The 54,938-nt window shown below is 69.3% G+C and carries 57 protein-coding genes and 2 pseudogenes (2 of these 59 only partly in view); 32 read left to right on the forward strand and 27 right to left on the reverse strand.

Features of this window, described 5'->3' with window-relative positions:
* Positions 1-2,086, reverse strand: the 5' portion of a protein-coding gene (locus QFZ21_RS12655; RefSeq protein WP_307378339.1) for a metallophosphoesterase family protein. The gene continues 452 nt to the left of window position 1, outside the view; 2,086 of the gene's 2,538 nt are visible here — the first part of the coding sequence; the start codon lies at positions 2,084-2,086; its stop codon lies off the left edge, out of view.
* A gap of 164 nt (positions 2,087-2,250) precedes the next feature.
* Positions 2,251-2,649, reverse strand: coding sequence for a hypothetical protein (locus QFZ21_RS12660; protein ID WP_307378341.1), 399 nt, complete (start codon positions 2,647-2,649; stop codon positions 2,251-2,253).
* 76 nt (positions 2,650-2,725) lie between these two features.
* On the opposite strand from QFZ21_RS12660, the gene QFZ21_RS12665 reads away from it, so the two are divergent.
* Positions 2,726-3,019: a hypothetical protein gene (locus QFZ21_RS12665; RefSeq protein ID WP_307378343.1), complete on the forward strand. Its 294-nt coding sequence runs from the start codon at positions 2,726-2,728 to the stop codon at positions 3,017-3,019.
* On the opposite strand, the gene QFZ21_RS12670 is transcribed toward QFZ21_RS12665, so the two are convergent.
* Together QFZ21_RS12670 and QFZ21_RS12675 are read right to left on the reverse strand one after the other, a co-directional pair.
* On the reverse strand, positions 2,904-3,659 hold the full coding sequence (locus QFZ21_RS12670) for an HD domain-containing protein (protein ID WP_307378344.1): 756 nt from the start codon (positions 3,657-3,659) through the stop codon (positions 2,904-2,906). The genes QFZ21_RS12665 and QFZ21_RS12670 overlap by 116 nt on opposite strands.
* A 7-nt stretch (positions 3,660-3,666) precedes the next feature.
* Positions 3,667-4,281, reverse strand: coding sequence for an N-acyl homoserine lactonase family protein (locus tag QFZ21_RS12675; RefSeq protein ID WP_307378346.1), 615 nt, complete (start codon positions 4,279-4,281; stop codon positions 3,667-3,669).
* A gap of 80 nt (positions 4,282-4,361) precedes the next feature.
* Between QFZ21_RS12675 and QFZ21_RS12680 the strand changes: the two genes are divergently transcribed.
* Positions 4,362-5,789 (forward strand): CCA tRNA nucleotidyltransferase, encoded by a 1,428-nt coding sequence (locus tag QFZ21_RS12680; protein ID WP_307378348.1) that lies wholly within the window; start codon positions 4,362-4,364, stop codon positions 5,787-5,789.
* 12 nt (positions 5,790-5,801) lie between these two features.
* On the opposite strand, the gene QFZ21_RS12685 is transcribed toward QFZ21_RS12680, so the two are convergent.
* The 4 genes from QFZ21_RS12685 to QFZ21_RS12700 are packed head-to-tail and all read right to left on the reverse strand — an operon-like array spanning position 5,802 to position 7,969.
* Positions 5,802-6,173, reverse strand: a complete 372-nt coding sequence (locus QFZ21_RS12685; RefSeq protein WP_307378350.1) for a type II toxin-antitoxin system VapC family toxin — start codon at positions 6,171-6,173, stop codon at positions 5,802-5,804.
* A gap of 7 nt (positions 6,174-6,180) precedes the next feature.
* A complete protein-coding gene (locus QFZ21_RS12690) occupies positions 6,181-6,531 on the reverse strand; it encodes a hypothetical protein (protein WP_307378352.1) in 351 nt (116 codons plus the stop codon).
* A 56-nt stretch (positions 6,532-6,587) separates the two neighbouring features.
* Positions 6,588-7,226, reverse strand: coding sequence for an HAD family hydrolase (locus tag QFZ21_RS12695; protein WP_307378353.1), 639 nt, complete (start codon positions 7,224-7,226; stop codon positions 6,588-6,590).
* Positions 7,223-7,969: a GntR family transcriptional regulator gene (locus tag QFZ21_RS12700; protein WP_307378355.1), complete on the reverse strand. Its 747-nt coding sequence runs from the start codon at positions 7,967-7,969 to the stop codon at positions 7,223-7,225. The genes QFZ21_RS12695 and QFZ21_RS12700 overlap by 4 nt, the downstream gene beginning before the upstream one ends.
* Positions 7,970-8,052: 83 nt before the next feature.
* Between QFZ21_RS12700 and QFZ21_RS12705 the strand changes: the two genes are divergently transcribed.
* The 6 genes from QFZ21_RS12705 to QFZ21_RS12730 all read left to right on the forward strand — a co-directional run bounded on the left by QFZ21_RS12705 (position 8,053) and on the right by QFZ21_RS12730 (position 13,899).
* Entirely contained in the window at positions 8,053-8,589 is a 537-nt protein-coding gene (locus QFZ21_RS12705) for an amino acid permease (protein ID WP_307378357.1), read from the forward strand.
* A complete protein-coding gene (locus QFZ21_RS12710) occupies positions 8,571-9,548 on the forward strand; it encodes an APC family permease (protein WP_307378358.1) in 978 nt (325 codons plus the stop codon). The genes QFZ21_RS12705 and QFZ21_RS12710 overlap by 19 nt, the downstream gene beginning before the upstream one ends.
* A 33-nt stretch (positions 9,549-9,581) precedes the next feature.
* Complete coding sequence (locus QFZ21_RS12715; protein ID WP_307378359.1) at positions 9,582-10,733, forward strand: NAD(P)/FAD-dependent oxidoreductase; 1,152 nt, start codon at positions 9,582-9,584, stop codon at positions 10,731-10,733.
* Positions 10,734-10,745: 12 nt separating this feature from the next.
* Positions 10,746-12,161, forward strand: a complete 1,416-nt coding sequence (locus QFZ21_RS12720; RefSeq protein ID WP_307378360.1) for an FGGY family carbohydrate kinase — start codon at positions 10,746-10,748, stop codon at positions 12,159-12,161.
* A gap of 39 nt (positions 12,162-12,200) precedes the next feature.
* Entirely contained in the window at positions 12,201-13,181 is a 981-nt protein-coding gene (locus tag QFZ21_RS12725) for an ester cyclase (protein WP_307378361.1), read from the forward strand.
* A gap of 124 nt (positions 13,182-13,305) precedes the next feature.
* Complete coding sequence (locus QFZ21_RS12730; RefSeq protein ID WP_307378363.1) at positions 13,306-13,899, forward strand: short chain dehydrogenase; 594 nt, start codon at positions 13,306-13,308, stop codon at positions 13,897-13,899.
* 15 nt (positions 13,900-13,914) lie between these two features.
* On the opposite strand, the gene QFZ21_RS12735 is transcribed toward QFZ21_RS12730, so the two are convergent.
* The 7 genes from QFZ21_RS12735 to QFZ21_RS12765 are packed head-to-tail and all read right to left on the reverse strand — an operon-like array spanning position 13,915 to position 22,334.
* Positions 13,915-14,283 (reverse strand): hypothetical protein, encoded by a 369-nt coding sequence (locus QFZ21_RS12735; protein WP_307378365.1) that lies wholly within the window; start codon positions 14,281-14,283, stop codon positions 13,915-13,917.
* 44 nt (positions 14,284-14,327) lie between these two features.
* Complete coding sequence (locus QFZ21_RS12740; RefSeq protein WP_307378367.1) at positions 14,328-14,900, reverse strand: dihydrofolate reductase family protein; 573 nt, start codon at positions 14,898-14,900, stop codon at positions 14,328-14,330.
* Positions 14,901-14,914: 14 nt separating this feature from the next.
* Positions 14,915-15,691 (reverse strand): metallophosphoesterase, encoded by a 777-nt coding sequence (locus tag QFZ21_RS12745; protein WP_307378369.1) that lies wholly within the window; start codon positions 15,689-15,691, stop codon positions 14,915-14,917.
* A 32-nt stretch (positions 15,692-15,723) separates the two neighbouring features.
* Positions 15,724-17,475 (reverse strand): malto-oligosyltrehalose trehalohydrolase, encoded by a 1,752-nt coding sequence (gene treZ, locus QFZ21_RS12750; protein ID WP_307378371.1) that lies wholly within the window; start codon positions 17,473-17,475, stop codon positions 15,724-15,726.
* A 13-nt stretch (positions 17,476-17,488) separates the two neighbouring features.
* On the reverse strand, positions 17,489-19,837 hold the full coding sequence (gene treY / locus QFZ21_RS12755) for a malto-oligosyltrehalose synthase (RefSeq protein ID WP_307378373.1): 2,349 nt from the start codon (positions 19,835-19,837) through the stop codon (positions 17,489-17,491).
* Complete coding sequence (glgX, locus tag QFZ21_RS12760) at positions 19,834-22,044, reverse strand: glycogen debranching protein GlgX (RefSeq protein ID WP_307378375.1); 2,211 nt, start codon at positions 22,042-22,044, stop codon at positions 19,834-19,836. The genes treY and glgX overlap by 4 nt, the downstream gene beginning before the upstream one ends.
* Positions 22,041-22,334, reverse strand: a complete 294-nt coding sequence (locus QFZ21_RS12765; protein ID WP_307378377.1) for a hypothetical protein — start codon at positions 22,332-22,334, stop codon at positions 22,041-22,043. The genes glgX and QFZ21_RS12765 overlap by 4 nt, the downstream gene beginning before the upstream one ends.
* Before the next feature lie 173 nt (positions 22,335-22,507).
* On the opposite strand from QFZ21_RS12765, the gene QFZ21_RS12770 reads away from it, so the two are divergent.
* From QFZ21_RS12770 to QFZ21_RS12785, 4 genes are all read left to right on the forward strand, one after another.
* On the forward strand, positions 22,508-23,839 hold the full coding sequence (locus QFZ21_RS12770) for a GAF domain-containing protein (RefSeq protein WP_307378379.1): 1,332 nt from the start codon (positions 22,508-22,510) through the stop codon (positions 23,837-23,839).
* A 196-nt stretch (positions 23,840-24,035) separates the two neighbouring features.
* Positions 24,036-25,601, forward strand: a complete 1,566-nt coding sequence (locus QFZ21_RS12775; protein WP_307378381.1) for an aldehyde dehydrogenase family protein — start codon at positions 24,036-24,038, stop codon at positions 25,599-25,601.
* 103 nt (positions 25,602-25,704) lie between these two features.
* A complete protein-coding gene (locus tag QFZ21_RS12780) occupies positions 25,705-26,103 on the forward strand; it encodes a DUF779 domain-containing protein (RefSeq protein WP_307378383.1) in 399 nt (132 codons plus the stop codon).
* A 97-nt stretch (positions 26,104-26,200) separates the two neighbouring features.
* Entirely contained in the window at positions 26,201-27,403 is a 1,203-nt protein-coding gene (locus tag QFZ21_RS12785) for an ATP-binding protein (protein ID WP_307378384.1), read from the forward strand.
* Here the strand turns inward: QFZ21_RS12785 and QFZ21_RS12790 are convergent, their stop codons facing one another.
* Positions 27,404-28,045 carry a TetR/AcrR family transcriptional regulator gene (locus QFZ21_RS12790; RefSeq protein WP_307378386.1) on the reverse strand — a complete coding sequence of 214 codons (642 nt, stop codon included), beginning with the start codon at positions 28,043-28,045 and terminating at the stop codon, positions 27,404-27,406.
* A 63-nt stretch (positions 28,046-28,108) separates the two neighbouring features.
* Between QFZ21_RS12790 and QFZ21_RS12795 the strand changes: the two genes are divergently transcribed.
* Complete coding sequence (locus QFZ21_RS12795) at positions 28,109-29,404, forward strand: glycosyltransferase (RefSeq protein WP_307378388.1); 1,296 nt, start codon at positions 28,109-28,111, stop codon at positions 29,402-29,404.
* A 240-nt stretch (positions 29,405-29,644) separates the two neighbouring features.
* Here the strand turns inward: QFZ21_RS12795 and QFZ21_RS12800 are convergent, their stop codons facing one another.
* The gene (locus QFZ21_RS12800; protein WP_307378391.1) at positions 29,645-30,772 is read right to left on the reverse strand and encodes a hypothetical protein; all 1,128 of its coding nucleotides are present in this window, start codon (positions 30,770-30,772) and stop codon (positions 29,645-29,647) included.
* The gene (locus QFZ21_RS12805; RefSeq protein ID WP_307378393.1) at positions 30,769-31,737 is read right to left on the reverse strand and encodes a hypothetical protein; all 969 of its coding nucleotides are present in this window, start codon (positions 31,735-31,737) and stop codon (positions 30,769-30,771) included. Before QFZ21_RS12805 ends, QFZ21_RS12800 begins: the two co-directional genes overlap by 4 nt.
* Positions 31,738-31,887: 150 nt before the next feature.
* On the opposite strand from QFZ21_RS12805, the gene QFZ21_RS12810 reads away from it, so the two are divergent.
* Together QFZ21_RS12810 and QFZ21_RS12815 are read left to right on the forward strand one after the other, a co-directional pair.
* The gene (locus tag QFZ21_RS12810) at positions 31,888-32,901 is read left to right on the forward strand and encodes a hypothetical protein (protein WP_307378395.1); all 1,014 of its coding nucleotides are present in this window, start codon (positions 31,888-31,890) and stop codon (positions 32,899-32,901) included.
* A gap of 63 nt (positions 32,902-32,964) precedes the next feature.
* Positions 32,965-33,324 (forward strand): hypothetical protein, encoded by a 360-nt coding sequence (locus QFZ21_RS12815; protein WP_307378397.1) that lies wholly within the window; start codon positions 32,965-32,967, stop codon positions 33,322-33,324.
* 9 nt (positions 33,325-33,333) lie between these two features.
* Here QFZ21_RS12815 and QFZ21_RS12820 read toward each other — a convergent pair whose 3' ends face one another.
* Complete coding sequence (locus tag QFZ21_RS12820; RefSeq protein WP_307378399.1) at positions 33,334-33,921, reverse strand: Lrp/AsnC family transcriptional regulator; 588 nt, start codon at positions 33,919-33,921, stop codon at positions 33,334-33,336.
* Between the two features lie 150 nt (positions 33,922-34,071).
* Here QFZ21_RS12820 and QFZ21_RS12825 point away from each other — a divergent pair, with 150 nt between their 5' ends.
* From QFZ21_RS12825 to QFZ21_RS12850, 6 genes are read left to right on the forward strand one after another with little or no spacing between them, the layout of a single operon-like run.
* Positions 34,072-35,658 carry an ABC transporter substrate-binding protein gene (locus QFZ21_RS12825; protein ID WP_307378401.1) on the forward strand — a complete coding sequence of 529 codons (1,587 nt, stop codon included), beginning with the start codon at positions 34,072-34,074 and terminating at the stop codon, positions 35,656-35,658.
* An 11-nt stretch (positions 35,659-35,669) separates the two neighbouring features.
* The gene (locus QFZ21_RS12830; protein ID WP_307378402.1) at positions 35,670-36,731 is read left to right on the forward strand and encodes an ABC transporter permease; all 1,062 of its coding nucleotides are present in this window, start codon (positions 35,670-35,672) and stop codon (positions 36,729-36,731) included.
* Entirely contained in the window at positions 36,728-37,636 is a 909-nt protein-coding gene (locus tag QFZ21_RS12835) for an ABC transporter permease (RefSeq protein WP_307378403.1), read from the forward strand. The genes QFZ21_RS12830 and QFZ21_RS12835 overlap by 4 nt, the downstream gene beginning before the upstream one ends.
* A complete protein-coding gene (locus tag QFZ21_RS12840) occupies positions 37,633-38,454 on the forward strand; it encodes an ABC transporter ATP-binding protein (RefSeq protein ID WP_307378404.1) in 822 nt (273 codons plus the stop codon). The genes QFZ21_RS12835 and QFZ21_RS12840 overlap by 4 nt, the downstream gene beginning before the upstream one ends.
* Positions 38,447-39,286 carry an ABC transporter ATP-binding protein gene (locus tag QFZ21_RS12845; RefSeq protein ID WP_307378406.1) on the forward strand — a complete coding sequence of 280 codons (840 nt, stop codon included), beginning with the start codon at positions 38,447-38,449 and terminating at the stop codon, positions 39,284-39,286. Before QFZ21_RS12840 ends, QFZ21_RS12845 begins: the two co-directional genes overlap by 8 nt.
* Before the next feature lie 56 nt (positions 39,287-39,342).
* Positions 39,343-39,795, forward strand: a complete 453-nt coding sequence (locus tag QFZ21_RS12850) for an HIT family protein (protein WP_307378407.1) — start codon at positions 39,343-39,345, stop codon at positions 39,793-39,795.
* A 16-nt stretch (positions 39,796-39,811) separates the two neighbouring features.
* On the opposite strand, the gene QFZ21_RS12855 is transcribed toward QFZ21_RS12850, so the two are convergent.
* The 7 genes from QFZ21_RS12855 to QFZ21_RS12885 all read right to left on the reverse strand — a co-directional run bounded on the left by QFZ21_RS12855 (position 39,812) and on the right by QFZ21_RS12885 (position 45,806).
* The gene (locus QFZ21_RS12855; protein WP_307378410.1) at positions 39,812-40,387 is read right to left on the reverse strand and encodes a helix-turn-helix transcriptional regulator; all 576 of its coding nucleotides are present in this window, start codon (positions 40,385-40,387) and stop codon (positions 39,812-39,814) included.
* 58 nt (positions 40,388-40,445) lie between these two features.
* Entirely contained in the window at positions 40,446-40,733 is a 288-nt protein-coding gene (locus QFZ21_RS12860) for a hypothetical protein (protein WP_307378413.1), read from the reverse strand.
* A 130-nt stretch (positions 40,734-40,863) separates the two neighbouring features.
* Positions 40,864-41,682: a polyphosphate kinase 2 gene (gene ppk2, locus QFZ21_RS12865; protein WP_307378415.1), complete on the reverse strand. Its 819-nt coding sequence runs from the start codon at positions 41,680-41,682 to the stop codon at positions 40,864-40,866.
* Between the two features lie 29 nt (positions 41,683-41,711).
* Positions 41,712-42,539, reverse strand: a complete 828-nt coding sequence (locus QFZ21_RS12870; RefSeq protein ID WP_307378417.1) for a galactosyltransferase-related protein — start codon at positions 42,537-42,539, stop codon at positions 41,712-41,714.
* Positions 42,536-43,555: a glycosyltransferase gene (locus QFZ21_RS12875; RefSeq protein ID WP_307378419.1), complete on the reverse strand. Its 1,020-nt coding sequence runs from the start codon at positions 43,553-43,555 to the stop codon at positions 42,536-42,538. Before QFZ21_RS12875 ends, QFZ21_RS12870 begins: the two co-directional genes overlap by 4 nt.
* A complete protein-coding gene (locus QFZ21_RS12880; RefSeq protein WP_307378422.1) occupies positions 43,552-44,691 on the reverse strand; it encodes a glycosyltransferase in 1,140 nt (379 codons plus the stop codon). Before QFZ21_RS12880 ends, QFZ21_RS12875 begins: the two co-directional genes overlap by 4 nt.
* Complete coding sequence (locus QFZ21_RS12885) at positions 44,688-45,806, reverse strand: glycosyltransferase (RefSeq protein WP_307378424.1); 1,119 nt, start codon at positions 45,804-45,806, stop codon at positions 44,688-44,690. The genes QFZ21_RS12880 and QFZ21_RS12885 overlap by 4 nt, the downstream gene beginning before the upstream one ends.
* Before the next feature lie 64 nt (positions 45,807-45,870).
* Here QFZ21_RS12885 and QFZ21_RS12890 point away from each other — a divergent pair, with 64 nt between their 5' ends.
* The 4 genes and pseudogenes from QFZ21_RS12890 (at position 45,871) to QFZ21_RS12905 (ending at position 49,079) form a co-directional block, all read left to right on the forward strand.
* Positions 45,871-46,800 (forward strand): WcbI family polysaccharide biosynthesis putative acetyltransferase, encoded by a 930-nt coding sequence (locus QFZ21_RS12890; RefSeq protein WP_307378427.1) that lies wholly within the window; start codon positions 45,871-45,873, stop codon positions 46,798-46,800.
* Positions 46,797-47,783 carry a hypothetical protein gene (locus QFZ21_RS12895; protein WP_307378429.1) on the forward strand — a complete coding sequence of 329 codons (987 nt, stop codon included), beginning with the start codon at positions 46,797-46,799 and terminating at the stop codon, positions 47,781-47,783. The genes QFZ21_RS12890 and QFZ21_RS12895 overlap by 4 nt, the downstream gene beginning before the upstream one ends.
* Positions 47,784-47,860: 77 nt before the next feature.
* Positions 47,861-48,442, forward strand: a pseudogene (locus tag QFZ21_RS12900) (glycosyltransferase); the annotation flags it as partial.
* Between the two features lie 103 nt (positions 48,443-48,545).
* Positions 48,546-49,079, forward strand: a complete 534-nt coding sequence (locus QFZ21_RS12905; RefSeq protein ID WP_307381388.1) for a hypothetical protein — start codon at positions 48,546-48,548, stop codon at positions 49,077-49,079.
* Between the two features lie 64 nt (positions 49,080-49,143).
* Here QFZ21_RS12905 and QFZ21_RS12910 read toward each other — a convergent pair whose 3' ends face one another.
* Positions 49,144-49,848 carry a hypothetical protein gene (locus QFZ21_RS12910; RefSeq protein ID WP_307378431.1) on the reverse strand — a complete coding sequence of 235 codons (705 nt, stop codon included), beginning with the start codon at positions 49,846-49,848 and terminating at the stop codon, positions 49,144-49,146.
* A 184-nt stretch (positions 49,849-50,032) separates the two neighbouring features.
* Here QFZ21_RS12910 and QFZ21_RS12915 point away from each other — a divergent pair, with 184 nt between their 5' ends.
* From QFZ21_RS12915 to rplI, 7 genes and pseudogenes are all read left to right on the forward strand, one after another.
* Positions 50,033-51,076: an iron-siderophore ABC transporter substrate-binding protein gene (locus tag QFZ21_RS12915; RefSeq protein ID WP_307378433.1), complete on the forward strand. Its 1,044-nt coding sequence runs from the start codon at positions 50,033-50,035 to the stop codon at positions 51,074-51,076.
* Positions 51,073-52,104, forward strand: a complete 1,032-nt coding sequence (locus QFZ21_RS12920) for an iron ABC transporter permease (RefSeq protein WP_307378434.1) — start codon at positions 51,073-51,075, stop codon at positions 52,102-52,104. Before QFZ21_RS12915 ends, QFZ21_RS12920 begins: the two co-directional genes overlap by 4 nt.
* Positions 52,101-53,129: an iron chelate uptake ABC transporter family permease subunit gene (locus tag QFZ21_RS12925; RefSeq protein WP_307378437.1), complete on the forward strand. Its 1,029-nt coding sequence runs from the start codon at positions 52,101-52,103 to the stop codon at positions 53,127-53,129. Before QFZ21_RS12920 ends, QFZ21_RS12925 begins: the two co-directional genes overlap by 4 nt.
* A 165-nt stretch (positions 53,130-53,294) precedes the next feature.
* Positions 53,295-53,492, forward strand: a pseudogene (rpsF, locus tag QFZ21_RS12930) (30S ribosomal protein S6); the annotation flags it as partial.
* Between the two features lie 156 nt (positions 53,493-53,648).
* A complete protein-coding gene (locus QFZ21_RS12935) occupies positions 53,649-54,173 on the forward strand; it encodes a single-stranded DNA-binding protein (RefSeq protein WP_307381303.1) in 525 nt (174 codons plus the stop codon).
* A gap of 79 nt (positions 54,174-54,252) precedes the next feature.
* The gene (rpsR, locus tag QFZ21_RS12940) at positions 54,253-54,507 is read left to right on the forward strand and encodes a 30S ribosomal protein S18 (protein ID WP_017829850.1); all 255 of its coding nucleotides are present in this window, start codon (positions 54,253-54,255) and stop codon (positions 54,505-54,507) included.
* An 11-nt stretch (positions 54,508-54,518) separates the two neighbouring features.
* A protein-coding gene (gene rplI, locus QFZ21_RS12945; protein WP_307378438.1) for a 50S ribosomal protein L9 crosses the window boundary here: on the forward strand, positions 54,519-54,938 show its 5' portion. The gene runs 33 nt beyond the window's last position; the window shows 420 of its 453 coding nt (coding positions 1-420); it begins with the start codon at positions 54,519-54,521; its stop codon lies beyond the right edge, outside the window.

Here is a 54,938-nt window from a genome sequence, read left to right on the forward strand (position 1 = left end):
CCGGAGGCGTGACGCCGGCCTCGGTGACCCACTTCTCACCGGCATCCGACTTGGTGATGGTGAAGGTGTCGTAGACCGCGCCGACGGGAAGGTCGGTCGTGGCATCCGGCTGCTTCTCGGCGAGGTACGAGCGGTAGACGAGCTGACCGTGTGAGACGTCGATCACCTGGTACGTGGTGACGCCCTGACCGCGCAGCACCTGGGTGGCGCCGTTGTTGGTCCAGACGTTCTTCTCGGGGGTCTCGAGCTCGTAGTGCTTCGCGCCCGAGTTCGACACGACGTACACCGGGCCGGTCGTGAGACCGGGGGTCTCGGTGGCGTCGGTGTTCACGTAGCCGCGGGCGTACGTGTGGTCGTGGCCCATGAGCACCAGGTCGATGTCGTTGCGCTGGAAGACCGGAACCCAGTCGGCGCGCAGCTTCGGCTCGTCGCGACCCTCGGATGCCGAGAACACCGGCTGGTGGAACGTGACGACGTTCCACTTCGACGGGCTGTTCTGCAGGAGCAGGTCGAGCCAGGCGCCCTGGAAGCGGATCCACAGCTCCTCGCCCTTGGTGATCGGGCAGTCGTCACCCGTGCACGAGGGGAGTGCCGGCGGCGTGAGGAAGGTCGCATCGCGCGTCGCGTTCAGCGTGATGAAGCGCACGTCCTGGTAGTCGGTGTAGTACGCGGTCTCGGCGGCGAACTTGCTCCAGTGGTCGAAGAGCGAGCGGTACTGCGCCGCGACCTCGGTGTCACCCTTCGCCAGGTCGGCCAGTTCGCCGATCGAGGAGGTCGACGGGTTGTTGCGCGGATACTCGAAGGCGGCCTTCCAGGCGGTGAGCAGCTTATCGCCCGAGTACTCGTGGTTGCCGGGGGCGGCCATCACGTTGGTGCGCGTGGCGGAGTCCTCCATGCCCTTGAACCAGTTGAGCCACTCGTTCTCGTTGCTCGACGTGTTGATCAGGTCGCCCGCGTGCACGGAACCGATCGAGCGGGGAGCGTTGGCCTCGGCCTGCTTGACCACGCTCGGCCAGGTGGTGTCGAGGCCGATCTGCGCGTCGCCGTAGTACACGAACTGGAAGTCGGTCGCCTTCGGGTCGGCCGTCGTGAACTCGAACCAGTCGCTCCAGCTGCCGGGCAGGCCGACGCGGTAGCGGTAGTCGGTCGCGGCGATGAGGCCGGTCACGGTGGCGGAGAAGTGGTGGTTCGGGTTGCCGTTCACCACGCCCGCGTCGTACGCGTCGACGGTGCGGCTCTCGCCACCCGCGGCCGGCGCGATCTCGACCTGACCGATCGTGTGCGAGGCGTCACCGGCGAGCCAGGAGAACGACTGCGAGATCTCGGGCTTCTCGGTCGGCGTCAGGATGACGCGGGTCGGGGGCGCGACGACCGGGGTGCCGGGGTCGGAGGCCTTGACCAGGGTCAGCGACGACATGTCGAAGTAGATGTCGGAGCTGCTCTCGCGGTCCTGGTGCAGCGCGACGGCGATCGTGTTCGTGCCGTCCTTGAGCACGTCGCCCTCGGCCGAGATGGTGCTCGTCAGCGGGTCGCCGTTCGAGTCGCCGGCGTACTCGACGTTCTGCGTGTCGGTGATGCGGCCGTCGACGTAGCGCGCGACCTCCGTGCCGTTGATCCACACCACGAGCGCGTCGTCGTAGGTGACCGTGCTCGCCAGCGACGCGACCTGGTCGGCCACGCCTGCGCCGAGCTCGAACGTCGTGCGGAAGAAGTACGTCGGCACCGTCGGGGCCTTGGTGCCGTCGAGGTAGTGGTTCAGGAGAGTCTTCGGCGTGACGGGGCCGACCGCGCCGAGCTTGCCGTTCTTCACACCGAACGAACCGGGGGCCGTCTTCCAGGCGCTGTCATCGTAGGCGGGCAGCGTCCAGTCGCGGAGGGCCGCGGGCTTCGGCGACGGGTCGGAGCCGTCATCCAGGTAGTGCCAGGCGGTGTCGCCGGTGATCAGTGATCCGGTCGGCACCTCGGGCGCAGCATCCGGTGCGGCGAATGCCGCGGGGGCGACGACGGCGCCGCCGAGCAGGGCGAGCAGCGCGACGGACGTCAGTCCGCGACGACGCCACCGCACCGCAGGGGTGGGGGAGGTCATGTGAGTCCTTTGTGGGGTGGGGGTTCGTGCTCAGCCGCACGTGGCCCTCACAGACCATCGAAACCGGATGACCGCAGGCTGACGCCGAGGCGTCGGGGAGATGAACAGAGCGGATGCCGCGGGCTCCGGGTTGCTTCGGGCAGCTGCGAGGTGCCGCCGCTCGTCTACTCCGGCTGCGTGTCGGTGACCGTGTCGATGGAGGCGGTGCCTTCGACATCGGTGGCCGAGCATCCGTCCGTCTGGTCGCTGTACCCGCCGCCCCCGGTCACGCGATCTCCGACGCGCACGGCGCCGAAACCCTCCACCTCCACCGACTGCTCGTCCGGCCCGAGCGTGGAACCGTAGGGCCACTCGATGAGCCAACGCTCTCCGTCGGCCGACAGGATGAAGCAGTCGCCCTCCACACTCACGACGCCGTCGATCAGAGCTTCCCTCACCGCTTCCGGGCGCGAATCGGCCGTGAGCAGCCCAGGATTCGGCGACGTCTGCGCTGCGGGCGCGCATCCCGCCAGCAGCACCGCGAGCCCGCAGAAGAGGAGGACGCTCGTCCGGCCAGATCTCATGCGGCCGAGTCTAGGGGCGCCCACGCGCGCGGCATCGGTTCGCGCGTCGCCATCCCCCGACCGCTAACTTGGGCTCATGACCTACGCCGGTGACCCCTCGATCGATGCGCGCGTCCGAGAGGTCGTCGCGGATTACGGCCGTCGGCAGACGCGGCTGTTCCTGATGTTCGCGCTGATCGAGGGCGTGGTGCTGGCTGCGCTGGCCATCGTCATCTACGGCTTCGCGCTGATCGAGCCCGAGATCGGCATCTGGTTCATCGTGGCCGTCGCCGCGATCGGCGGGTTCCTGCTGAGCATGGCGCTGGTGCGGATGATCCAGGCGCGGACCCGGGCCATCGCCCAGGCGAAGGGTGAGAACCCGCTGTTCTGAGTGAGCCCGCGGCGGGCCCGCTCAGTCCGGCGAAACCCGGCGACCGCTCCAGCGGGTGATTCGCCAGCTTGCCCACGACGCCGCCCTCGACCAGCCGATGCGCGGACGTGTGCGGCTTGCGCGCCGCCTGATCCACGACGCCGTCCCCGAACTCGCGTGCGAGTTCCAATCGCGGATACTCAGCCAGCACCTCCTGGATGAACTCGGCAGGGAGCACGTCTGCCCGCGCGCCGGAGATGTCGAGCGCGGTGCCGATCTCGAGCAGGTAGCCCTCGGCATCCATCGCGGGATCGACCGAAGGCCAGTTGTGGCGGACGATGACCTCGAGCGCCCGCTGACTCCGCGCAGCATCCCACCCCGCGCCGGTCGTGAGGGCGACAGCGACGTGCCCGCCAGCCTCTTCGTACGAGATCTGGACGTTGTCGAACTCGGGCACGATGCCGATGTCGTGCAGCAGCGCCGACACGTAGAGCAGTTCGTGGTCGATATCGCTGCGCTCTTCGGCGACCGCGAAGGCCTCGGCCCACAGCCACGACCGCACCACGTGATTCTGCATCGACTCGGAGTGATACCGCTCGGCCAGCGCCCGTGCCGCGTGAGCGGCGGGCGTCTCGGGAGGCGTGAAGGTGTTCAGCTGCATGATGACGTCAATCCTCGCTCGTCCAGGCGGTGTGCTCGTGACTGATCCAGACGTGCTCCGGATGCAGCGACAGGATCAGCCGCTGGCCTTCGGTCTGCGGGTCTTCGAGTTCGCCGAACCACACTGCGGTGTCTCCTGCGATGATCGTCGGCCTCTCGCCGGTGTCGACGACGACGATCTGCGAGCCGCGGGTGTGGCCGGGAGCGGGAACAAGGCGCACCCCGGGAAGCAGTTCGTGCTCTCCGTCCACCGGCACGTAGTTCACCCCGGGCGGATCGACCCACTCCCGGATCGTGTAGTCGTCAAGGGTGCGAGCATCGTCGAGTTCCTGGCGCTGGACGTAGATCGGAGTGCCGGGGAGGAGGTGATTGCCGCCGCAGTGATCGAAGTGCAGATGGGTGTTGACGACGAAGTCGACGCTCGCGAGATCGAGATCCTGCGTGTCGAGCGGATACGGCCGCGGCTCGAGGTCGGCTGTGGCGGGATGGGCCTCGGTGAAACCGGTGTCGACGAGGACCCTGCCCTCGGGATGCTCGATGAGGTGTACGTAGACCGGCATCGGTTTCCCGTCGGCGCTCAGGTCGCCGACATGAATGGGCGTGATTCGGATCGCTGCGGGCACAGGATCGAATCTAGGCTCACGTCGGGTCGGGGGGAAGGGGCGAAGACGGCCGCGGCATCCGTCCCGGTACGCTGGAACCCATGCTCAACATGGCCGACGGCCTCGTCCGTCTCGGTGCGCTCGCCGAGAATCCGGTCGTCCGCACCCTCGCCACTGCCTTCGCCGATGCCGGGTTCGACCTCGCCGTCGTGGGCGGACCGGTGCGCGATGCGCTGCTCGGACGCGAGACGCACGACCTCGACTTCACGACGAATGCCTCGCCCGACGAGATCCTGAAGATCGTCAAGCCGATCGCGACCGCGCACTGGGACATCGGCCGCGCATTCGGCACCATCGGCGCGCGCGTGCAGGGCGAGCAGGTCGAGATCACGACCTACCGCGCCGACAGCTACGACGGCGTGACCCGCAAGCCGACCGTCGAGTTCGGCGACTCGATCGAGGGCGACCTCGTGCGCCGCGACTTCACCGTGAACGCGATGGCATTGCAGGTGCCGTCGACGAAGCTCGTCGACCCGACCGGCGGCGTGGAAGACCTCATCGCCGGGGTGCTTCGCACGCCCGCGGATCCCGCCATCTCCTTCGGCGACGACCCGCTCCGGATGCTGCGGGCCGCCCGCTTCAGCGCCCAGCTCGGCTTCCGCGTCGACGACGACACGTTCGACGCGATCGAGCAATTGCGCGGCACTCTCGGCATCGTCAGCCCGGAGCGCGTGCAGTCCGAGCTCGTGCGCCTCATGCAGACCGACGACCCGGTGCGCGGCATCCGCGTGCTCGTCGAGTCCAGGCTCATCGACGAGTTCCTCCCGGAGGTCAGTGCGCTGCGCCTCGAGGTCGACGAGCACCACCACCATAAAGACGTTTACGAGCACTCGCTCACGGTGCTCAGCCAGGCCATCGAGCTCGAGCACTCCCGGCACCCGGGTGCCGCGCCCGACGTGCCGCTGCGCATCGCCGCGCTGCTGCACGACATCGGCAAACCCCGAACCCGCAAGCTCGAAGACGGCGGAGTGGTCACGTTCCACCACCACGACGTCGTCGGTTCGCGTATGGCGCGCAAGCGTCTGCAGGCGCTGCGCTTCGACACGGCGACGACGGATGCCGTCGCCACCCTCGTCGAGCTGCACCTGCGGTTCTTCGGCTACGCCGAGGGGACATGGACGGATGCCGCGGTGCGCCGCTACGTGCGCGATGCCGGCGACCTGCTCGAGCGCCTGCACATCCTCACCCGCGCCGACGTCACGACCCGCAACAAGCGCAAGGCCGGGCGTCTCGCCGGCGCCTACGACGACATCGAGTCGCGCATCGCGGCCCTCCGCGAGCAGGAGGAGCTCGACTCCATCCGCCCCGAGGTCGACGGCAACCGCATCCAGGAGGTGCTGGGCATCAAGCCGGGCCGCGAGGTCGGCGAGGCCTACCGCTTCCTGCTGGACCTGCGCCTCGACGAGGGCGTGCTGGGTGCCGAGGCCGCGGAGCAGCGGCTGCGCGAATGGTGGGCAGCGCGGGGCTGACGCGGAGCCCGTTCAGCGCCGCTCGGGCACGACGATCTCAACTTCGTCGGCGACGAGCTCGAAGTCTTTCGCGTTGAACGTGACGAGTTTTGCGCCCAGGGCATTCGCGTGGCCGGCCAGCATGATGTCGGTGCTCCGAGCGTGGGATGCGCGCCGTGTCGCCACACGGGCGGCAAGACGAGCGTAAGACTCGGCAGCGTTCTGATCGAAGGACAACCACGGCGTTGGGAACATCGCGTTCACCCGCGCAAGATCTGCCACCCTCCGGCGTCGCGCCCGGGCGTCGATTGCTCCTTCGACGCCGAAGCGCAACTCCGCGTAGGTGAGTGCGCTCAAGACGACGTCCTCCGACGGCAGGCGCACGTCCTTGATCTGGATGAGCACGTTCGTGTCAAGCAGAAGCATTTCGCTCCCAGGGGTCCTGGATTCGGTAGTCGAAGATCGGATTCTCGCGCTCCGCGCGCAGCTCTTCCACCCACTCCGCCGCCGCCTGCTTCTCTTCCTCAGATGCCGGATTGGCGTCGACCCACGCCATGATCTCTTCCGCCGGAACGGACCAGCGCCTCGGCGGCGGCAGCCGTCGTACGAGGTCGCTCTCGATACCGCTCGCGTCGTTCTCCTGCACCAACTGGATCAGCGCCTCGCGCGCCTCCGCCTCCATGGAGCGGGAGTTGCGCCGTGCGCGCTCTTTGAGTGCGGCCACCACCTCGTCGCTCAGGTTCCGGATCGTCACCGTCGCCATACTGCACCTCCTTGACAGCACAATGCTAGCAATCCGCATCAACCCGGAACAGAGCTTCAGCCGAGCCGCCGGAATCGTATTCCGGCATACCCGAACGCCGTCACCGAACGTCGCGAGGGCCCGACGAGAACGACATCACGGGCGAGCTCCGCCAGCGGTAGATCACTCGCCGAGTCCGTGTAGAAGCGTCCGATGCGTCCGGTCGGGTGCGCGGCCCGGAAGGCGAAGGCCTTCCGACGTCCGACGTTATGCGACCGGAACCTCGGCCCGGCCGGCATGAACACGAACTCCGACGCGTGCACCTCCGCTCCGCGCACGCCGATCTCCTTCAGGAACCGCTGCGCGAGGAACCTCTCGGTCGCCGTGGTCACCAGGCACGCCCCGGCGACGTTCGCCGCGCGCGCTGCGTTCACGATCTCGGCGGCCGTGTTGCCACGTCGTGCCGCGAGCCGCCGAGCCGTGCGCTCGGCCAACCGCCGGTACTCGTCCTCCGGCATCCCCCTCAGCGCGATGTGCACGACGGCGCGATTGCACCGGGGCCGCAGATCCCCCGCAGTGCTGGCGAGCCCTGCGACCGCTGCAAGGATGCCGACCGGCAGCACCAGCCATGGTCGTCGTCGTAGCCGAGCTAAGACGAGGGTCGCCATCGTGTCGGCGCGACTGAGCACGCCGTCGAGGTCGAACACGGTGATCACTCGTCGTCCACGGTCCGCTCGATCAGCAGCGAGACGCGGTCGGAGCGGTAGACGTCGAGGGCGTACTCGACGCACGCGCCCGAGTCGACGAACGTACGCCGCGTCAGCTGAAGGCCGCCTGCCGCCTGACGGGATCCCAGGTGCGCACTGGTCTCCGCATCGAGTACGACGACCTCGAGTTCCGCCGAGGTGCGAGCGATCCGAAGATCGAACCGCCGGCGGATCTCGCCCCACAGCGACCCCGTGAGATCCCCTTCGAGGAGCCCCGGCACCAGATCGGCCCGATAGTACGTGGTCTCCAGCGCGAGCGGCTCATCGTCGGACCGCCGAAGTCGCTGCAGGGCGTAGACCAGATGCCCGGGGGAGACGTCGAGACCCGCGGCGACCTCGGCATCGGCCGGGCGCTCCTCGGCCCAGAAGAGCTCGGCGCCGGGGTTCCGCCCGGCGCGGGCGACCTCCTGCGAGAAGGAACCGAGCCGCAGCTGCACGCGGGGCGCCGAGACGAAGGTGCCGCGAGTCGCGTCACGGTGCACGCGCCCGTCCTGCTCCAGCACACCGAGGGCGCGGCGCAGGGTCATGCGGCTCACGCCGAGTTCGACGCACAGGTCACGCTCCGGGGGGAGCGGCGTCTCGAGCGGGAACTCGCCCGCCTCGATCCGGGTGCGGAGCTCAGCGGCGATCCGGAGATAGGCGGGCTCGGCGGATTTCGACGGTGTTACATCTTCCGCGGCATCCTTCGTCACTCTTGACACGCTACCCGGCACCCCCTTAGCGTACCTTGGTATACACCACCTTGGTCTATACCAATACGGAACGAAGGTCGCGCATGGACACACCTGAAGCGGTATCCGCCCCCTCCGTCGGCGAGACCGGCACCCGCATGAAGCGGGAACTCGGCCTCTACGCCTCGTTCGCCGTGGCTTTCGGCTTCGTCTCGATCGCCACCGGCATCTTCACCACCTACGGCGCCGTGCTCAACAGCAGCGGCCCGCGCGGAATCTGGGCGTGGCCGATCGCCGTCGTCGGCCAGACGATGGTCGCCCTGATCTTCGGCGCCCTCGCGGCACGCATCCCGATCAGCGGGTACGCCTACCAGTGGGTGTCCCGTCTGGCGAACCCGATCCTCGGCTGGCTGACCGGCTGGGTGTCGTTCGCGTTCCTCGTCATCGTCGTGGTGGCGGTCGACTACACGATCGCAGCCACGATCCTCCCCGAGCTCCTCGGCTACAGCCCCACCCCGGCGAACTGCTGGGTCATCACTGCGATCGTCATGCTGCTGCAGGCCATCCTCGTCGCGCTCAGCACCAAGGCCACCAACCGCGTGAACGAGAGGTCGCGGTCACCGTGCAGATCATCGGCATGATCGGCATCACCGTCCTGCTCTTCGCCGTGGGGGCCGCCCTCGGCCGTCTCGACTTCTCCACGCTCTTCGCCACTGCGCCGGTCGCCGAGGCCGCGTACTGGGACTTCGGTGGACTGACGGATGCCGGACCCTTCCCGCTCGCCTTCCTGCTCGGGGCGTTCACGATCGTCGGCTTCGAGTCGGCGGCGAACCTCGCGGAGGAGACGAAGAACCCGGAGCGCGTCATCCCCCGCGCCATGGTGCAGGCGGTCATCGCGCTCGGTGTTCTCGGGATGCTGTTCCTGATCGCGGTGACCGCGCTCGCCGGAGACACGGCGGAACTCGCGAAGTCCGCGACCCCGGTCGCCACCGTCATCACCTCGGTGCTCGGACCGGTCGTCGGCAAGGGCATGCTGGTGCTCGTCGTGATCTCGATCTTCTCCTGCGGACTCGTGATCACCCTCAGCGGCACCCGCCTGATCTGGGCGATGTCGCGCGACGAGCGCTTCCCGGGCTGGCAGCTGCTGCGCCGCGTGCACCGCAGCCGCCACACCCCGGTGGCCGCGACCCTCGGCTACCTCGTGATCACCCAGGCGATCCTCGCGGTCTTCAGCGGCACGAGCGATGCGCTCTTCATCCTGTTCTCGGCGGCCACACTGCTGCCGGCGATCATCTACGCGGGCACCGTGCTGCTCTACATCGTCAAGCGGAAGTCGCTCCCGGCCAGCACGGGCTTCCGTCTCGGCCGCTGGGAGATCCCGGTACTGATCCTGGCGAGCGTCTGGCTCGTCTACGAACTGCTGATCTTCCGTGACGACTCGTTCGCGCAGCCGCGCCTCTACGTCGGCATCATGCTCGTGATCGGAATCGCCTACCTCGTCTATCTCGTCGTCACGCGCGGCCGCAAGGGACTGACCATGCCCGACATGGCCGACGTCGACCGCACGTTCGATGAAGACAGCGCGACCCCGACCGCGTAAGACTGCTCGTAACCACCGAAGGAAAGAAGCATCATGTCGTCGCCCTCTCCGTCCCGTCCCGTCGCCGTCATCGGCGGGGGCATCGTGGGATCGGCCCTGCTCTACACCCTCGCGCATCGAGGGGTGGATGCCGTGCTCCTCGAGTCCGCGTCCGCACTCGCCCTCGGCGCGAGCGGGACGAACTCCGGAGTCCTGCACACGGGGTTCGATTCCACTCCGGAGCAGCTCGAGACGGAGCTGATCCTGCGGGCCGCCCGCATCCGTCCGACGATCCTCGAGGCGCTGGGGGTGCCCGTGGTCCACACGGGCGCGGAACTCGTGCCGCATTCCGAGGAAGACCGCGAGACCGTGCGCGGCCTCGCCGAGAACGCCGCCGCGAACGGCGTCGCGGTCGAAGTGCGGGAGTCGGACGGCGCGCTGCTCGTGCCGGGTGAATCGGTCAGCGACCCGGTCGCCTTCGCGCTCGCGCTCGCCACGTCGGCGGTCGCGGCGGGTGCGCGCATCGAGCTCGACGCGCGGGTATCGGCGATCTCGCCGATCGACGATGGGCTGCTGCTCGAGACGGTGGACGGCCGACGCTTCGAGGTCTCGGCGGCGATCAACGCCGCGGGCCTCTACGCCGACGAGGTCGCGCGTCTCGTCGGCGACGACTCGTTCGAGATCTATCCGCGCAAGGGCGAGTTCTTCGTGTTCGAGCTGCCCGACGGGCAGACGCTCGACCGCATCATCCTGCCCGTGCCGACGAAGCGGACCAAGGGCGTGCTCGTCTTCCCGACTCTCGACGGCAAGGTCATCGCCGGGCCGACCGCCGTGGACCTCGACGACAAGGAGGACTGGTCGGTGCGCCCGGAGGCTCGCGACGAGATCCTCGCCAAAGCCGTCGAGCAGTTCCCCGCGCTGGACGGGCTGGAGCCGATCGCGAGTTATGCGGGGCTGCGCCCGGCCGGCCGCGACAGCAACTACGTGATCGGGCGATCCGACAGGAACGACCGGCTCATCAACGTCGCCGCGATCCGCTCCACGGGGCTCACGGCCTCGCTCGGCATCGCCGACTTCGTCACCGGCCTGCTTCCCGAGCTCGGCATCGAGGTTGGCGAGCTGCGACCCCCGACGGTCGCCGCAGCACCGGCATCCGACGGGCCCTGGTGGCAGCGCACCGCGCGCCACCGGCAGACCACCGCCTGAGAGAGGAACTCCATGACCACCGTTCTCGCCATAGACCAGGGCACCTCCGGCACCAAGGCCGTCGTCGTCGACGAATCCGGTGCGGTGCTGTCGCTCAGCGAGGTGTCTGTGCGTCCGACCTACCTGCCCGGCGGCGGCGTCGAGCACGACCCGCTGGCGGTGCTCGACTCGGTGCTGCGCGCGGGACGGGTCGCCGCGAACCAGGCGAAGGTCGACATCGACATCGTCACTCTCGCGAACCAGGGCGAGACCGTGCTCGCCTGGGATCCCGAAACGGGGGTGCCGCTGTCGAACATGATCGTCTGGCAGGACCGCCGGTCCGAGTCGATCTGCGCCGAGCTGCGCGACCACGCCGACGACATCGCCACCCGCACCGGCCTTGTGCTCGATCCGTACTTCAGTGCGCCGAAGCAGGCGTGGCTGCGCCGCAACGTCACGCGGGAAGGGGTGGTCACGACCTCCGACACGTGGCTGCTGCATCAGCTGACCGGGGAGTTCGTGACGGATGCGTCGACCGCCAGCCGCTCGCTCGTGCTCGACCTCGACACCGCAGCGTGGGATGCCGGACTGCTCGACCTCTTCGGTCTGGGCGATGAGCGGATGCCGACGATCCTCGCCTGCGATGACATCGCCGGGTCGACCACCGCGTTCGGGTCGAACGCAGCCGTCGGCGGGCTCATCGTCGATCAACAGGCGGCCCTCGTCGCGCAGAACTGCCTGCAACCGGGCGAGGCGAAGTGCACCTTCGGAACCGGTGCCTTCCTGCTCGCGAACACCGGGAACACGGCGGTGCGGTCGTCGGCGAATCTGTCGTCGTCGGTCGCCTGGCAGCAGGGCGGAAGCACGACCTACTGCCTCGACGGGCAGGTGTACACCGCGGCATCCGCTGTGCAATGGCTCGAGAGGCTGACGTTCATCGATACCGCCGCCGACCTCGACCGGGTGGCCGCCGACGACTCACACGGCGTGCTGTGCGTGCCGGCGCTCGCGGGTCTCGCGGCTCCGTGGTGGCGACCGGATGCCACGGCGACGATCACCGGCATGACCCTGTCGACCGGCAGTGAGCACCTCGTGCGCGCGGTGCTCGAGGGCATCGCCGCCCAGGTCGCCGAGCTCGCCCGGGCGATGGCCACCGACCTCGGGCAGCCGCTGCAGCGTCTGCGCGTCGACGGCGGCCTCACGCAGAGCCGCGTGCTCATGCAGGCCGTCGCCGACCTCATGCGCATCCCGGTCGACGTGTATCCCTCCCAGCACGCGACGCCGCTGGGAGCCGCGGCCCTCGCCCGATGCGCGATGAATCCCGGGCTGGCCCTGGCGGACGCCGTCATCCCCTGGTCGCCGTCACACACCTTCGAACCGCAGTGGTCGGATGCTCGCGCGGCCGAGTTCTCCGACCGCTGGCGCTCCGTCGCCGACTCCCTTTCCTGACCGCCCACGCCCTTCACCGCAACGAAGCAGGAGCAACACGTGACCCTCGACCCCGTCGCCTACCAGCCGTACGCCGATCCGGACGATTTCATCCGCGAGGTGACCGACCTCATCTGGGTCGACCGCTCGATCAGCTTCATCCGCGACAACTACGAACCCGACTCGATCGTGCACGGCGGCTTCGGCACCGCGACGACCCGTGACGAGGTGCTCGAGGGCACGCTGATGCGCATCGCCGAGGCACCCGACCGGGTCAGCCAGACCGAGGACATCGTGTGGGAGGCGCGGGGTGACGACGCGTTCCTCAGTTCGCACCTCGTCGTCGTCGGCGACCTCTTGTCGCCGCGCGTGAGCCGCACGATCGCGAACTGCCTCTACCGGCGCGGACGCATGGTGGAGGAGTGGGTCGTGCGCGATACCCTCGCCGAGGCGTTGCAGGATGGGCTCGACCCCGACGAGGTGGCGCGCGAGTACGCCTTCCGCGGCTACGTCGCGAGTTGGGCGGATGCTGCGCCAGACGATCCGGTCATCACCGGCGACTCCGGTCCGCGGCCCGACGAGCACAGGGCCGAGGTCGAGACCGTGCTCGAGATGATCGAGGCGGTCTGGAACGACCGCGACCTGCACGCGGTCGAGAAGTTCTTCCATCGGGACCTCACCCTGCTCACCGTGGGGAATCGACACATCATCCGGCCGGAGGGGTACCGCCGTGCGCTGCTCTCGCTGCTCGAATCGTTCCCGGCAGGACGCTTCGAGGTCCGCGACGTGCAGGCCCACCACGACATCCGCTACGCCGGCACCCGTGTGGCGGTCACCTGGAAGTTCACCGGCGATTACATCGGTGTACCGAACTACGGTCCCCTCACAGGCGAACCGATCGACCTGCTCGGAATCTCGCAGTTCACCCTGCACCAGGGGCTGATCGTGAAGGAGGTGCGCCTGTGGGACGACATCGCGTTGCGCACGCAGATCGCGAGCAGGCGAGGTGCAGAGCCGGTGGGGCCGACGAACATCTACTGACCCCCTGCGCCGCCCGCGTGAGGTCCCCTGCGAGCGGAATTCGACGTTGTCTCTCACGCCGAGCGATAGGTTGGAAAGTCCTCGCGCAGTCCCGCGGGGAGGTGCTCGACGAGGGGAATCCGACATGAAGACACTGGTCATCGGCGCGACCGGCAGCATCGGCGGCGTCGTCGCGACCGCGCTCGAGCAGCGCGGACACGAGGTCGTCCGTGCCTCGCGAAGCTCCACTCCCTCCGTCGATGTCTACGACCCCGCGTCGATCCGCGAGCTGTTCTCCACGGTCGGCGAGCTCGACGCCGTCGTGGTCGCCGTCGGTTCGGTCGGGTTCAAGCCGCTGACCGAGCTCGGTCGCGACGACTACGTCGCTGCCTTCACGAAGAAGACGCTCGCCCAGATCGAGGTGCTCTCCCAGGCGCTCGACCGGGTACGCGACGGTGGCTCGATCACCCTGACCAGCGGTGTGCTCGCCCGCGAACCCATCGCCACCGGCGCCGCGGCCGCGATGGCCAACGGCGCGCTCGAGTCGTTCGTGATCACGGCCGCGGCCGAGGCGCCGCGCGGCATCCGCATCAACGCCGTCTCACCCGACGTGCTCGAGAACTCTCCGGGCTATCACGCGACCTTCCCCGGACACCGTCCGGTGACCGACGACGAGGTCGCGACGGCTTACATCCGCGCGGTCGAGGGCGTGATCACCGGGCGCGTGCTGCCCGTCTGACCGGCGCGGCCGGACTCAGCCGCAGAACGCCGAGACCGAGTCCTTCAGCTGCGTGATGGCTTCGATGGTCTCCGGCGCCTGGAGGTCGGTCATGGCGCCGAGCTGCTGAGCGCCCGAGCGGATGACATCGCCCACCTGCCCGTCGACGTCGTCGGCGAGGCCCTCCAGAGTGCCGACCAGTTCGTCGCGCGCGGCGTCGGCCTGCTCCGCGGTCACGTCGCCCTGCGCGAGCAGAGCTTCGTACTGGCCGTATGCATCGTCGAAGGCCGTGCACGTCTCCTCCACCGGGACGCCGAGGACATCGCCGGCGAACCCGGTCACCTGCGAGCAGCCCGCGAGCAGACCGGCGGCGAGCACGAGCGGAACAGCGAGGAGTCGACGCATCCTCCGAGGGTAGCCGCGCCACCTGACGCGGACCCTGGGAGCGGTCACTCCGGACTCGACCGCTTCGGGCGGTAGGTGCGCCCGAAGCTGCGCTCCGCCCCCTCGTAGATCTCGACGAGCTCCCAGTCGTATCGTCGACCACCGGGAACATCGAAGATGCGGATGCCGTCGCCGAGGAACACCGGCGCGACGAACACCTGCAGCTCGTCGACGAGGTCGTGCTCGAGAGCCTGCCGCGCGATGTCGGCGCTGATGATCTGTATGTCGCGGTCGCCGGCGATCTCCTGCGCGCGACGGATCGCCTCGATGATGTCGCAGTCCAGCGCGACGACGCTGTCGTCTTCCGCCAACTCCTCGGGCCGGTGCGTGAGGATGAACTCGGTTCCCGACCACGCTCCGCCGTAGGCCTCGGAGGTCATCTCGTCGCGCTCGTCGACCTGCGCCTTCGCGGCGTCGTATCCGCGTCGGCCGGAGATGATCACGGCGACCTCTCCCGCCATCCGCTCGGTCGCCCCCTCGGTCATCGGCTCCGCGGCCGAGAGCCAGCCCATGTCGTGACCCGGCCCAGCGATGAAGCCGTCGATCGAACTGGTGAAACCCCACGCGACCTTGCCCATGCGATCGAGGTTACTCAGCCGGTCGCATCTCCGGGAGTCCGTCCATCGCGCGGCCCGAACGCTGCGAGGGCGTCGAGGTCGGTCGCGGGGGAGCGCAGGAAGTCGTCGACCCAGGCGCGGATGCCGGGGAACGTCGAGTTCGCGATGACCTCGGCGGCGAGCTCGTCGGGGTCGATCGGCGTGCGCCCCAGCGTCACCGCACCGTTCGACAGCAGCGCCCAGTGAGCCCCGGAACGCCCATAGGGGAGCCCGACGCTGCCCGGATTGACGACGAGTCGTCCGTCGACCAGCCGCAGGAACGGCATGTGCGTGTGCCCGCAGACGAGGGTGCGGACGTCATCCGGCAGATCGGCGAGCGCTTCGACCCAGCGTTCCGCCCGGGTGTCGACGAGGACGACCTCCTCGTCGGACCGCGGCGTGGCGTGGCAGAAGCGCACGGCGCCGAATCCGTCCACGTCGATCGTGACCTGCTCCGGCATCCGCTCGAGCAGGTCGCGGTGGGCAGGCAAGAGTCGACCCGCACCCCAGATCGTCAAGTCGTCGGCGTCGGCCGCGTCGTCAATGCCGAGCGCGAGATGGAGCAGTTCACGATCGGCGTTGCCGCGCACGAGCACCGCACGGTCGCCGAGCGCTGTCAGCCGGTCGAGCACCTCTGTCGGCTGCGGGCCCCAGGTGTGATCGCCCGTCACGACGAGCAGTTCGGCTTCGGCGACGGCGGGCTCGGCGAGCACACTTTCCAGGGCGGGTAGCACGCCATGGATGTCGGAGACCACTGCGACGGAGGAGGTCATCCCGCCATCCTGGTCGCTCTCGCCAGCCAGCGCTACGGACGCCGGATGACGACGGCCGCGGAGTCCGGCGGCAGCACCGGCGAACCCTCGATCACCTCGACGGGCACCGTCGACAGCAACACCTCAGCATCCGTCCCGAGGTCGAACTCCGCCGGATCGGCCGAGAGGTTGACCAGCACCGAGAGGTCGCCACGGTCGATCCGGTACACCCGATGATCGGGGGTGCCGTCGGACTCCCAGGTCGTGACAGTCGTCGCCGACAGCAGAGGATCCGTCAGCTCCGGCCGCTCGCGCCGCAGGGCCGCGAGCTCGCGGTACAGATTCAGAAGGCGGGCATGATCGGGGCGCGAGAGCTCGCTCCAATCGAGGTGCGAGCGCTCGAAGGTTGCGGGGTCCTGCGGGTCGGGCACGGAATCCGTGTCCCACTCCATCCTCGCGAACTCGGCCTTGCGCCCTTCCGACACCAGACGCCCGAGCTCCGGCTCCGGATGCGAGGTGAAGAACTGCCACGGGGTCGACGCACCCCACTCCTCACCCATGAACAGCATCGGCGTTCCCGGTGCGGTCAGGGTGAGCACCGCGGCGACGGCGAGCCGATCGACCGAGAGCGACGCCGAGAGGCGGTCGCCGGCGGCCCGGTTCCCGATCTGGTCGTGATCCTGCGCGAACGTCACCAGGCGCCACGCGGGTACCTCCGACGGAACCGGCGCTCCGTGCGCACGCCCGCGGAACGACGAGAACGTCCCATCGTGGAAGAACCCGCCCTCCGACACCTTGGCGACAGCATCCTCCGCGGCGAAGTCGGCGTAGTAGCCGACCGTCTCGCCCGTGAGTGCGACATGCATCGCGTGGTGCCAGTCGTCCGACCACTGGGCCGTGAGGCCGTAGCCCCCGGCATCCCGCGGCAGGATGAGCGTCGGGTCGTTCAGATCGGACTCGGCGATCAGCGTCAGCGGACGGTTCTCGTGCGCCGAGAGCGCATCGGTGCGTTCGGCGAGCTCGCGCAGGATGTGCACCGCCTGCTCATCGTGCAGCGCGTGCACCGCGTCGAGGCGGAGCCCATCGACGTGATGATCGCGCATCCACATCAGGGCGTTCTCGACGATGAACTCGCGCACGGCCGATTCGTCGAGGTTCACCGAGTCGCCCCAGGTGTTGCGGCTGCCCTCCCGAAGGTACGGGCCGAACTCCGGCAGGTAGTTGCCACTCGGACCCAGGTGGTTGTAGACGACGTCCTGGATCACGGCCAGCCCGTGCGCATGCGCCGCGTCGACGAAGCGCTGGTAGGCGCTCGGGCCTCCGTACCCTTCGTGAACCGCGTACCAGAGCACGCCGTCGTATCCCCAGTTCCACTGCCCGTTGAAGGCGTTGACCGGGAGCAGCTCGACATGCGAGACCCCGAGATCGACGAGATGGTCGAGGCGCCCGATGGCCGCGTCGAGCGTGCCCTCCGGCGTGAACGTGCCGAGGTGCAGCTCGTAGATGAGGCCGCCGGCGAGCTGCCGTCCGGTCCAGGAGTGGTCGGTCCAGGTGAATGCGTCGACGTCGAAGGCGGCCGAGGGCCCGTGCACACCCTCCGGCTGCCGTCGCGACCGAGGATCGGGACGCAGCTGATCGCTGTCATCGATCAGGAATCCGTAGCGCTCACCGTCAGCGAGCTCGACGTCTGCGCGCCACCAGCCGTCGGCGCCGGCATCCAGCTCCCGTTCATCGACCGTCGAGCCGTCGTCGGCGATTCGTCGGAGCCGCATCCGCTGGGCGCGGGGTCCCCAGACCTCGATCATCGTGGGTCCTCTCTCACCGGGCGAGCTCGATCAGCGCCACCGGGTAGGTCTCGAACAGCTCGGCCAGTCGCACCGGGCCGGGCTCGATGCGCCGTCCGGTGAGCACGTCGGTACCGGGGATGTCGGGCCGCATCATGACGGTGTCGCCCCAGCCGCCGCGGCGGGCGAGACCCACCGGCAGCCGCGTCGCGACGGCGGTCGCCCCGCCGCGGTGCACCGCGACAGCGTGATCGGCGGCCTCTCCCTCGACGACGGCCGGGCGGTAGAAGCGGAACAGCTCCGGGTGGTCGCGCCGCAGGCGAAGAGCGCGCGACGTGACGAGCATCTTGGCCCGCCCGGAATCGTCCACCGGAGGGAGGATGCCGCGGGCGACGTCGGCGTCGAGCTCTCGCAGCATCCGTGCACGCGCGTCGAAGTCGACCGGACGGCGGTTGTCGGGGTCGACCAGGGACAGGTCCCAAAGCTCCGAGCCCTGGTACACGTCGGGCACCCCGGGGCCGGTGAGCAGCAGCAGCTTCGCCGACAGGGAGTTGGAGCGCCCGGCATCCACGATCTCGGCGACGAAGCGCTCGATGATCGGTCGCGCCGCCCCCTCGATCGACTGTGCGATCGCGTCGAGACCCTTCTCGAAATCCGCATCCGGATGCTGCCACGTCGTGGACTCCGATGCTTCGCGCGCGGCCTTGGTCGCGTAGGCGAGCAGACGGTCGGAGGGGATCGGCCAGGCACCGACCACGGCCTGCCAGAGGAGTGCGTCGAGCGGACCGTGGCCGGTGCTCGCCACGGCGCGGAGTTCGGTCAGCACCTCGGCCCAGCGGTCCGGCATCTCGGACAGCACGGCGAGTCGCGCCCGCACGTCTTCGGAGCGCTTCGTGTCGTGCGTCGACAGGGTCGTCATCGCGTACGGCCAGCCGGCGAGACGATCACGCTGCGCATCGTGGAACTCGGCGACCGACAGGGCGGCGATCGACGGATCCGCGCCGACCTCGGTCAGCGATCCCAGGCGCGAGTAGCGGTAGAACGCGGTGTCTTCGACGCCCTTCGCCATGACCGCGCCGCTGGTCTGCTGGAAACGCTGAGCGACCTCGAGGCGCGCGTCGGCGAGCAGCGGCTCGAGCTCGGCGAAGGCCGAGGTGAGATCGGGGCGGCGACGCCGCGCGTCGGCGAACGCGTGCCGCAGGTGCGCGACGCCCTCGGGGAGGTACGAGCGGTACACCGGGAAGCAGGCCAGCAGTTCGGCGAGCGCATCCTCGGCCTGCACGATCCCCTGTGGCAGGGTGCGCACGAGCCGCCGCACCTCGGAGCCGAGCAGCTCGTCGGCGATCATCCGCTTCGTGTCGTGGATGAGGTCGGGCCAGGCCTGCGCCTCGGGCAGTCCCGACTCGGTGCGCAGCCGCGCGTCGAGGGCGGTCAGTTCGTCGACCCCGTCTCGGTCGACGAACAGTCGGTCGAGTTCGGCGAGGGCGTCGTAACCGGTGGTCCCGTCGGTGCGCCAGTAGGCGGGGAGCGCCTCACCCGGCTCGAGGATCTTCTCGACGAGCGTGTAGGCGCGGCCCGTGGCATCCGCCAGTTGCTCCAGGTATCCGGCCGGGTCGGCGAGTCCGTCGGGATGATCCACGCGGATGCCGTCCACCAGGCCGTCGCGCACCCAGCGGACGATCTCACGGTGGGAGTCGGCGAACACGTCGGGCAGCTCGACCCGGATGCCAGCCAGCTCCACCACCGCGAAGAACCGGCGGTAGTTCAGCCCGGTGTTCTGGTCCTCCCAGAACCGCAGTTCGTAGTGCTGCGCCGCGAGCAGCGCTGGGAGGTCGTCCGCGTGCGCGGCGGACCCGGGCGCGAGCGGAAGCACATGGTCGAAGTAGCTCAGCACGCCGTCGGGGGCGTCGTCGGCGGGCGACGTATCGATGACGAGCTCGCCCTTGGCCAGCGCGTCGTCGGGCAAGGAGCCCAGGATGGGCAGCAGCACCCGGTCGCCGCCGGCCTTCCAGTCGATGTCGAACGCGACCGCGTGCCGAGACGCCCGGCCGAGCCGCAGCACGTCCCACCACCACGGGTTCTGGCGCGGAACGGCCACGCCGACGTGATTGGGCACGGTGTCGACGAGGATGCCGAGGCCGGCAGCTCGCGCGGCGGCGGCGAACCGCTCGAGTCCCGCCTCGCCGCCGCGGTCCGGGTCCACCCGGGAGTGATCCACCACGTCGTAGCCGTGATTCGAGCCGGGCACGGCCGCGAGCAGCGGCGACAGATACGCCCAGCCGGCCCCGAGTTCGCTCAGATACTCCGTGACCGCGGCCGCTTCGTCGAGCGGGAACCGGTCGCTGATCTGGAGTCGATACGTCGAGATCGGCCGTCGTGTCATGAGGTCGCCTGCTCCGCTCTCGGCGCGGGGGACACGCCGTCTGCCTGATCGTTCTGCATCCGGAGGGAAGCATCCACCGAGTCGTCAGTCGACGGCTCCGGTCCGTCGACCTCTTGCAGCACCAGGAGCGACTTCGCCTCGACCGTGAGCTGCGTGCCGGCGGCGTGATCCGATCCGTCGGCCAGCTCGCCCGCGGTGTCGACGGCCACATGCCAGTGCTCGCCGTGCCGGTCATCCGGAAGCGTCACGTCGACGGGCTGGTCGCCGCTGTTGAAGTACACGATGAAGTTCACATCGGTGACGGCGAGCCCGCGGATGTCCTTCTCGCGGATGCCCTGCCCGTTGAGGAACATTCCCACCAGGCGTCCGAATCCGGAGTCCCAGTCCCGCGGCGCCATCGGACTGCCGTCGGGCCGGAGCCAGACCACGTCGGCGATGCGCTCGTCGTCGAGGTCGACCGGGCGGCCGTTGAAGAACCGGCTGCGCCGGAAGGTCGGATGCCGGCGGCGGAGCCGCGCCACGGCGGCGGTGAACTCGATCAGCGGCAGGTCGGCGGCATCCCAGTCGATCCAGGTCAGCTCGTTGTCCTGCGCGTAGCCGTTGTTGTTGCCGCTCTGCGTGCGTCCGAGCTCATCGCCGTGCGAGATCATCGGCACGCCCTGCGAGAGCAGCAGCGTGGCGAGGAAGTTGCGCTGCTGACGGGCCCGACGCCGGTTGACGGCCTCGTCGTCGGTCGGTCCCTCCGCGCCCATGTTGTCGGAGCGGTTGTGGGATTCGCCGTCGTTGTTGTCCTCGCCGTTGGCCTCGTTGTTCTTCTCGTTGTACGAGACCAGGTCGCGCAGCGTGAAGCCGTCGTGCGCGGTGACGAAGTTGATCGAGGCGACGGGGCGGCGGCCGGAGTGCTCGTACAGGTCGGCGGAGCCGGTGAGGCGCGAGGCGAACTCGCCGAGCGCCTGCGGCTCGCCGCGCCAGAAGTCGCGCACGGTGTCGCGGTACTTGCCGTTCCACTCGGTCCACTGCGGCGGGAAGTTGCCGACCTGGTAGCCGCCGGGGCCGACATCCCACGGCTCGGCGATCAACTTCACCTGCGACACGATCGGGTCCTGCTGCACGAGCTCGAAGAACGTCGACAGCCGGTCGACGTCGTAGAACTCGCGGGCGAGCGTCGATGCCAGGTCGAAGCGGAATCCGTCGACGTGCATCTCGGTCACCCAGTAGCGCAGCGAGTCCATGATGAGCTGCAGTGCGTGCGGGCTGCCGGCGTTCAGGCTGTTCCCGGTGCCGGTGTAGTCGGTGTAGTAGCGCTTGTCCTCTTCGAGGCGGTAGTAAGCCTCGTTGTCGATTCCGCGCATCGAGATGGTGGGCCCCATGTGGTTGCCCTCGGCGGTGTGGTTGTAGACCACGTCGAGGATCACCTCGATGCCGGCCGCGTGCAGCGCCCGCACCATCGCACGGAACTCCTGCACCTGCTGACCGTGCTCGCCGCTGGACGAGTAGCCGCTGTGCGGGGCGAAGAAGCCGAGGGTGTTGTACCCCCAGTAGTTCGACAGGCCCTTCTCCTCGAGCACCGAGTCGTCGACGAACTGGTGCACAGGCATCAGTTCGAGGGCCGTCACGCCGAGGCGGGTGAGGTGCTCGATGACGGCGGGGTGGGCGATGCCGGCATAGGTGCCGCGGAGCTCCTCGGGGACCTCCGGATGCCGAACGGTCAGACCCTTCACGTGCGCCTCGTAGATCACGGTCTGCGCGTAGGGGGTCTTCGGCAGCCGGTCGCCCGCCCACTCGAAGAACGGGTTGACGACGACACCCTTCACCATCGAGGCGGCGGAATCGTCGTCGTTGCGGGAATCGGCGTCGCCGAAGTCGTAGCCGAAGGGAGCCTGGCCCCACTCGATGCGGCCGGCGACGGCCTTGGCGTAGGGGTCGAGCAGCAGCTTGTTCGGGTTGAAGCGCTTGCCGTCGGCGGGGTCGAACGGTCCGTGCACGCGGTAGCCGTACAGCTGCCCCGGCTGCACGGCGGGCAGGTAGCCGTGCCAGACGAAGGCGTCGACCTCGGTGAGGCTCACGCGCTGCTCGGAACCGTCGTCCTCGAACAGGCACAACTCCACTTTTTCCGCGCCTTCACTGAACAGCGCGAAGTTCGTTCCCTGTCCGTCGAAGGTCGCTCCGAGGGGGTATGCCGATCCCGGCCAGATCTCAAGACTCATGGAGCGAGCTTAGGCCGCCGCGATGACGCGGCCTGCTCGGCTACGATCTGCACTGCCCGCTCGAAGTCGAGAACCTGGGCGATCTCCTCCGCCAGGGCATAGGGATGCCCGAGGTAGCAGACGAACACGGGGGAGACGACTTCGATGTACCCGACCGGGCCGTCCTGGCTCACGACGTAACGGTCGAAGTCGTGCAGTTCCCAGCTGGCCTGGGCTGGGGCCGTCGATGCGACCTCGTGCTCTCGGGTGCGCGTCTCGGAGCCAGTGGGGACGGAAGTGCTGACAGACATGAGACCTCCTGACTCGGTGATGGTCTCCACGGTAAGAGGGCAGCGGAATATCGGATACGCCATTGCCAGATGACAGATTTCGCGGTATATCTCGAACCGATATACCGGTTACGCCGGCGGCATCCGACTCCTACACTGAGACCACGCATCATCTTCGACGATCGGAGAACGCTGTGTCTGCACCGTGGCAGGTCTCCCGCGACGCGCTTCCCCCGGCGTCGCGACTGCTCATCGAGCGCGCGCACGAGGAGATGCTGGCGGGGAACCTCGACGATCGCCGGCTCCGCGAGGTGCGACCGCTGGTGCGGGAGTCCTGGGAGCGGTCCTGGCGGGGGAGGGTCGGGCCGGAGGGCGCGCCGCCGCTCGAACTGATCAGCGACGAGCTCGAGGAGTATCGCCTCGCGCATCCGCTCGCCTCCGCGATGGACATGATCCGCACCCTGCTGCTTCCGGACACCGGTGAAGACTCCGGCGTGATCATCGCCGTCGGCGATAAGGCCGGCCGCCTGCTGTGGATCGAGGGCGACCGGCAGCTCCGATCCCTCACCGACGACATGGGCTTCGTCGCCGGGGCGAATTGGTCGGAGGATGCCGTAGGCACGAGCGCCCCGGGCACCGCCCTCGCCCTCGGGCAGTCGGTGCAGATCCGCGGCGCCGAGCATTACAACCGGCTCGTGCACCCCTGGTCGTGCACGGCCGCTCCTGTGCACGACCCTGAGACGAGACGGCTGCTCGGGGTGATCGACATCACCGGCGGTCCCGAGGTCGTGAGCACCCAGGCGCGTCTGCTGGTCGACGCGACAGCCCGAGCCGTCGAGTCCGAGCTGATGGTGGCCCGGCTGCGCGAACGGAACGAGACCCCGAGTCCGCGCTCGGCTCCGGCGAAGGCCCGGAGCACCAAGACGGCCCGAGCGACCCTGCACGTGCTCGGCCGCGACCGTGCCCGGCTGGAGACCGAGTCCGCGCACGATGAGTCGATGGTCGAGCTGAGCGCCCGGCACGCCGCCATCCTGCTGATGCTCGCGGTGCACCGCCAGGGCCTGTCCGCCGAGCGCCTCTGCGAGCTCGTGTACGGCCCCGGGGTCTCGCCCGATACGCTGCGGCCCGAGATGGTGCGGTTGCGCAAGGTGCTCGAGCGGACCGCCCCCGACCTGGTGCCGGAGTCGCGGCCGTACCGGCTGCCCGTGCCGCTCGAGACCGATGCCCACGACGTGCTCTCGCTGCTCGACCGCGGCGCGCACCGCGTGGCGCTGACCGCCTACCGGGGGCCGGTGCTGCCCGAGTCGACCTCGCCCGGCGTCGAGGAGTTCCGCGAGTCGGTGCGCGCGGCGCTCCGCGAGGTGATGCTGTCCGAGGCCAGCCTCGACGTGCTGCTCGCGTATGCCGAGATCCCCGAGGGGCAGGGGGATGCCGAGGTGCTCCGCCTCGCGCTGGAGATGCTCCCGGCGCGCTCGCCGAAGCGCGCCGCGCTGGTCGCCCGGATCGAGCGCCTCGACCGGGCCTGACCGCGGGGTCCGACCTCGGCTCCGGTCGCGAAACTGCACCCATCTCGAGCCGATATTGCTGGAATATCGCGACCGGAACCAGGGACGTTCGACCGCTGCAACCTCTCGCAACGTTGCGCACTCGGGTGCAACCTCCAGCGACGTACCGTCGGGGAACAGCCCGCGCATCGAAGCGCGGCCCGTCGAAGGAGTCACGATGACCATCGTCGAAGAAGACGTGTCCACCGCCCCCGCGTCCGCCGCCTACGTCGCTCCCGGACAGCCCGGAGCCGTCGCCGCCTACCGCCCGCGCTACGGCCACTACATCGGCGGCGAATTCGTCGAGCCGGTCAAGGGCCAGTACTTCGAGAACGTCAGCCCGGTCAACGGCAAGCCCTTCACCGAGGTCGGTCGCGGCACCAGCGCCGACATCGACCGCGCGGTCGATGTCGCCTGGCAGGCATTCGCCGGCTGGGGCAAGACCAGCCCGGCCGAGCGCTCGGTCATCCTCAACCGGATCGCCGACCGCATGGAGCAGCACCTCGAGGAGATCGCGGTCGCCGAGACCTGGGAGAACGGCAAGCCGGTGCGCGAGACCCTCGCCGCCGACATCCCCCTCGCGATCGACCACTTCCGCTACTTCGCCGGCGTGCTGCGGGCGCAGGAGGGCGGGATCAGCCAGCTCGACGAGAACACCGTCGCGTATCACTTCCACGAGCCGCTCGGCGTGGTGGGTCAGATCATCCCCTGGAACTTCCCGATCCTGATGGCCGTGTGGAAGCTCGCGCCCGCGCTCGCCGCAGGCAACTGCGTCGTCATCAAGCCGGCCGAGCAGACCCCGGCATCCCTGCTCTTCCTGTTCGAGATCATCGGCGACCTGCTGCCGGCCGGGGTCGTCAACATCGTCAACGGCTTCGGGATCGAGGCGGGCGCGCCGCTCGCGCAGCACAAGCGCATCCGCAAGGTGGCTTTCACCGGCGAGACCACGACCGGGCGCCTGATCATGCAGTACGCCTCGCAGAATCTGATCCCCGTGACGCTCGAACTCGGAGGCAAGAGCCCGAACGTGTTCTTCGAAGACGTCGCCCGCGACACCGCCGACCCGTTCTACGACAAGGCGCTCGAGGGCTTCACGATGTTCGCGCTGAACCAGGGTGAGGTCTGCACCTGCCCGTCGCGGGCGCTGATCCAGCGCTCGATCTATGACGGCTTCCTCGCGGACGGACTCGAACGCGTGAAGAAGGTCGTGCAGGGCAACCCGCTCGACCCGGCCACGATGATCGGCGCCCAGGCCTCGAACGATCAGCTCGAGAAGATCCTCAGCTACATCGACATCGGCAAGCAGGGCGGCGCGAAGCTGCTGGTCGGCGGCGAGCGGGTCGACCTCGGCGGCGACCTCAGCGAGGGCTACTACGTCGAACCGACCGTCTTCGAGGGCACGAACGACATGCGCATCTTCCAGGAGGAGATCTTCGGACCCGTGCTGTCCGTGACCTCGTTCGACGGCTTCGACGACGCGATCTCGATCGCCAACGACACCCTCTACGGCCTGGGTGCCGGGGTCTGGAGCCGCAGCGGCGACACCGCCTACCGCGCAGGCCGGGCCATCGAGGCCGGACGCGTCTGGACGAACACCTACCACCAGTACCCGGCGCACGCGGCGTTCGGCGGATACAAGCAGTCGGGCGTCGGCCGCGAGAACCACAAGATGATGCTCGATCACTACCAGCAGACGAAGAACCTTCTCGTCTCGTACGCGGAAGGCCCGATGGGCTTCTTCTGATCGATCCGGTGGGTCGCTGAGCCTGTCGAAGCGTCGCCGAGCGTTCGGCCCTTCGACAGGCTCAGGGACCCAGAGGTGTGTGAGAAACGGAGAAGGGACGGTCATGGTCAGCATCGGCACGTATCAGCGGGTGGATGTGACGGATGCCGCGGCATCCCTCGTCCGGGAGCTCACCGAGCAGCACGGTCCGCTGATGTTCCATCAGTCCGGCGGATGCTGCGACGGCTCGTCGCCCATGTGCTACCCCGTCGGGATGTTCATCACGGGTCCGGGCGACGTGCTCCTCGGCGGGCTCGACGTGGGCCTCGCGGATCCGGTCGAGGTCTTCATGTCGGAGTCGCAGTTCGAGTACTGGAAGTACACGCACCTGACGATCGACGTCGTCCCCGGGCGCGGCGCCGGCTTCAGCGTCGAGGGTCCGACCGGCATGCGGTTCCTCATCCGATCGCGGATGCTGAACGCCGCGGAACTCGAGTACTTCGGGCTCAGCCGCGCGGAGTAACTCAGGGCGGCGAGCGATCGGTCTCCAGTCATTGCCGGGTCTTCCGGTCATTACACCGATCATGTTAGGTTGAAGTGAATCTAACAGGAGTGCCGTAATGAGTGACTTGCCGAGAAAGAACCCCTACCGACCCGGGGCGGCCACCGCTCCATTGCACCTGGCAGGACGCCAACCGCAGATTGCGCGATTCAAGAAGATTCTCGATGGGGCGCCCGAGATTCCCGCCAATCTCCGCCTCACGGGACTGCGGGGAGTCGGGAAATCCGTGCTGCTCAAAGAACTGGAGCAAGAGGCCCGGTCGAAGGGGTGGGCGGTCGTCCGCAAGCAGCTCGAACCGCGGCACAACACCGAGACCGAGCTGACCGATCTTCTTGTCGCCCTCGCCGCCGCAGCCAAGCGACGGCTCTCCCTCGCGAGCGCGATTCGAGCGGCGGTTTCAGATGTGTGGGTGGCCAGCCGCGGGCTTCTGAACGTCACGGTCGAGGACGTCACCTTCAGCCTCGCCGGTTCCAGCGAACGCGAGACGGAACTGGCCGAGGCGCTCTTCGACACCGTGCAGGCCGCCGTCGAGACAGGGCGCGAGGGCTTCGCGATCCTTCTCGACGAGGCGCAGGTGATTCGCGACGACAAAGACCGCGAAGGCGAGCATCCGCTCTCCATGCTCGTCGCAGCCGTAAACGCCCTCCAGGAGTCCGGTCTGCCGATCGCCCTGGTCATGTGTGGACTGCCAACGCTCCGCGCGAACCTTCAGCGAGCGCGCACCTACTCCGAGCGGATGTTCAAGGGGGAGAACATCGGAGAACTCGAAGGCAACCCGGGTGCAGCTCGAGATGCTTTCGTCGTGCCGTTGGATGGCACCGGCATCACTGCTGCAGACGACCTCGTCGCTCGCGTGCTCGAAGAGGTTGAGGGGTATCCGTTCTTCATCCAACTGTGGGGAGCCGAGCTCTGGGAGGCCGCGTTGGATGCCAAGGTCGATTCACTCACGGTCGAGATGCTCGATCTCATCGAGGAGCAGATCTACGAGCGCCTCGACGAAGAGTTCTACGCAGGACGCATCGAGACGTTGACCCCGAGTGAGCAGGACGTCCTGATGCTGAGTGCGGCTTGTCCCTATCCGCCGCTCAAGACAGCGGACATCCGCGCACTGAGTGCGAAGAGCGACGGAAACATCAATGTCTTGATGGGTCGGCTGACCGATCAAGGCGTGTTGTACCGCATCCAGAAGGGGCAGTACGCCTACACGGCTCCGAAGTTCGCCGAGTACCTGAAGCGGCGCAAGGCGGCTCTCGAGCGCTAGTCAGCCGCGCGGAGTGAGCTCGGCCGCGACCGCGGCGCGCAGCCACGCGTCGTAGCGCTCGGGGGTCCAGCCGGACTGCGCGACCAGCTGCTGGTAGCTCTCAGGCGAGAGCAGGAACGACAGCGCGTCGGCCACGGCATCCGGCTCATCGATCGGCGGGGTCAGGCCGCGGCGGACGAGCTCCGAGACGAGCAGGCGGTAGTCGGCGCGGCGGCGTTCCAGGATGCCGCGGAGCGCCTCGTCGACGACGGGGTCGGAGAGTGCGGCGCCGAGCAGCACCGTCCAGAGCGCGTGGCCGCGGGCGTTCGCGGTCGTGATCTGCGTGAGCACGGCATTCAGGAAGACCTCGTCCGGCAGATCGATGATCCCGGCCGCGACCTCGGTGTCGGTGAGGGTCTCCGCAGCCTCGGATCCGGAGAATGTCACCTCGAACGCCGCGATGAGGAGCGCCGCCTTCGAGGCCGTCGTCTTCACGGTCTCTGCGGACACGCCTGCTTCACGTCCGATGGCAGCGATCGTCGTGGCCTGATAGCCCTGGCCGGCGAACAACCGGGCGGAAGACGCGATGATCCGGCCCCGCGTCTCCTGGGCCTGGCGTGCCCTCAGCTCGGATCGGTAGGTGCGAGGAGCATCCGAAGTCATTGACTTTCCTTAGGGGGTGGTGAATACTACGACGGTACATTCAATCTTACGGAAAGAACAACCATGTCCGAGTACCTCATCACCTGCACACCCGCGCACGGTCACGTCATGCCCCTCCTGCAGATCGCGGGCCATCTGCTCGAAGCCGGGCACGGGGTGAGCTTCCTCACCAGCGAGCGCTATGCCGAGCGGGTGATCGCGGTCGGCGCACGCTTCGTCGCGCTGCCCGCCGATGCCGACGTCGACCTCGACGATGCCGACGGCGCGTTCCCCGAGCGCGTCGGCCTGAAAGGACCGGCAGCGCTGCGTTTCGACATGAGCAACCTCTTCATCCGCCCTGGCGCCGCGCAACTCGAGGCGGTGCGCCGCGAGCTGGCCGGCCGCCGCATCGACGCCGTGCTCACCGAACCGCTGTTCGTCGGGGGCGCGCTGCTGCAGCTGCTGCCGGAGCGCGAGCGCCCGCCCGTCGTCGCGCTCGGGATCTTCCCGCTCGGCGTCCGCAGCAAGGATGCCGCGCCCTTCGGTCTCGGTGTGCCGCCGATGCGGGGACCGATCGGCCGGCTGCGCAACGCTGCTCTGCGCCTCGTGGCCGAGCGGATGATCTTCGGCGGTGTGCAGCGCGAAGCCGACGCGATGGCCGAACGCGCGATCGGCACCGGGCTCGGCGGCTTCGTGCTCGACTGGGCGGGCCGCGCCGACGCCTACGTGCAGTTCTCGGTGCCGGAGTTCGAGTATCCGCGATCCGATCTCCCCGCGACCGTGCACTTCGCGGGGCCGCTTCCCGCTCCGCGGTCGAACGCCCAGGTCCCCGAGTGGTGGGGCGACCTCGACGGAACCCGGCCCGTGGTGCACGTCACCCAGGGCACCATCGCGAACTCCGACTTCGGGCAGCTCGTGCAGCCGACCATTCACGGGCTCGCGGAGTCCGACGCCCTGGTCGTCGTCTCCACCGGCGGCCGTCCTGTCGAGGCGCTGTCCGGCGACCTGCCCGCCAACGTGCGCGTCGCCGAGTACCTGCCGTACGACCTGCTGCTGCCCCGGACCGACGTGCTCGTCACCAACGGAGGATTCGGGGGAGTGCAACAGGCGCTCACGCACGGGGTGCCGCTGGTGGTGGCCGGGCAGACCGAGGACAAGGTCGAGGTCGCCGCGCGCATCGGCTGGTCGGGGGCCGGCGTCAATCTGCGCTCGAACACACCGAGCTCGTTGCGCGTGCGCCAGGCCGTCGACCTCGTGCTCAGCGACCGGACCTATCGTGCCAACGCCCAGCGGATCGGTTCGGCGATGCGGTCGTCGGATGCCTGGAGTTCGCTCGACGCGGTACTCGAATCGCTCGCGGCGCGGTGGGTGCGCGCCTGATCGCCGAGCGCCTCTCCGCGCAAGCGCATTCCGGCGCATGTACGCAACCGGTTGCAACGTCCTCCGGTATACCATTCACGTATGCGCCGAGCAGCGTCAGTCCCCAGCTGACCGCAGGCGCGGACGGCACTGCCGTCCTGCGGAGGGAGAGTCGATCTTCTTTCGATCCCGAGGGGGGATGGGGTGGGAAGTTCGGTCCCCAGCCGACACCCACCCCCACACTCTCTCCGCCTCTGACTCTCAGTTCAGCCGGCTCCAGAACCAGAAGATGACGAAGCCGATCACGACCACGATCGGCAGCCAGGTGCCACTCCGCTTGAGGCGTCGCCCCTGCGGCGCGACGCCCGGAGGAGGAGTGAGCAGACCGACGGGCGGAGCGAACGGCAACTGCGCGTTCATCGATCCAGGCAGAGCGGATGCTGCCGCCACGGCATCCGCGTTCTCTGCGAGCAGCCGCTCGTCGCGCCACCGCGCCCACTGATCGAACTTCGTCAGCAGCGCGCCCACCGCACCGAACAGCCACGCCCAGGTGGCGGGGTCGAGCGTCGACACCTTGCGCTGCGTGTACAGGAACAGCCAGTCGTCGACGATCTCGACGTCGAGCTGAGCCGCGTTGTCGATGAACCGGGCCATGATGTCGGGCGTGAACAGGTACAGCGCGTCGCGCTCATAGCCCTCGGGGCAGTACAGGGTGAAGTGCTGGTCGAAGTCACCCTCGAGTGAGAGTCGCTGCTCCTTCTGGAACGCCGCCGGGAGGTTCGATCCGAAACCGTTGTTGCCGGTCGCGTCGAGCACGATGTTCGGCAGCGGCACGTCGAGCTTCACTGCGACGTAGCCCCAGCGATAGGTCGTGGAGTTCTTCCCCGACTGCACCGTGTACTGGTAGTTGCCGAACTCGACGAACCGGGGCCGGGTGCCGCGGACGATGTCGGTGGACTGCCGCGAGCGGCCGAGGCTGAAGATCATGCCGGGGAGCGGAGGGTCGGCGATCTTCGCCTCGTACGTCATGCCGTTGGCCTGGGCGAAGCGGCTCAGCCGGTAGCGCGTGGCCTGGGCATTGCGCACCCCGAACCAGATCATCACGACGATCCCGACCAGCACCAGCGCGACGAGCACCAGCGGGATGGCGGCCGACACGGGGGAGCCGGTGCTCGCAGCGAGGCTGAGGATCACCGTGACGAAGATCGGGAGCATCACGACGCCGGCGAAGCAGACCGCCACGATGCCGATGATGGTGGATGCCGAGGCCCCCACCGTCTGCCGGGAGCGCACCTCCGCGGCGAAGGCGCGGACGGCGGACGCATCGACCGGATCGGTGAGCGGGCGGGCGTCGAAGGTCATCGAGGGCTGAGGCTGGGGCGCGGTCATGTGTTCACCCTGTCCGCATCCCAGGTCAGCATCGCGCCCTCCGGGATCGGCATCGCCTCGAGGCGTTCATCCGCGCACAGCGCCTGGACGAGCTCGTCGGAGCCCGCCACGATCGTCGAGTCGAAGTCGATCTCGGAGACCATCACCCAGGCGCGGTCCTCCGGCCAGAGCAGGTTCGGGCTCTGCGCCTGCGGAGCGAAGCCGTGCTCCTCCGCCGGGAGATCGCGCCACGGCACCTGCAGCACCCAGTCCGGGTCGGCGAACGCTCGGGGCGGTGCCGAGAACACCACGTAGTCGCGGTCGAGGAGTGAGAGTCTCGGCCCCTCGGAGATCTCGCGCGACAGGATCCCCTCCTGCCAGGTCGGCTTGCGGAACACGTTGTTGAACGGGTCGTGCGTGCTGCGATCCAGCATCGCCTGGTGGTTCGGATCGTCGGAGAACGTCACGAAGACCCGGGACGGCGAGTGGCCGACGAAGCCGAGCAGCCCGCCGAAACCCTCCCAGACGGCGGCGAAGCCGGCATCCGGAGTGCTCGTGCCGGCCATGAGATGCGCAGCGATCCGGGAGAGCACGTCCGGGTCGAGAGCGCCCTCCATCGGCGCGGTGAACTCGCGCCCGTCGGGGGCGATGCGGGTGCGCCAGTCGCCGTCGACGGGCGTGCGGACGATGCGCTGCCACTGCGCCAGCGGATGCATGGTCGTGCCGAACGCTGCCGCGGTCTCGGCCCAGGTGGCCGGCACATCGACGACCTGCTCGATGAGGCGCGCGCGCTCGGCCTCCGGCATCCGCTCCCACTCCTCCGACGTCGGCACCGGCCGGTCGGGCAGGGAGCGCGCGCTCGCCGGATGGAACACCCGCGCGTAGGCGGGGAAGCCGTGCGGAACCACCCCGTGCATGGTCGAGTGCTCCGGCTCGAGGCGGTCGCGCAGCCATGCACCGACGCCGGGGTCTGCGATCCACTCCATGCGACCACGGTACCCGCCGGGGCGACCGCCGTAGCTCTCGGCGCGACCGCGGCATCCGGGGCAGCTGAAATCGCGCGTGACGCGACCGCGTACCGGCATTACGGTAAGAGGCGGACCGCAGCCGGTCCACGGTTTCAGAGGAGCACCGGCATGGTGAATGACGCCCAGATCGCCCCCGCGGAGCGGGTCTTCCGCCGGCATCCGCTTCGTTCCGCCGTGGGAGCGATCGTGCTCTCCGCGGTCCTGTCGGCGGCGGCGCTGTTCATCCTCCCGCAGTTCCTCCCGCGCCTGATGCCGACGTCGACGCGCGGCATGATCGTGCTCGTCGTGGCTGTCGCGCTGACGATCGCGGTGTTCGCCGGGTTCTTCTGGTTCCGTGACATCCGCGTCATCGTCCGCCCGGACACCGTCGAGATCGGGCGCGCCGGAAGCCGCGAGACCTTTCCGCGGGCGACGACCGCGTTCCGATCGAAGGTCACCGAGCATCGCACCAACGGCCTGCCCAGCGGGACCACCCGGGCGCTCGTCGTCTACAGCGGCGACCGCGAGATCACCGTCGAACTGCCCGGGTACACCCGCACCATGTTCAGCGAACTCGTCGCGGAGCTCAACCCGATCGCTCAGCCTCCGGCGGCCGATCCGGTCGAGGCGGCCCGGGCGCGTGCGCACCTGCCGTCGTCGTTCCAGGTCGATGCGACGGCGGAACGACGACTGGCCGCCCGGCTCACCGGCGCGGCAGTCGCGTTCGTCGTCGTGACCCTCGGTGCTGCGGCGCTGGCCGCGATCCCCGGATTCCTCGACAGTGAGCTCTCGGCCCTGATCCTGGTCGCACCGATGGCCGCGCTCGGCGCCATCGGCTTCACCATCGGCGCGGTGCAACGGCGACGGGTTGTTCGCTCGATCCCGGCGCACGTGACCGTGAGCGCGCACAGCATCCGCATCGACGATGCGGATCACCCGTACGCCCAGCTCACCCGCATCTGGATGACGCCGCCGGCCTATCCCGTCAAGCGCATCCGCTTCGAGCGCGCCGGAGGCAAGAGGACCACGCATCTGCTGGAGTCGCCGCGCGTCGCGATCACCCCGGAGTACGGCGACCTGCTGCTCGCGGTGCGCGCTCAGACCTCGCACCTGCCCGGCCTGCTCTCGCTCGACCTCGAGTGAGGGAGGGGGCTCCGCCGGTCCGGTGAATCGGGCGCGTCCGAGGGCATCCCCCATAATCGAGGGGTGACTGCCACTGCGACGCTTCCTTCCCTCGACGGCCGCCGATTCCGGATGGTGTCGTCGACGACCTCCGCGGTCGACCCCGGATCCCCCAGCGTGTTCGAGTACTTCGAGCGCGACGGCGCGATCTGGGGCGGGTACGAGGGCGACACCGTGACCTTCGGAAAGTTCGTGGGTACCCGCACCGGCGACACGATCTGGGTGTCGTTCGTGCACGTGCTGGTTGCAGACGGGTCGGTCGTGACAGGCGACGGCGAGAGCGAACTCGAGCTCACGGATGACGGCCGCATCCGCCTCGTCGAGCACTACGAGATGCACGGCCTGCCCCAGCTCAGCGTGTGCGAGGAGATCGCCGGCGTCTGACGCGACGCGTCAGCGGGGCGGGAGCGTGTCGCGGCCGGGGGAGGCCGGCGTCCAGCGGGTCATTCCGAGCGGCACTTCGAGGCTGCGCTCCGGCAGGTCGCCCGGCAGCAGGTATGGGCGGCGGATGACCTCGTCGAGCACCACGACGCTGACGACGGTGCGTACCTCGGGCAATTGAGCGATGACTCCGGTCGAGAACTCGTGCACTCCGCTGACGTCGACCGCGCGGATCAGCAGCATCGCATCGTGCTCACCGGTGGTGATCGCGCACCATTCGACGTCGGGCATCTCGAGCACGCGCTCGCGGAAAGAGGCCCACGCCTGCGGCAGCACGGTCACGAAGACCAGGGCTCCGATGGAGAGTCCGGCCTTGGCCTGATCGACCCTCGCGCTGAACCCGGTGATGACGCCGTCGTGCACGAGCGACTCGACGCGGGTGTACGCATTCGCCCTCGAAATGCCCACCTTGTCGGCCAGCGCGGCGATCGAGACGCGACCGTTATCACGCAGCACATCGAGGATTCTGTACGCCGTCTCGTCCAGAGGAGCAGCACTTCGTCCAGTATGCCGCGACTGTTCCGCATCCTTGCTGGACATATTGCTCCTCACATCGCACCTTCTGGACAGAGCGTGTCAGTGGGACGCACACTCGCTGGACACATCGTCGCATATGATGCGAATCTGATCCCCGGTCGTCCACATCGGTGGCGACTCACCCGAATGTACTCCTCGCCCTTGGAGGCCCTCATGTCGTCACGCCGCATCACGCCGGTCCTCGCGTTCGGAGCCGTCGCGCTCCTGGCGCTCGCAGGCTGCTCGGGAGGGAACTCGGCCGGCAACGGCGGGCAGTCCTCCGGCACCGACTCGCTCGTCATCGACACCGCGTTCTCGATCGAGACGGCCGACCCGGGTCACACCTACGACCCGACCGGCAACATGATCGCGAAGGCGCTCTACGAGACGCTCGTCGACTTCGAGGGCTCCGACGTCTCGACCCCGGTCCCCGGCCTCGCCTCGTGGGAGCAGAACGACGCCGCGACCGAGTTCACGTTCACGCTCGAGGGCGACCGCGTCTTCTCCGACGGCACGCCGATCGAGGCGAAGGACGTCGTCTTCACCCTCCAGCGCATCCAGGGCATGACCGAGGCCAAGCCGAACTTCCTCCTCGGCGGCCTCACCATCGCCGAGGTCGACGACAAGACGATCTCGTTCACGTCCGAGACCCCGCTGCTGCAGCTGCCCGCGATCCTCGCGAACCCGGCACTCGGCATCGTGAACTCCGACGTCGTGATCGAGAACGGCGGCACGACCGACGGCACCGACTCGGCGCAGAAGTTCCTCGACGGCGAGTCCGCGGGCTCCGGTCCGTTCGTGCTCGACACCCTCGACCTCAGCTCGCAGGTCGTGCTGACGAAGAACGACGAGTACAACGGCGACGAGGAGTCCGACTACAAGCGCGTCGTCGTGCGCAACGTCTCGGAGAGCGCCACCCAGCTCGCCAACCTCAAGGGCGGCGACTCGATGGTCGCGATGGACCTGAACGGCGACCAGGTCGCCGGTCTCGGCGATGACCTCACGGTCGAGTCCGTCCCGTCGGGGCAGACGATCTTCCTGCTGCTGAACCAGGCGGATGCCGTCGCCGGTGAGCTCGCGAACGTGAAGATCGCCGAGGCGATCCGCTATTCGCTCGACTACGACGCGCTGCTCGAACTCGCGGGTGCCGGCGCCGTACAGGCGACCGGTGTCATCCCGCCCGGATTCGAGGGCGCACTCGACGGCGGCGTGGAGCAGGACCTCGACAAGGCCAAGGCCGCGCTCGAGGAGGCCGGCTACACGGGCCAGACGCTGAAGCTGCAGTTCCCGAACGACTACCCGGTCGGCGGCGTGGAGTTCACCCCGCTCGCCGAGCGCATCCAGGCGCAGCTCGAGGATGCCGGCATCACGGTCGAGCTGGCCCCCGCGCCGTTCGCGACCGAGCTCGACGCCTACGTCAACGGCACCGAGGGCTTCGGCCTGTGGTTCTGGGGTCCCGACTACGCCGACTCGGCGAACTTCCTGCCGTTCGCGCCCGGCCTGAAGGTCGGCCTCCGCGCCGGCTGGGCTGCCGAGGCCAACCCGGAGATCGCCGGGATCGCCGCAGGCGCAGCCAGCGCGACGGATGAGGCCACGCGCACCGACGCCTTCACCGCGTTCGCCGAGGCCATGCAGGCCGAAGGCCCCTTCGTGCCGCTCATCGTTCCCGGGCGCAACATCGCCACGGCGGGTGACGTCGAAGGCGCCGTGTACAACTCCGTCTGGGAGATGGACATCGCCGAGATCGCCCCGGCCGGCTGAACGGAACTCTCATGACGACGGTGGCGGTGCAGAGACAGGCGCAACGGCGCAGGTCTCCTCTGATCGGGTACCTGCTGCGGCGGGCCGGCACCTCCCTGCTCCTGTTGGTGGGCGTGACGATCGTCACGTTCGCGCTCACCAACCTGGTGCCGGGAGACCCGGTCTCGGCCGCGCTCGGTGAGGGCGCATCGCAGAATCCCGCGACCCGCGAAGCCTTCATCAAGGCCAACGGACTCGACCAGCCGCTGTTCGTCCAGTACTTCATCTACATGGGGAACCTGCTCCGCGGGGACCTCGGCACGTCGCTGGTGACCGGTCGTCCGGTCGCCAGCGATCTCGCCACCGCGGTGCCCGCGACCATCGAGATCGCGATCGGCGCGATCATCCTGAGCCTCGCGGTCAGCATCGTGCTCGGCACCCTCGCGGCCTACCGCCGCGGTCTCGTCACCGACCAGGTGATCCGGGTCGTGACGCTGGTCGGACTCAGCGTGCCGACCTTCTGGCTGGCGCTCGTCAGCTTCTACGTCTTCTTCCTCGAGCTGCGCATCGCGCCCGGCTCGGGACGCATCTCGCCGTCGATCACGCCGCCGCCGCGGATCACGGGCCTCTACACGGTCGACTACCTGCTGAACGGCGACGGCGTCGGCTTCTTCGACGCTCTCGCGCACCTCGCCCTGCCGGTGCTGGTGCTCTCGCTCGTGACGATCGGCCTGCTGACCCGGTTCATCCGCACCTCGGTGCTCGAGGTGCTCGGGAGCGACTACGTGCGCGCGGCTCGGTCGAAGGGGCTCCCGGCCATGCGCGTCATCCTCGACTACGTGCTCCGCGGCGCCTCCCTGCCGATCCTCACGATCGTCGGCGTCGCGTTCGGGTCGCTGCTCTCCGGCACGGTGCTCGTCGAATCGGTCTTCGCGTGGCCGGGCCTGGGCACCTACGCCTACAACTCGGCCGCGAACCTCGACCTCCCCGGCATCATGGGCGTCGGACTCGTGGTGGGAGTCATCTACCTCCTCATCAACTTCGTCGTCGATCTGCTCTACGGCGTCCTCGACCCGAGAGTGAGGATCGCATGAGCCGCATCGCCGCCGCCACCCCGGCCGGCCGCTTCCGCTTCCGCTGGCCGCGCGCCTGGCGCACGCCCCTCGGCATCATCGGCACCGTCATCGCCGGCGCCTGGATCATCGTCGCCTTTACCGCGCAGTGGTGGGTGCCGTTCGGCCCGAACGCCCAGGTGCTGCCCCGCCTGCAGCCGCCGGGCATCGACACCCTCCTCGGCACCGACGGCAACGGCCGCGATATCTTCTCGCGGCTGATGACCGGCGCGACCGTGAGCCTCCCGCTCGCGCTGATGCTCGTGATCGCCGCGATGATCATCGGCACCGTGATCGGCGCGCTCGCCGGGTACTTCGGCGGATGGCTCGATGAGGCGCTCATGCGCATCACCGACCTCTTCATGGCGTTCCCGACCGTGATCCTCGCCATGGTGGTCGCGGCCTCCCTCGGCCCGTCCCTCTTCAACGCGGTGATCGCAGCGATCGTGGTGTCGTGGCCGCAGTACTCCCGCGTGACCCGCAGCATCGTGCTCGGCCTGCGCGGCCAGAACTACGTGATCGCCGGGCGCCTGCTCGGCCACTCGCCGCTGCGCACGCTCTTCGTCGACATCCTCCCGAACATCGCGGGCCCCGTGCTGGTGCTGGCGACGCTCGACATCGGCGCCGCGATCCTCCTGCTCTCCGGCCTCTCCTTCCTCGGTCTCGGCGCCCAGCCGCCGACCGCGGAGTGGGGCTCGATGATCTCCGGCGCGATGCAGAACTTCGACGCGTGGTGGCTCGGGGTCTTCCCCGGCCTCGCGATCCTCACAGTGGTGCTGGCGTTCAACTTCCTCGGCGACGCGATGCGCGACGTGCTCGACCCGACCGCCGAGGTCGTGCATGAGAAGAAGGACGAGCACCAGGCCTCGGCGGGGGTGCTGGCATGAGCGCCCGCACCGTCGCGACGCGAGACGCGACGCTCAGCATCCGCGATCTGACGATCGACATCGGGCGTCCGCTCGTCCGCGGCGTCTCGCTCGAGCTCCTGCCCGGTCGCATCCACGGCCTCGCCGGGGAGTCGGGGTCGGGCAAGACGCTCACCTCGCTCGCCGTGCTCGGTCTGCTTCCGCGACAGGCCCGCACCGGCGGATCGATCACGCTCGCGGGGGAGGAACTGATCGGTCTCGGCCGCCGGGCTCTCAACCGCGTGCGCGGCAAGCGGATCGCCATGGTGTTCCAGGACCCGTCGGCGTCGCTGCATCCGCAGCTGCCGGTCGGCCGCCAGCTCACCGATCACATGCGCGTGCACCTCGGGCTCAAGGGCGCGGCCGCTCGGGCCCGAGCCGTCGAACTGCTCGAGACCGTGCAGGTGCCGAACCCGGCGGAGGCGTTGAAGCGCTACCCGCACCAGTTCTCCGGAGGACAGCGCCAGCGCATCGCGATCGCCTGCGCCCTGGCGTGCGACCCCGAGGTGCTGCTGGCCGACGAGCCGACCACCGCGCTCGACGTGACCGTGCAGGCCGGCATCCTGCAGCTGCTCCGCGACCTCGCGATCGATCGCAACCTGGCCGTGCTGCTCGTCACGCATGACCTCGGCGTCATGAGCGCGATCGCCGACGAGGTCGCCGTGATGAAGGACGGTCGCATCGTCGAGCTCGCCGACCGCGAGACGCTGTTCCGCGACCCGCAGCACGAGTACACGCGCACGCTGCTCGCCGCACTCCCCGGTTCGAAGATCGCAGACGAAGGGGATGCTGATGAGTGAGGTCGCCGTCCTCGACGCGCAGGACGTGGTCGTGCGCTACCCCGGCAATCCGCCCGTGATCGCTGTGGACGGGGTGTCGCTCCGCGTGGCGCCGGGGGAGACCGTCGCGCTCGTCGGCGAGTCCGGCAGCGGCAAGTCGAGTCTCGCCCGCGCCGTCGTCGGCATCGAGAAGACCGCGGCCGGCACGGTGCTGTTCCGTGACGCGCCCGTGTCGCCGCTCGGCATCCGTCGCCGTGCGACTGCGCTGACCGGCATCCAGATGGTGTTCCAGGATCCGTCGACCTCGCTGAACCCGCGTCGCCGGGTCGGGGAGCAGATCGCCGACGGCATCGCGACCGCCCGCGCGCGCGGCGCCGAGGGATCGACCGTCGAGGAGTGGCTCGAGCGCGTCGGCCTGCCCACGCAGGTCGCATCGCGGTTCCCGCACCAGTTCTCCGGCGGGCAGAAGCAGCGCATCGCCATCGCCCGCGCCCTCGCTGCGCGGCCCTCGCTGCTGGTGGCCGACGAGCCGATCTCGGCGCTCGATGCCTCGACCCAGACCAGCGTCGCGGCGCTCATGCGCGACCTCGTCGCCGAGTCGGGGGCCGGGATGCTGTTCATCTCGCACGACCTCGCCGTGGTCCGGCGCATCGCCGACCGTACCTTCGTGATGTTCGCCGGCCGGGTGCTGGAGTCGGGTCCGACCGATCAGGTGTGGGCTGCGCCGCAGCATCCGTACACCCGCGCGCTGCTCGCCGCGATCCCGGAGCCCGACGGCGCAGGCCGCATCCCGGTCGCACCCTCGGTCGAGGACCGCGCGATCTGGGCTGAGGTTCCGGCCGTCCTGAACTGACGCGGCGCCCCGTCGGCCTTGAGGACGCCCCGGGGCAGGTGGGGCATCATGAGGCCATGAGTCACAGCGCTGCCCAGGATGCACTCGACGACACCTGCGTGTTCTGCGAGATCGTCGCCGGGCGGATGCCGTGCGCCAAGGTCGCGGAAGACGAGACGACGCTGGCCTTCATGGACATCGATCCCGGATCGGACGGGCATCTGCTCGTCATCCCGAAGCAGCACAGCGCCGACCTTCTCAGCGTCCCGGCCGAGGATCTGGTGGCCACCACCCTGGCCGCCCAGCGGATTGCGAAGGCCATGTACAGCGGACTCGGGTCGGAGGGCGTGAACCTGCTCAACTGCTGCGGTTCCGTCGGCTGGCAGACAGTCTTCCACTTCCACCTGCACGTCATTCCCCGCTATCGGGACAAGAGCAAGGACCGACTGGAGTTGCCCTTCGAGCCGGGCGGGGCGGCTGACGCCGACGCCATCGAGGAGTATGCGCGACTCCTCGCGGCGGCGCTGTAGTCGAGGGAGTCAGCCATCAGATGCTGGCCAGGGTGTCGCGCCAGACGAGGACGCCTCGATCAAGAAATTCCGCAGGGACGTCCGCGGCCGACGGAATCGGATCGGCGGGATCCACTTCCAGGGTCTGAGGTGACGAGAGGCTGCGGTTCGGCGCGAGCACCCAAGCGGGTGCAGGCAGTCCTTCTTCGCCGAGTCGGAGGTCGACGAGCGCCGCGAGTGCAGCATCCCAGGCTGAATCCCCCGTCGACTCCGGCTCGGCGAGGCAGAGGATCCCCCGGACGAGACCGTGTTCGGAGAGAAGGTTGTCACTGAGCTGGATGAGCTCGCGGAGCGCGCTCTGCTTGTCGCCGAGCCGAAGATGGGTTCGAATCGCCGAAGCGATCGTCGCGGCATCGTCTCTTCGCGTGGGTGCCGAGTACAGACGATGACCGCTGCCGCCCAGCAGCCGCGCGATCGTTCCGAACTCGACCTCCGCGCCCGCTTCGTATCGCGATATGCGACCCTGATCGACGTCGACTCGCTCAGCGAGCTGGCGCTGGGTCAGGCCTCGGCTTTTGCGGGCGGCTCGCACGAGGACAGCGCTGGAATTCATGTGACACCTCCCGAATATGACGTCTGAGTCATATTACCCGACCTGCACCGATGCAGTTCTACGGGACGTCATCTCCGTTTTCGACGGTGAAGTCGACCGCGGATATGGCGCAGGATGCCGTGTCATCCGTGCAGTCGTCGTAGGGGCTTCCGGCGACTACGGCGGAGGCGTTGCCTCCCGGGAATGATTCGGGAACGGGGAGCTCTGCAGAGAACGATCCGTCTTCGCCCACGGAGACGGAGGCCGGGTCCGACCGTTCCCCCGAATCCGCGATGAGGACGATCGAGTAGGCCGCGTCGTTGCCATACGCGAGGTCGCATTTCGCGGGCCCGCTGGCGATCGTCACACTCCCTCCGGGAGCCACCGATGCGGGCGATGCGTCCAGCTGAGCCGGCAAACAGCGGTTCGACGCTGGCGCGCAGGCGACCAGACCAGTCGCGACGATCACCGCGACAAGTCCTGCCGCCGAGAGCCTGCTACAGCGTCGCCGCATGGTCGGGAACGAATCGGAGATCGTCGATCGGTGGCCGAGGCTTTTCGGCGGCCGCGGGACGTTCGGGGAAGTGGACCTTCTCCGGCTCGAGCCGGCGGTACGGGATCTGACTGAGGAGGTGGCTGATCGTGTTGATCCGCGCTGAGCGCTTGTCGTCGCTGTCGATCGACCACCAGGGCGTGCGCTCGCGGTCGGTGACCTCGAACATCGCGTCCTTCGCCTGCGAGTAGTCCTCCCAGCGCGTGATGGACTGCAGGTCCATGTCGGAGAGCTTCCAGCGCCGCATCGGGTCGTTCAGGCGCGAGCGGAACCGCTTCTCCTGCTCGGTGTCAGACACGGAGTACCAGTACTTGACCAGGATGATGCCGTCATCGACGAGCATCTGCTCGACGACGGGGACCTGCTCGAGGAAACGGTCGTACTCCTCGTCGGTGCAGTAGCCCATCACTCTCTCGACCCCGGCGCGGTTGTACCAGGAGCGATCCATCAGCACGATCTCGCCCTGGGTGGGGAGGTGCTCGATGTACCGCTGGAAGTACCACTGCCCCCTCTCCCGTTCGGAGGGTTGGGGCAGCGCGACCACCCGGGCGTGCCGCGGGTTGAGGTACTGCATCACCCGTTTGATGGCGCCACCCTTGCCCGCGGCATCCCGACCCTCGAACAGGACGAGCACGCGCGCGTCGGCTGCGATGACCCACTGCTGCATGGTGACCAGCTCGATCTGGAGGCGCCGCAGCTCCTCCTCATACCGCTGCTTGTCGAGGCGCGATGCCTTCTGCTTCTTCCGGCTCTTGTGGGCCATGGTGTTCCCGTCGGCTGCTGTGAGAGAGATCAGGCTGATGGTACGCGTCGATACCCGTCGCCGTATGCCTCGACGGCTCCGGCATCCACGAAGGCATCGATCCAGCCGCCCATCGGCCACTCGCCCCAGCGCTCGGCGAAGAGCGCGCCGTTGCGCAGGATGTCGTCCAGATGACGCCACGGTGGTGATCCCGCGGGATGCCACTGGTGATAGGCATGCGCGCCGCCCACCCACTGCAGCCGGATGCCGAGCGAACGGGCCCTTCGGCCGAGATCGGTGTCCTCGGCCCCGTACCCTTCGTACCGCTCGTCGAAACCGCCGAGGCGCGCCCAGGTCGCGGGCGTGACCGCGAACGACAGCGACCAGAACAGGTCGAACTCGCGGTCGGTGGCCTCGACGACCGTTCCGTCTTGGGGCAGCGGACGCACCGGGTGCGGCCGGGTGAGCGCATCGAGATCGTCGAGCGTCGCGGGGCGCTGGACGCTCTCGAGGTAGGTCACCGGCCCGCAGAGCAGGTCGTCCGGGTGGTCCCGCGCGGCGTCGAGGTACCTCGCGAGCAGCGCCGACCCGGACAGGCAGTCCACGTCGAGGAACACCAGCAGGTCGACATCGTGCTCGACCGCGACCCTGGCGGCGGCGTTCCGGGCCGCGCCGACCCGCATGCCGTGCGGCCCCGGTGGCACGTGCACCGTCTGCACACCCGGAGGGGCGGGAGGCATCTCCTCGTCCAGCCACGCCTCGATGCGCACGATCTCGAGGCCGGCGGTCTGCGCCTCGCGGAGGAAGCGACGCTGCCGGTGCAGGTGCGCCAGACGATCGATGGATGCCGGAGTGATGACGGCGACGCGAACGCTCATGCCACCACCTCCTCGATGACGGCCGCCGCGCGGGCAGCCGCGCCGGCGACGCGCCATCCGTCCCACCGGGGCATCGTCGCGGCGGCACGACGGACCAGATCGAGGAGTTCCTCGGGTGAGACCTCGGCCGGGGCGGTCAGCGCATACCCCTGCGCGGCCAACACCCGCGCGGTGGCTTCCTGTTCGCCGAACGGGCGCTCTTGCGGGAGGACCACCGCGCGGGCGTCGGCGGCGGCGAGGTCGGCGATGCCGTTCTGACCGGCCGCACTCACCACGACCGTGGCGCGACACAGCAGCGGCCAGACATCGTCGACGCGATCGTCGACACCTGCCCCGGCGGTCTCGACCACCCAGCCGTCGGCCTCCAGCAGCGCGGTCACCCGTGCGAGGCGTGCGGCATCGAGCGTGCGGCTCAGGAACAGGACCCGCCGTTCCTCCGAATCGCGAGACGGATCGACGGGCCGCGGACGGCCGTCGTAGCGAGAGATCGCCCCGACGTGGCGCACGCGATCGATCCGTTCGACCAGTGCCGACGATTCGATGGTGCCCGTCGCCCAGGGCGCCAGGATGCGGTCGGCGAGGTCGTAGCCGAGCCGGTGCGGGGCATCGGTGCGCTCTCCCGGCTGCGCGAGGGTGACCGTCGGCACGCCCATCAGGCGCGTGAGGATCGTGACCTCGACGCTCACGTCGACCACGAAGGCCGAGAGGGGCTTCCGCGTGATCCACTCCGCGATCACGGCCAGACGCTCCTGGTGTCCGGGGTGCCCGATGGGCGCCCAGTGCAGCGCGCCGCCGGCCGTCACGTCGCCGAGTTCGTGGGCCTCGCGGGTGATCCCGTCCGTCCCGACCACCGGCTCCGCATCCGAGGGCAACTGCACCCAGGTCGTGCCGGCGACGAGTGCCGCGGGCTCCGGCAGGGTCGAGAACACCGTCACCTCGTCGTCGAGATGCGGGCGGATCGCCTGCATCCGAGTGACGTGTCCCCACCCGTGGTCGTGCACGTACCAGCCGATCATGCGCGCACCGCCTCGACGACATCGGACGTCGCGAAGACGCTCTGGGCGGAGACGGAGAGGACGCGTTCGACCTCGCGATGCTGACGTTCGAGCGAGTACCGCGACGTCGCGGCCGCACGCACCTGCGGCCGGGTGAGACCCGTACGCGAATGGCGGGCGAGAGCCGTCGCGGCATGGGCGAGCGCGTCGACGTCGCCGGCGGGCACGATCGCGGTGCCCGGCATTCCGGCGAGGACCTCGCTCGTGCCGCCGGAGTCGAAGGCGGCGACCGGCGTACCGGTCATCAGGGCCTCGGCCATCACGAGTCCGAAGGGTTCCGACCAGACCGGGGTCACCAGCGCGACCGATGCCGCACCGACGAGGTCGCAGAGTTCGGTGTGATGCAGCGCCCCGACGTACTCGATGCCGCCACCGAGCAGCGGCTCGACCTCGCGGGCGAAGTAGGCGGCGTCTCCGATGCGGCCGGCCAGCTTGAGGCGCGCGCCGGCGCGACGGGCGGCGAGGATGGCGAGGTGGGGCGCCTTCTCGGGGATGATCCGACCGAACCACACCCAGCCCTCGCCGCCCGCGCCCAGGCGCCATTGCTCCGAGTCGACGCCGTTGGGGAAGACGAACGCGTCCACACCCTCGGCGGACCAGGCGCGCGCGGTGTACTGGCTGACGGCGAGGAAGCGGTGCGGCGACGATCCTTCGAGCGCGTTCGACGCGATCACGATGTCGGACAGCGGCGGAGTGTGCAGCGTCGTGACCACCGGCACCCCGATGTCGCGGCTCCACAGGATCGGATCGCCGTGCAGGCTGTGGTTGTCCACGACGTCGACTCGTGTCTCGGGCGCATCCAGCCAGTCGCGCACGCGATCGAAGGCGTCGGTCAGGACCCGGCGATGTCCCTCGGGGAAGTCGGTGTCGGAGGAGTCGCGCGCACGCTGCCAGCGCGGACGGGGAAGGTGCAGGGTGGTGTCCGCATCGAGGAAATCCGAACCCTCGGCCGCACAGAGCTGCACGTCATGGCCCTGCCGGCGCAGCCAGCGCACCCGGTTCCAGACCACGGTCTCCAGGCCCCCGGCATGAGGCTGACGCAGGGCATGCCGCTCCGGAGCGACGACCAGGATGCGCAGCCGCTCGACCGCGCTCACGCGCGGACCCCGGCGCACGCAGTGGCGTACAGCTCGGCGTGCGCCGCGCGCACCTCGGTCCGTTCGGCCAGCCGTTCCCGGCGACGTCGTTCGACCAGTGCAGGACGCTGCGTGGTGCGTCGGGCATCCGCGACCTGTCGCACGGCAGCGGCGAGTGTGCGCGCGTCGGCGGTGTCGATGACGGCGAAGTCCGACGGATGCTGCGCCTTGATGTGTCCGACATCGGTCCCGGCCACCGGCACACCCAGGTCGTAGCAGAGCTCGACCCAGCCCGAATGCGTCCCGTGGTGGTAGGGCAGGACGAAGAGGTCGAGACCGCCGAGCCACTCCTCGATCTCCGCGTCACTCAGGTGCGGGACGCGCCGCACCCGCACGGCAGGATGCGCGTCGGCGGCTGCGACCACTCGCGCGGCGGTCTCATCGCTGCGGACCCGCTCGTTCATGAGCACGTCCACCTCGGCCGCGAGTCCCTCGTCGGCGAGCAGGGCGACCGCGCCGGCGGCGGCGTGGACGGCGCCCTCGGCGTCGATGTTGGGGCGCAGATCGCGCAGGTGGATGCCGATGCGGATGCTCCCGTCGCCCGAGCCGGGTGACGCGACGGCGTGCTCGAGCAACGTCGGGTGCGGGAGCACACGGCTGCGGCGGCCCCAGCTGCGCTCGATCTCGGCCGCGGTGCCGGCTGTGAGCGTGAGGAGGTGATCCGCGGCGGGCACGATCACATCGAGCAGGGCCCGGTAGGGCGCCTGGTCCACCAGCTGCGGGTTGTCGAGGTCGTGCACGGTGTACACCACCGGTCGGCCGGCCCGTCGTGCGGCGTCCAGAGCCTCGCGCAGCTCGTCGGGCGAGAACGACTCGAGACCGAAGTGCACGTGCAGAACGTCGTAGTCCGCCGCGTGTGCGCCGAGCCACTCTGCCGTGAGAGCCACGGGGGGCCACCATTGCGCCGCGGGTGCTCCGGGGACGGGCGGGTCGGGCAGCACCCGCACCCGCTGCGAGTCGGTGATGGCGCGCACATAGGGGTGGGCGGCCGGGATGGAGGCGACCCGGATGGGGTCGAGTGTCGTGAGGATGCGGTTCTCCTGAACGTGACGGAATGCGATGAAAGCGCGTGCCACGATGCTGGAGCCGCTGCGATGCAAGGGGGGAAGAGAAAATTATTCAGAGGTATACGTTCATACGATGAGCCACAGCCCCGATTCCCGCACGGGCGTTGCGCCGAAGGCCCCGGCGGTGCTAGCGCGTGAGCGGCACTACTCGGAGTTCTTCGGCCATACGCCTCTTCCCGAACGCTTCGGGGTCATCCTCGGCAACTGCCAGGCGGAGTCGCTGCGTCTGGTCATCGACTCTCCCGAGCACCGTTTCATCCGCGTCCCGCCGGTCTTCGAGATGGATGCCGCGGAGACCGCGCGACTGCACGAGGTCGTTCGAGCGGCGCAGATCGTGGTGAGCCAGCCCATCCGCGACGACTACCGCGACCTGCCGCTGGGGACCACGCAGATCGCCGCCGCCACCGACGCTCGGATGCTGACCGTCCCGCCCGTGCGCTTCGCCGGACTGCATCCGTTCCAGGCCGCCATCCGCGTGCCCGGCGTCGAGGGGGACCCGCCGGTCGTGGCGTATCACGACGTGCGCACCCTCGCGGCTGCCGCGGGGATCCCGGTCGCCGCCGCCCTGAACCCCGAGGCCGTCCGCACAGTCGGGCGCGCCTCGATCGACACCCTCCGCATCCGCGAGCAGAAGGCCGACGTGCCGGTGTCGGACCTGTTCGACTCGGTCACGGCCGACCATGCGCGCACCGTCAACCATCCCGGCAATGCCGTGTGGCTGCCCCTCGGCGCACGTGTGCTCGAGGCCCTCGACTTCGGCGGGGAGCCGACCGACCCGGGCCGCCCTCTCCTCGATGCCGTGCAGGCGCCGCTCTCTCCCGAGGTCGTCGAGGCCTGGTCGCTGCCCGACGAGCCGCGCGCGCACTGGCTCGTCGACGGCGCCGTGATCGATGACGCGGAGGTGCGTGCCGCTCACACGGAGTGGTACGCCGCCCACCCCGAATTCGTCGCCGCCGCCACCGAGCGTCTCGCTCCTCTCCTGGCTGTCTGGAGCGCGGCATGACGGAGGTGCCGCTGCTGCTCGTGCACCCCGGCAGCCACGGGGTGGCGGTGTATGCGCGCGAGGTGGCCACCGCGGTGCGTGCGGTGGACCCCTCGATCCGCACGATCGAGCCCGTCGACCTGGATGCGGCGGCCGACGGCGCCGCCGTGCACGCGCACTTCACGGATCGGCTGTGGGGCGATTCGCCGGAGGAGGCCGCGCGGGTCTTCGTCGCCCTTGCGGCGCGTCGGCCGATCAGCGTGACCCTGCACGACCTCCCGCAGGCATCGGACGGCGAGCGGAACCTGCCTCGTCGGCGGGCGGCGTATGCGGCCGTTGCCGCTGCCGCGCGGGGAGTGGTGGTCAACAGCCAGCACGAACGCGCACTGCTCGTCGAGGAGCGGGTGTGGACGGGTCCGGCCACCCGCATCCCCCTCCCTGTCGCGATCATGTCGGGAGCGATGCCGGATGTGCAGCCCGTCCGAGGGGATGGTTCCGTCGGCGTGCTGGGCTACTTCTACCCCGGCAAGGGACACGACGAGGCGGCGCAGGCGGCGGCGGCGGCCGGCATCACGCGGATGACGGTGCTCGGCCGAGCCTCCGACGGCCATGCAGCCGACCTCGAGGCCTTCGTCCGCCGGGCCGGCGCCCTCGGGGTCGGCGTGGAGGTGACCGGCTGGCTCGACGACGAAGAGATCGCCCGACGCGGCCAGGCGGTCTCGGTACCCGTCTTCGCGCACCGGCACGTGTCGGCATCCGGCTCTCTGGCCTCGTGGATCGGCTGGGGCCGCCGACCGGTCGCCGTGCGCAACCGGTACATCGACGAGATGGCGGAGCTGCGCCCCGGCACGCTGCGCACGGTCGACGAGCTCGACCTCGCACCCGCACTCCGCGCTGCCCTCGACCGGCCCGAGTCCACCTGGCACGGTCTGACGCAGCTGCCGATGTCGTGGCCCGAGGTCGCCGAGTCGTACGTGCGCTGGTGGGAAGGCCTGAACCGGTGACGCAGCATCCGCGGGTCGTGGGCAACGGCTGGGACGCGCTCGACGGGATCGAGCCCGACGTCCTCCCGCGGGTGTCCGTGATCGTCGCGCACTACGACCAGCCCACTGAGCTCGCCCGCACTCTGCACGCGCTGTCCGTGCAGGACTACCCCCAGGAGCTGCTCGAGGTCGTCGTCGCCGACGACGGCTCGCCGGGGGAGGTCTCCGTACCGGACGGCGTGATCCTGACGCGCCAGGAGGACCGCGGCTTCCGCCTTGCCGCGGTGCGCAACCGGGGTGTGCGCGCCAGCAGCGGCGAGATCCTGTGCTTCCTCGATGCCGACACCGCCCCCGAGCCCGGCTACGTGCGTGCGCTCACCCGGCTCCCCGCGCTCCATCCCGACTGCCTCACGGTGGGTCGCCGGCGGCACGCTGATCTCGCGGGCATCGACCCGGAGGTGCCGGTGGTCGACGCGGTGGCGGGCCGCGAACTGCCGGAGCCGGGCTGGCTCGCTGACGAGTATGCGCGCAGCCGCAATTTGCGCGACGCCGACGACCGGTCCTACCGGTTCGTCATCGGCGCAGTGATGGCGTGCTCGCGGAGCCTCTTCCAAGAGACCGGAGGCTTCGACGAATCGTTCACGACCTACGGCGGCGAGGACTGGGAGTGGGCGCATCGCCTGTGGCAGGTGGGTGCGGTGCTCGCCCATGTCCCGAGCGCGGTGGCGTGGCACGACGGACCCGAGTGGGCCGAGCGTGACGGCTCGGGTCTCGACCGCGCGAATGCCCAGGACCCTGCGGCTCGTCTCCTCGATCCCCGTCGCCGGATCGGCGCCGAGGGGCATCCTGTCGGCCGAGCCCGACCTCGTCATACGGTTGCGCGGCTCGCACCCACCGGCAGCCCTGTTCGTCGCGGTCGATTCGCTGCTCGCGGCCTTCCCCCGGGCCAGGATCGTCCTCGATGCGGGCGAGACCGGGCCGGCCGACGACCCCCGCATCGCCTATGGGGCCGAACCCGACGCCCGCGTGATCTGGGAACTCGAGCATCCGATCGTCGTGCTCGCGACACCGTGGATCACGGACTGCGTCGCAGGTCTCGGCGCGGGCGATGTCGGCATCGTGCACCTTCGGGATGCCGACGGCGCCTCGCTGGGGATGCTGCGGTCGCGCCGTGCCGTGCGCCGGGCCGAACGATGGGGGTCGGACGAGGGCTTCGAGACAGCGCACGTCGAGGCCACCGGCATCCATCTCCTCCGCTCCGATCCCCGCGTCGAGGCGTGGGTCGGCGGATGGGGCGGGTCCGCCGAGTTCTGCTGAGCGGACGAGAAAGCACTGCGGGCCGAGGCATCAGCCCCGGCCCGCAGCATCCCTCAGCTCTGGATCAGAGCGGAGCGACGATCTCCTGCTTGACGTCCCACTCGGTGATCTCCATCGTGACCTCGACCGACTGGCCCTCGACCGAGGCGGTGCTGGACGACGCCAGGCTGACGTAGTCCGGGGTGACCTCGAAGATCACGTCGACCGAGGTGCCCGACTGCTCGACCGAGCCGGAGACGAGGAAGACCTTCTGGCCGAGACGCTCACCGGTGCCGGTGACGGTGAACTCGCCGTCGAGCGCTGCCGCGGCGGCCGCGGGGTCGAGCGTCGCGACGTCGGCGGCCGTGGAGCTGAGGCCCGCGATGATCGGGTCGCTCGACGACGGGTCGGCGACCTGCCACTCGCCGGCGCCGGACTTCACCCAGGCGTCGTCGCCGATGGCGATCAGCGATCCGGCGGGGGAGATCGACTCGATGGCCTTCTCCGACGGGTTGAACTTCGCGGTGGACTCCATGCCCATCACGCTGGTCTTGGCGGCGTAGCCGGCCACACCCTCCATGGCGTCGGCGATGCAGGTGCCGAGGGCTGCGCCGTCGACGGTCGCGCCCTCCTTGAGCTCAGGGCAGTCGGAGGTCGGAGCTTCGGCCTCCTGCGACGCCGCGCCACTGGGCTTCGCGTCGGCCGGCTTGTCCGAGCCGCCTCCGGCACACCCGGTGAGCAGAACTGAGGCGGCGAGAATCACGCCGACCCCCCATTTGTTGACGCGCATGGCGTCCCCCCTTCGGTCGTGCGCCCGATGAGGATCACCGGGCACTCCTCCAGCATGCCAAACGCGGGACCACGTGCCCGACACCGAACGGGGGTAGCACTCCCCATCGTGATGGAACAGATGCGGGGAGCCACGGCAACTCGGTAAGCTAAGCCAACCCTTACCTCGAAGAACAGGTTTCTCCATGCCCTTCACCCGATCGAAGGCGCTCACGGCCTTCCTCGCCCTGACCGTCGCCGCCGCGGCCCTCACCGCGTGCGCGCCCGCCGACGAGAACGCCGGTCACGACGCGCCCGCCGTCGACGCGGGTGCCTTCCCCGTCACGATCGAGCACGCCTACGGAGAGACGAAGATCGCCGAGCAGCCGCAGCGCGTCGTGTCGGTCGGCTACACGGAGCAGGACACGCTCTGGGCGCTGGGCGTGAAGCCCGTCGGCGTGACCGAGTGGTACGGCGAGCACGACTTCGCGTCCTGGCCCTGGGCCGACGAGGCGCGCGGCGACTCCGAGCCGGAGGTGCTCACCACGAGCGACGGTCTGGACTTCGAGGCGATCGCCCTGCTCGACCCCGACCTCATCATCGGCACCAACGCCGGGATGACGGAGGAGGACTACGACCGCCTGGCTGAGATCGCGCCGACGGTCGCGCACTCCGGCGACTACACGATGTACTTCGAGCCGTGGGACGTGCAGACGCTGCAGATCGGCGAGGCCGTCGGAGTCAAGGACGAGGCGCAGAAGCTCGTCGACGACATCGACGACAAGTTCGCCGCGGCTGCGAAGGACCACCCCGAGTTCGCCGACACGTCGATCGTCTTCCTGCAGAACGCGATCTATGACGGCTCGGCGATCGCCTACCAGGACGGCCTGAGCACCGACTTCCTCACCGATCTCGGCTTCTCGATCCCCGCCGACATCGACGCCTACGCGCCGGAGGACGGATCGGGCGGACAGGCGTACATCCCGGTCGAGAACCTCGACGTGCTGAACGCGGCCGATGTGCTCATCTGGGGCACCGAGGGCGACGACGACATCACCGCCCTCGAGGCCGAGCCGTTCGTGACCGCGATCGAGGCGATGAAGAACGACTCGGTCGTCTACACCGACGGCGTCACCGCCGGGGCGATCTACTTCACGTCTCCGCTGAGCCTGCCGTACGTGCTCGACTCGCTGGTGCCGGCCCTGGCCGACGCCCTCGGCGGGAACGGGCCCGCTCGCACCGCGGAGTGACCTCCGCCGCACGTACACGACGCGATCCGTCCCGGTACTCCACCGGGCGGATCGCGCTCGTCATCGTGCTCTCCCTCGTCGCCCTCGTCGCGGCCGCCGGGATCGGGCTGACCGTGGGAACGAAGCTCGTCGGCCTCGACACGGTCTTCGCCGCGATCACCGACTTCGACGGGAGCGACCTGCAGCTCGTGGTGCGGGAGTCCCGTATCCCGCGCACCGTGTTCGGACTAGTCGTCGGCCTCGCGCTCGGTGCCGCGGGGGCCGTGATGCAGGGCCTCACCCGCAACGCACTGGCCGACCCCGGCATGCTCGGCGTCAACGCGGGAGCCTCGGTCGCCGTGGCCGTCGCGGTCGCGGCGCTCGGCATCCGCGACTTCCCGCACCTCATGCTGTTCGCGCTCGCCGGAGCGCTCGTCGCGACGATCGGCGTGGTGCTGCTGGGCGCGGCGGGCGGTGGGAGCCCGGTCACCCTCGTGCTCGCCGGGGTCGCGCTCGCCGCCGTGCTGGGCGGCATCACCACCGCGCTCGTGCTGCTGAACCCCCACGCGTTCCTGCAGATGCGCAGCTGGGAGTCGGGGGCACTCGCCGGGCGGGACCTGTCGATCCTGACGATCGCCGGTCCGGTGATCGCGGTCGGGCTCGTGCTCGCGCTCCTGATCACCCGCGGCCTCGACGTGCTCGCCCTGGGCGACGACACGGCAGCCGCCCTCGGCGTGCGCATCGGGCCGCTGCGCGCCGGCGCGGTGGCCTCGGTCACGCTGTTGGCCGGGACGGCGACCGCGGTGGCCGGACCCGTCGCTTTCCTGGGGCTCGCCGCCCCGCACATCGCCCGCGGGGTCGTGGGGTCGTCGCAGAAGGCGATCGTGCCGCTGGCCGCCGTGATCGGGGCGATCGTCGTGGTGCTCGGGGACGTCGTGGGCCGCGTGATCATCGCCCCGCAGGAGGTGCCGGTGGGGATCGTGATGGCGTTCGTCGCGGCACCGTTCCTGATCTGGATCGGCCGCCGCAAGAATCCGGTGCAGCTGTGAACGTCTCGTCGCGCACCGAGCTGCGCCGCGCGAGGCGCACCCTCGATCGGCGCGGGCGCTGGGCGATGGGCATCCTCGTCGTCGCGGTCCTGGCGTCGTTCCTCGCCAGCCTGTCGATCGGCGACACCGTGATCTCACCGGTGCGCGTGGTGCAGGCGCTGTTCGAGACCGAGGGCGGTGTGCGCATGGTCGTCATCGATTGGCGGATGCCGAGGGCGCTCGCTGCGGTGTTCTTCGGGGCGGCTCTCGCGCTCTCGGGAACCGTCTTCCAGACGATCACCCGGAACCCGCTCGGCAGCCCCGATGTGATCGGCCTCACCACCGGCGCGTACACCGGCGCGCTGATCGTGTTGACGACCGGCGGCTCGTCGGGGGTCGTGGTCGCGATCGCCGCTGTGCTCGGCGGGTTCGCGACGGCCGCACTGGTCGCGGCGCTGGTCGCCGGTCGCGGAGCGCTCGGGTACCGCATCGTGATCGTCGGCATCGGGGTGAGCGCGGTCCTCGCGGCCTTCAACGCCTGGATGCTGCTGCGAGCGCGCCTGGAGGTGGCGATCTCCGCCGCGATCTGGGGCGCCGGATCGCTGAACGGCGTGGGATGGGCGCAGGCCCTCCTGCCGATCGTGGTCGTCTCCGCGCTGATCGTCGTCCTGGTGCTCGCGCGCCGCGGCCTGTGGCTCATCGAGCTCGGCGACGACATCGGCACGAGCCTCGGCGGACGCATGAACCTCACCAAGGCGGGACTCGTCGCGATCGCCGTGGGCCTCTGCGGCGTGGTCACGGCCGCGATCGGTCCCATCGCCTTCGTCGCCCTCGCCGCACCGCACCTCGCGCGACTCGTCGTCAAGAACGGTCCGGCGCACCTCGTCGCGACCGCGCTGACGGGAGCTGTCCTGCTGTCCCTCGCCGACATCCTCGGCCAGAACGGCATCCCGGGGCACGCGCTTCCCGTCGGCGTCGTGACGCTCGTCCTCGGCGGGGTGTACCTGATCTTCCTGGTCGTGCGTTCGGCGCCGCAGCGGTTCTAGGCAGCGGTTCTGAGTCCGCGTTGGCGCCCGTCCGGAGCATCCGCTAGACTGTCCAGGTTGTCTGCCTTCTGGCGGGCACGTTCACACACCCTCCTGTTTCCGCGAGATACGCGGAAACCGTTCTAGTCCGAAGGAGGTGGGTAAGTGACGCACCAGTACGAACTCATGGTCATTCTGACCCCCGAGATCGACGAGCGCCAGGTAGCCCCTACGCTCGACAAGTTCCTGAAGGTCATCACCAACGATGGTGGCTCGATTGACAAGGTCGACATCTGGGGCAAGCGCCGTCTTGCATACGAGATCCAGAAGAAGAACGAGGGCATCTACGCCGTCGTCAACTTCACCGCCACCAGCGAGGCCACGCAGGAGCTCGACCGTCAGCTGAAGCTGAACGAGCAGATCATGCGCACCAAGGTCCTCCGCTCCGGAAGAGGCTCAGGCGATGGTCGCATTCGAGGCCAAGCGCACCGAAGAGAAGGCTGCCCGCAAGGCCGCCAAGGCTGCGAAGGCGTAAGCGCCATGGCCGGCGAAACCGTCATCACCGTTGTGGGCAACCTCACGGCCGACCCCGAGCTGCGCTACACGCAGAACGGGCTGCCGGTGGCGAACTTCACCATCGCATCGACGCCTCGGAACTTCGACCGCGCCGCGAATGAGTGGAAGGACGGCGACGCGCTGTTCCTCCGTGCATCCGTGTGGCGCGAGTTCGCCGAGCACGTGGCGGGTTCACTGACGAAGGGCATGCGCGTCATGGCGCAGGGCCGTCTGCGTCAGCGCTCCTACCAGGACCGCGAGGGCAACCAGCGCACCGCGATCGAGCTGGAGGTCGACGAGATCGGCCCCTCGCTCCGGTACGCGACCGCGCAGGTCACCCGTGCGGCGTCGACCGGCGGTGCCGGTGGCGGCCAGGGCGGTGGCGGTGGCGGACAGTCCCGTCCCGCACAGCAGCAGGTGTCGGAAGAGCCGTGGTCCACGCCCGGTTCCTCGACCAGCGCCGATGCCTGGAGCACTCCGGGCAGCTTCGGCGACGACACCCCCTTCTAAACTCACTCTCGCGGTCTGAGCCCCGGGGACCTTGGGTCCCTGAGCTTGTCGAAGGGCCGCTCATCATTAAGGAAAACCAATGGCTGGAAAGTCGAGCGGCGACCGCCGCAAGCCGCGGAAGGGTGGCAAGCCCACCGCTCCCGCGAAGTCCATCCGGGTCGGTGTCATCGATTACAAGGATGTCGCCACCCTCCGCAAGTTCGTCTCGGAGCGCGGCAAGATCCGCGCCCGTCGTATCACCGGTGTCTCGGTGCAGGAGCAGCGTCTGATCGCCACGGCGATCAAGAACGCGCGCGAAATGGCGCTCCTGCCCTACGCTGGCGCCGGCCGGTAAGGGGTATCGAGATGGCAAAGCTGATTCTCACGAACGAGGTCGCCGGACTGGGTAGTGCCGGTGACGTCGTCGAGGTCAAGAACGGGTACGCCCGCAACTTCCTCATCCCGCAGGGTTTCGCCACGGCGTGGACCCGCGGTGGCGAAAAGCAGGTCGCTTCGATCCAGGCCGCGCGTCAGGCACGCGCGATCCACGATCGTGACGACGCTGTCGCACTGAAGAACGCGCTCGAGGGCACGAAGGTCCGTCTCGCCGTCAAGGCAGGCGCCGCCGGTCGTCTCTTCGGTTCGGTCAAGACCGACCACGTCGCGGATGCTGTCGCAGCCGCCGGGCTCGGCTCGATCGACAAGCGCAAGGTGCAGATCACCTCGCCGATCAAGTCGACCGGTGACCACGAGGCCACCGTTCGTCTGCACGACGACGTGACCGCG

Source organism: Microbacterium sp. W4I20, from assembly GCF_030816505.1.
GTDB lineage: Bacteria > Actinomycetota > Actinomycetes > Actinomycetales > Microbacteriaceae > Microbacterium.

What these genes read in the sequence shown, in the direction of transcription:
- QFZ21_RS12660 (WP_307378341.1), bottom strand. Translation starts at nt 2,649, where the DNA reads ATGAGATCTGGCCGGACGAGCGTCCTCCTCTTCTGCGGGCTCGCGGTG.
- QFZ21_RS12665 (WP_307378343.1), top strand. Translation starts at nt 2,726, where the DNA reads ATGACCTACGCCGGTGACCCCTCGATCGATGCGCGCGTCCGAGAGGTC.
- QFZ21_RS12670 (WP_307378344.1), bottom strand. Translation starts at nt 3,659, where the DNA reads ATGCAGCTGAACACCTTCACGCCTCCCGAGACGCCCGCCGCTCACGCG.
- QFZ21_RS12680 (WP_307378348.1), top strand. Translation starts at nt 4,362, where the DNA reads ATGCTCAACATGGCCGACGGCCTCGTCCGTCTCGGTGCGCTCGCCGAG.
- QFZ21_RS12690 (WP_307378352.1), bottom strand. Translation starts at nt 6,531, where the DNA reads ATGGCGACGGTGACGATCCGGAACCTGAGCGACGAGGTGGTGGCCGCA.
- QFZ21_RS12705 (WP_307378357.1), top strand. Translation starts at nt 8,053, where the DNA reads ATGGACACACCTGAAGCGGTATCCGCCCCCTCCGTCGGCGAGACCGGC.
- QFZ21_RS12715 (WP_307378359.1), top strand. Translation starts at nt 9,582, where the DNA reads ATGTCGTCGCCCTCTCCGTCCCGTCCCGTCGCCGTCATCGGCGGGGGC.
- QFZ21_RS12720 (WP_307378360.1), top strand. Translation starts at nt 10,746, where the DNA reads ATGACCACCGTTCTCGCCATAGACCAGGGCACCTCCGGCACCAAGGCC.
- QFZ21_RS12730 (WP_307378363.1), top strand. Translation starts at nt 13,306, where the DNA reads ATGAAGACACTGGTCATCGGCGCGACCGGCAGCATCGGCGGCGTCGTC.
- QFZ21_RS12735 (WP_307378365.1), bottom strand. Translation starts at nt 14,283, where the DNA reads ATGCGTCGACTCCTCGCTGTTCCGCTCGTGCTCGCCGCCGGTCTGCTC.
- QFZ21_RS12740 (WP_307378367.1), bottom strand. Translation starts at nt 14,900, where the DNA reads ATGGGCAAGGTCGCGTGGGGTTTCACCAGTTCGATCGACGGCTTCATC.
- QFZ21_RS12745 (WP_307378369.1), bottom strand. Translation starts at nt 15,691, where the DNA reads ATGACCTCCTCCGTCGCAGTGGTCTCCGACATCCATGGCGTGCTACCC.
- treZ (WP_307378371.1), bottom strand. Translation starts at nt 17,475, where the DNA reads ATGATCGAGGTCTGGGGACCCCGCGCCCAGCGGATGCGGCTCCGACGA.
- treY (WP_307378373.1), bottom strand. Translation starts at nt 19,837, where the DNA reads ATGACACGACGGCCGATCTCGACGTATCGACTCCAGATCAGCGACCGG.
- glgX (WP_307378375.1), bottom strand. Translation starts at nt 22,044, where the DNA reads ATGAGTCTTGAGATCTGGCCGGGATCGGCATACCCCCTCGGAGCGACC.
- QFZ21_RS12765 (WP_307378377.1), bottom strand. Translation starts at nt 22,334, where the DNA reads ATGTCTGTCAGCACTTCCGTCCCCACTGGCTCCGAGACGCGCACCCGA.
- QFZ21_RS12775 (WP_307378381.1), top strand. Translation starts at nt 24,036, where the DNA reads ATGACCATCGTCGAAGAAGACGTGTCCACCGCCCCCGCGTCCGCCGCC.
- QFZ21_RS12780 (WP_307378383.1), top strand. Translation starts at nt 25,705, where the DNA reads ATGGTCAGCATCGGCACGTATCAGCGGGTGGATGTGACGGATGCCGCG.
- QFZ21_RS12785 (WP_307378384.1), top strand. Translation starts at nt 26,201, where the DNA reads ATGAGTGACTTGCCGAGAAAGAACCCCTACCGACCCGGGGCGGCCACC.
- QFZ21_RS12790 (WP_307378386.1), bottom strand. Translation starts at nt 28,045, where the DNA reads ATGACTTCGGATGCTCCTCGCACCTACCGATCCGAGCTGAGGGCACGC.
- QFZ21_RS12795 (WP_307378388.1), top strand. Translation starts at nt 28,109, where the DNA reads ATGTCCGAGTACCTCATCACCTGCACACCCGCGCACGGTCACGTCATG.
- QFZ21_RS12800 (WP_307378391.1), bottom strand. Translation starts at nt 30,772, where the DNA reads ATGACCGCGCCCCAGCCTCAGCCCTCGATGACCTTCGACGCCCGCCCG.
- QFZ21_RS12805 (WP_307378393.1), bottom strand. Translation starts at nt 31,737, where the DNA reads ATGGAGTGGATCGCAGACCCCGGCGTCGGTGCATGGCTGCGCGACCGC.
- QFZ21_RS12810 (WP_307378395.1), top strand. Translation starts at nt 31,888, where the DNA reads ATGGTGAATGACGCCCAGATCGCCCCCGCGGAGCGGGTCTTCCGCCGG.
- QFZ21_RS12820 (WP_307378399.1), bottom strand. Translation starts at nt 33,921, where the DNA reads ATGTCCAGCAAGGATGCGGAACAGTCGCGGCATACTGGACGAAGTGCT.
- QFZ21_RS12825 (WP_307378401.1), top strand. Translation starts at nt 34,072, where the DNA reads ATGTCGTCACGCCGCATCACGCCGGTCCTCGCGTTCGGAGCCGTCGCG.
- QFZ21_RS12830 (WP_307378402.1), top strand. Translation starts at nt 35,670, where the DNA reads ATGACGACGGTGGCGGTGCAGAGACAGGCGCAACGGCGCAGGTCTCCT.
- QFZ21_RS12835 (WP_307378403.1), top strand. Translation starts at nt 36,728, where the DNA reads ATGAGCCGCATCGCCGCCGCCACCCCGGCCGGCCGCTTCCGCTTCCGC.
- QFZ21_RS12840 (WP_307378404.1), top strand. Translation starts at nt 37,633, where the DNA reads ATGAGCGCCCGCACCGTCGCGACGCGAGACGCGACGCTCAGCATCCGC.
- QFZ21_RS12845 (WP_307378406.1), top strand. Translation starts at nt 38,447, where the DNA reads ATGAGTGAGGTCGCCGTCCTCGACGCGCAGGACGTGGTCGTGCGCTAC.
- QFZ21_RS12850 (WP_307378407.1), top strand. Translation starts at nt 39,343, where the DNA reads ATGAGTCACAGCGCTGCCCAGGATGCACTCGACGACACCTGCGTGTTC.
- QFZ21_RS12855 (WP_307378410.1), bottom strand. Translation starts at nt 40,387, where the DNA reads ATGAATTCCAGCGCTGTCCTCGTGCGAGCCGCCCGCAAAAGCCGAGGC.
- ppk2 (WP_307378415.1), bottom strand. Translation starts at nt 41,682, where the DNA reads ATGGCCCACAAGAGCCGGAAGAAGCAGAAGGCATCGCGCCTCGACAAG.
- QFZ21_RS12870 (WP_307378417.1), bottom strand. Translation starts at nt 42,539, where the DNA reads ATGAGCGTTCGCGTCGCCGTCATCACTCCGGCATCCATCGATCGTCTG.
- QFZ21_RS12875 (WP_307378419.1), bottom strand. Translation starts at nt 43,555, where the DNA reads ATGATCGGCTGGTACGTGCACGACCACGGGTGGGGACACGTCACTCGG.
- QFZ21_RS12890 (WP_307378427.1), top strand. Translation starts at nt 45,871, where the DNA reads ATGAGCCACAGCCCCGATTCCCGCACGGGCGTTGCGCCGAAGGCCCCG.
- QFZ21_RS12895 (WP_307378429.1), top strand. Translation starts at nt 46,797, where the DNA reads ATGACGGAGGTGCCGCTGCTGCTCGTGCACCCCGGCAGCCACGGGGTG.
- QFZ21_RS12905 (WP_307381388.1), top strand. Translation starts at nt 48,546, where the DNA reads ATGCCCAGGACCCTGCGGCTCGTCTCCTCGATCCCCGTCGCCGGATCG.
- QFZ21_RS12910 (WP_307378431.1), bottom strand. Translation starts at nt 49,848, where the DNA reads ATGCGCGTCAACAAATGGGGGGTCGGCGTGATTCTCGCCGCCTCAGTT.
- QFZ21_RS12915 (WP_307378433.1), top strand. Translation starts at nt 50,033, where the DNA reads ATGCCCTTCACCCGATCGAAGGCGCTCACGGCCTTCCTCGCCCTGACC.
- QFZ21_RS12935 (WP_307381303.1), top strand. Translation starts at nt 53,649, where the DNA reads ATGGCCGGCGAAACCGTCATCACCGTTGTGGGCAACCTCACGGCCGAC.
- rpsR (WP_017829850.1), top strand. Translation starts at nt 54,253, where the DNA reads ATGGCTGGAAAGTCGAGCGGCGACCGCCGCAAGCCGCGGAAGGGTGGC.